Raw genomic sequence first — 44,916 nt, 5'->3', positions numbered from 1 at the left:
CTCCCGCCCCCGTCCTGTCTTGTGCCCCCGCCCCGTCTCCCGCCGCCGTCCTGTCTTGTGCCCCCGCTCTTCCGTTCCCATAACTCCCATAATTCCCATAATTCCCATCGCTCCCACCCCCCCCACCCATCACTTCCCCTGCTGCCCGAACCCCGAAGACCCCGATCGCGGCGAGGTCCCCTCCCGCATTGACAGCCCGGCTCCTTTCGGGTATGGTGGGCCGACACCGACCGAGGAGGAAACGCATGTTCAAGGTCAACGAGTATTTCGGCGGAAACGTCAAATCCATCGCCTTCGCCGCGGCGGGCGGCCCGGCCACCGTGGGGGTCATGGCCCCCGGCGAATACGAGTTCGGCACCTCCACCCTGGAGATCATGAAGGTGGTCTCGGGGGAACTGGTGGTGAAGCTCCCCGGGAGCGAGACCTGGGAGACCTTCGCGGCCGACGCCGAGTTCACGGTGGCCGCGGGCGTGAAATTCCAGCTCCGGGTGGCGGTGGACACGGCCTACCTCTGCCTCTACCGCTGACGGAGTGCGGCCGCCGGCTGTCGAGCGGCCGCTTTGTCGCGACCCCGGCTTCACCGGGGTGCATCCGGGAGGATTGAGCCGCGCAAGCTGAAGCTTGTGCCACCACTTCGGGCTCGCTGCCGCAGGCCTGAGACGTCCCTGCCATGATCAACGTCAACGATACCCTGGAACTCCCCGACGACGCCGTGGAGCTGTCCGCCTCGCGAAGCGGCGGTCCCGGCGGCCAGCACGTCAACAAGACCAGCACCCGGGTGACCCTGCGCTTCGACGTGGCGGGGAGCCCCCACCTCGGCGAGGCCCAGCGCGCCGTCCTCCGGGAGCGGCTGGCCTCCCGCCTGACGGTGGAGGGCGTCCTGGTCCTGCACGCCTCCGAGTTCCGGAGCCAGCACCAGAACCGGGAGGGCGTCCTGGCGCGCTTCGCCGCCCTCCTGGCCGCGGCCCTGCGCCCCCGCCGGCCCCGCCGGGCCACGGCCGTGCCGCGGTCCTCACGGGAGGGGCGCCTGGTGGAAAAGCGCCGCCGCGCCGCCGTCAAGGCCGGCCGTCGGAGGGAAACCCCGGAGTGATTCCCGCCGCCGTCGCGGGCTTTTAGCGCCCGGACCGGCCGGCCGTTTCCCGCGGCCGGGTTCGGCACTTTCCACCGGCCCTGTCGGACGGATCGGTCGGATCCGACCGATCCGTCCGATCCGTTTCCGTGTTCACGGGCGGCGCCCCCCCGAAACTGGTCTTTTTTCCCAGTCGATCTGGGGTTTTTCTCACTACCGCGCCGCTTCCCGTCCCTTTACACTGATGTCAATGGGAAAGCTCTTTCCGGGCCATGATCGCAGCCGCCGACCGGTTTGGGGACCGGCCGGGCGATGCCGGCAGGAAGCATCCCAGATCATTTCATTTTCAAGGAGTTGGTTATGCGTCACGCCGGATTCACCTGGAAGCGATGCGTTTTCACGGTGCTCACCCTGGCCCTCCTCCCCTCCCTCCTCCACGCCGCCTGGCTGCGGAATGTCCCGGTGACCCTCGAACAACCCGACGGCAAGGTCGTCCACTGCTTCGCCAGCGGGGACGAACACCTCAACTGGCTGCACGACGCCCGGGGCCACATCATCGTGCAGCACCCCGAGAACGGGTACTACCTCTTCGCCGCCCTGGTGGACGGAGCGCTGCAGCCCACCGACGCGGTGGTGGGCGACAGCCGCCTGAAGGACCGGGACCTCGAGGCGGCGGGCGTCCGGCCTTTCGCGATCAGCGAGGTCACGGCGCGGCCGGCCATGGGCGCCAAGTTCGCCTCGGGCTCCCCCTGGCAGCCCGCCCAGATCATGGCGGCGCCCAAGACGGGGACCCTCAACAACCTGGTCGTCTACATCCGCTTCAGCGGGGAGGCGGAGTTCACGGACACCCGGGCCTTCTACGCCGACCTGTTCAACAAGAGCACGGCCGGCTCCAACTCCATGATCAATTATTTCAAGGAGGTGTCCTACAACACCCTGACGGTGAGCACCACCTTCTACCCCACGACGGCGGGCGCCACGGTGGTGTCCTACCAGGACGCCTACGCCCGCTCCTACTACCAGCCCTACAACGCCACCACCAACCCCGGCGGCTACAAGACGGACGCCGAGAGCACCGCCCGTGAGCACGCCCTCCTCAAGCGGGCCGTGGACGCCGTCGCCTCGCAGGTGCCCTCCGGGCTCGTCATCGACGGGAACAACGACGGCCAGGTGGACAACGTCTGCTTCATCATCAAGGGCGACCCCGGCGGCTGGAGCGACCTGCTGTGGCCCCACATGTGGTCGCTTTACAGCGTCAACGCCACCATCAACAACAAGCGGGTCTACACCTACAACTTCCAGCTCCAGAACGCCCTGAAATCCAGCGGGGTGGGGGTCCTGTGCCACGAGATGTTCCACTCCATCGGCGCCCCGGACCTGTACCACTACTCCTACGACGGCCTCGTGCCGGTGGGCCCCTGGGACCTCATGGAGCAGGACGCCAACCCGCCCCAGCACATGGGCGCCTACATGAAGTTCCGCTACGGCAACTGGATCGCCTCCATCCCCGAAATCACCACCAGCGGCACCTACGTCCTCAACCCGCAGACGTCCTCCACCGGGAACTGCTACAAGATCAAGTCGCCCAACACCACCTCCCAGTACTTCGTCCTGGAGTACCGCAAGCGGAGCGGGACCTTCGAGGCGGGCCTCCCCGGGGACGGCCTGCTGATCTACCGGGTCAACACCGCCGCCGACGGGGACGGCAACGCCGACGGCCCGCCGGACGAGCTCTACCTCTATCGCCCGGGCGGCACCACCTCCGCCAACGGCACCGTCACCAGCGCGCATTTCTCGGAAGGCACGGGCCGCACCGCCTTCAACGACAATTCCAGCCCGGCCTGCTTCCTGGCGGACGGGAGCAAGGGCGGGCTCGATATCTCCGCCGTTTCCACGGCGGGCACGACGATCTCCTTCTACGTGAACGTCGGGGGCGCCAAGGGGATCACCGTGACGGCCCCCAACGGGGGCGAGAGCTGGGCCGCGGGGAGCCAGCAGCAGATCCGGTGGACCGCCACCGGGCTCACGGGCAATGTCACGATCGACCTGTACAAGGGAGGGGTTTTCAAGCAGAACATCGGGTCGGCCACCGCGACCGCCGGGTCCTTCACCTGGTCGCTGCCGGCGACGCTGGCTGCGGGGACCGACTACAAAGTCCGCATCTACCAGGGGAGCGTCACCGACGATTCCAACGGGGCGTTCACCGTCACCACCCAGCCCGTGACCACGCTGGCCGCCGCCCTCGACAACGCCGCGCTCGCCTGGACCACGGGCGGCAACTCCAACTGGGCCGGCCAGACCGCCGTCTCCTACTACGGCGGCTCGTCCGCCCGCAGCGGGCTGGTCTCGCACAGCCAGAGCACCTACCTGCAGACCACCGTCACCGGCCCCGGCACCCTGTCCTTCTACTGGAAAGTCTCCTCGGAGTCGGGGTACGACTACCTCAGCTTTTACGTGGACGGGGTCCAGAAGGACCGGGTCAGCGGGGAAGTCAACTGGGCGCTGAAGAGTTATGCCCTGGCTTCCGGCACGCACACCCTCAAGTGGACCTACGGCAAGGACGGTTCGGTCAGCGCCGGGTCCGACGCGGGCTTCGTGGACAAGGTGACCTGGTCGGCGTCGGCGACCCCGGTCATCACCGTCACGGCCCCCAACGGCGGCGAGAGCTGGACCCGCGGGTCGTCCCAGACCCTCCGCTGGACCGCCGTCAACGTGACGGGCACCGTGACCCTCGACCTCTACAAGGGCGGGGCGTACCTTCAGAACCTGGGCACCGCGACCGCCGCCGCGGGCTCCTTCGCCTGGACCGTCCCCACGGGCCTCACGGCGGGGTCCGACTACAAGGTGCGGGTCTACCAGGGCGCCACGTCCGATTACTCCGACGCCTACTTCTCCGTCACCAGCCCGGCCGGGATGACGCTGGCCGAGGCCCTGGACTACGCGGGCGTGGTCTGGAGCACCGGGGGCGGCGCCACCTGGGCCGGCCAGACCACCACGTCCTACTACGGCGGCGATGCCGCGAAGGCGGGGACCGTCGGCAACGACCAGAACAGCCTCCTGCAGGCCACGTTCGCCGGGCCGGGGACCGTGCGTTTCTGGTGGAAGGTGTCCTCCGAACAGGACTACGACTTCCTGGCCCTGTACATCAACAACCAGCTCTACGCCTACATCAGCGGTTCCACCAGCTGGGCGCAGAAGGCCTACACGCTGCCGGCCGGCAACTACGTGTTCCAGTGGTACTACATGAAGGACGAGTCCTATGCGAGCGGCTCCGACACCGGCTGGGTGGACAAGGTGGAGTTCATCCCCTCGTCACCGGCGCCGGCCTGGGGCTCTGCCGGGGAAGAGGTGGCCCCCGAGATGCCGTGGCAGATCTCTTCCGACGGTGTCAATCCCGGCACTCCGGAACGACGGGACACCGAATGAACTGAATTGGAAACCTTCTGAAGTCACAACCCTGCGGGGACGGCCATCCGTCCCCGTTTTTTTATCTCCGCAAAAACACCCGCGCAGGCTGAAGCCCAATGTCACTGGCTTTTCGCTTCGTTCCAGCATGAAAGTGTCGGGCACCGGAGAGGTTCAACCCCGTTGCGTCAGTCTATTGTTTGCTCACTCAAGGGATGTGTAATTCTATCCCGCAGGGATAGAAGAGATTAGCCGGCGGGTGCTCCCCCGGCAGGGGGTGCTCCCGCCGGGGAGGCCGCCGTTATCCCTGAGGGCGCCCTGGAGGGGAGCCGGATGTCCTGCGGGCAATTTTCCTGCGCCGCCTCCGGGGCGCATTGAGGTTCCCACGGGCCGTCCCGGCCCGGGCGGGTGTGGATCTGTAGAGGGTCGAGGTGCGCAAGACCCGCGCCGGGACGGCGCGTGCGACCCGGGACGGCGGATGCGAACAGGTTGCTTGAGGGGGTGGGTTGAAAGCGGCAGTTCGAAGACTTCCCGAGCCAGAACCCCTGGCTGAGCGTCACGCGGTGGAGGGGTTGCTCATCGGAGAAGGAGTCGGGGAAGCCCGATCCCATGGTGAAGCTGCCGGCCGTGACCCGAATCAATGGGAGGACGACGTGGACGACCCGCTTCCCGAACAGGGGGCCGAGGTCCACGGTCCCTTCCAGAACCGCTTCCCGCTCCCTGGCCCCGTCGGTGTTCAGCCGGTTTTCCCGGTCGAATCGGGGCACGATCACCCCCCGTGCCGGCGCCAGAACTCGGCGGGGCTCACAATTGGATAACGGCCGGCCAGAGCCAGAAGATCGGCATCGCCGGTGACGAGGTAGTCAGCCCGGGACGCCAGCAGGGTGCCGAGAACCGGGAGGTCATCCCCGTTTCGGAGATCGCCGTTCTCGGCTTGGACCGGCTCGATCAGGTCGGCCTCGAAGGCGAGGATGTCCAGGAGGTCCTCGAAATCGGAGGGGCCCCAGTTCAGACGGTGATTCAATCGCGGCAGGACCCTCGACAACTCATCCAGGATGAATCGGGAGAGGATGACTTCGATTCCGCCTTGTCGCCAGGTCTCCAGAATCCGGCCGGGGATACTGCCGGGATAGGCCAGACCCGACACGAGTACGTTGGTGTCCAGAACCACACGAAGAGCGGACACGGTCAACGCCTCGGCCGACCGGCGTGGCGGGCCTTCGATTCAGCTCGGACAGCCGCAGCCGCCTGTTCGATTTCCCGTGTCCCTTCATCGGCCGGGACATCCGCGAAAGCAGCGGCCAGACGAGAGGCAAGAGCGTCGAAGCGCTCGCGCATGCGACGGATCCGCTCGAAAAGGGCCGAATCGATCAGAACCGCCACCGGTCGCCCGTCCTTGCTGATGACGATGCTGTCGTGGCGGTATTGGACCTGGTTGATCATTTCCCCCAGGTTCTGCCGGAACGTGACGGCATTGGTTTCGGTGACCATCGAAGCCTCCATAATGTTCATCATGATCATTATGATCTAAAGTCAGCGGATCGTCAATGCATTTGCAGACTCCTGCCCCGAGACAGAGGACAGGAGTCTTGTCAACATATGTTTGCAAACGGGAACATTTCTTTGAATCGGGTTTCTACTTGTGGAAAGCGATTTCGAATCTCTTCCGCTTCGGTGGAAGAAATTTTGCAATCTTCCGGAGGCGTTCCTCTTTGATAGGCAATCGCAAGCAGTGCCGCCTTTGCTTCAATTGGAAAGGGCCAATCGGGCACAAAACCGATCACTTTGAAAATCCGGGTCATGGGTCCGTTGAAATCGAGCAAATCCACAAGCAAAGGCGAAACTTCAGAACTCATTACAAGGACGGACTCCACCCATCGGTGGAATTCGTTCAGCGTGATCGCTCCATGGAAGAGGCAAGCCACCGCGAAACCCAATTCGGACGAATCATTCCTGTTAAAACCTTTCATCAGTATCTCCCCGGACGGTTCCGCTCCATTACAGGTTTTTTTCCAAAGCGGCAGCTCGAGGACTTGCTGTCGCGCTCTCCAGTTAAACCTTTGCGACGGCGCTCCGGAAGCCTGCGCGCCTTTGCGTCGGCGAAATACAAAGCGGTGCCACGAAGCGTGTCACCGCACTCCAAAGCGGCAGTTCGAGGACTCACTGCCGCACTCCAAAGGGTCACTCCGCCGGGAGGCCGGGGTAGGCGATCATCCGCTCCTGGTCGGCCGAGAGGAGGAGGGCGTCCCCGATGAGGCCCCCCGACGCCTCCACGGCGATCCAGGCCAGGTCCGGAACCGTGGGGAACAGCGTCGCCGCGTCCACCTGGAGCTGGGCCCCGGCCGCCAGCGCGGCCGGCCAGGCGCCCCGTTCCGTACCGTCGGCGGCGAAGGCGCGGACCTGCACCTCGACGGGCAGCCCCGAGACGTTGGTCAGCCGCAGGCGCGTGCTGTTGCCGCCTGAGGTTCGGACCAGCGGGAAGACCAGTGTCCGGGCCGGCCACTCCTGGGCCGGCAGGCCGTCGAAGCGGAAGGGCCCGCCCCGCGACAGGAACAGCTCGAAGCCGAGGACCCGGCGTACCGCGGAGGCCTTGAGGTAACTCCCCGCCGGGTACTCGGCGCCGAGGACCGCCCAGATTTCCCGGGTGACCTGCTGCATGGGGTTGAGGCCCCAGTAGCCGGCGCCGATCCGCTCGCCGCCGGCACTGAAGACTTCGGCGGTGACGGTGACGGGCTCGGCGTCCAGGTTCACGAAGGTGACGCCGGTGTACCAGGCGGCGTTGTCCGGGACCTCGTTGTAGTAAAGGTGGTAGGGGAGGAGGTCCTCGCCGTTCAGCGGCGGAACCGGCGAATCCGGGAAGTGGGCGGCCAGGCCCGCGAGGCCGTGGTCGTCCCACTTGCCGAAGAGTTCGAAGCCCGTCAGCGGGCCGTCCGCCGCCACCCGCATGAAGCGGATGGCCCCGGGGTCGCCGACGCCGGGAAAGGCCTCGCCCACCAGCCGGACGTACTTCCCCCGGGCCGGGATCGGCACGGTGACGGCGCCCAGCGGGGCGCCGTCCTCGGAGAAGGCCTCCAGGACGGCCTGCACGTTTTCCGTCCCCGGGTTGACCAGCGTGATCCCGGTGTAGTAGGAACCGCTGCCCGCCGGGGAGACGTAGACGTAGGGGAAGACCAGCCGGGGCCACGCGTCGGGCCCGATGGGCAGGGCGGTCGCCGCCAGCCCGTCGCGGGTGCCGAACTCGCAGAGCCCCCGCAGGGTCGCCAGCGGGATCACCCGGACCCACAGGTCGTGCGCCAGGCTTTCCGCCGAGAAGAGGCTCGCCGCGTCGGCGGAGAAGAGCCCGCCCGGCGGCAGCGCCGGGACCGGCACCGTCTCCAGGAGGGCGCCCCCGGCGTCGAAGGCCTCCAGGGTCGCCCCGCCGGCGCGGTCGCCGGTGTTGAGGAGGTGGATCCGCGTCCACCAGAGGTCGGTGGAGGCCACGTGGGCGCAGAAGACGGGCCGGGAGATCTCCTGGACGAGGGTGTCGGAGCCGGAGGCGTTGAAGTTGCCGTCGCCCGCGTAGGACGCGGTCATCGGGTGCCGGCCCGGGGCGAGGTCGTCAGTGGTCCACGCGGCCGAGCCGTGGTCGAGGGTGAGGGTCTGCAGGAGCTCCGGGCCGTCCCGGAGTTCCACCGTCCCCGTGGGGACGCCCGCCCCGGGGGCGACGGCGGCGACGCTCACGGTGAAGGTCACCGCGTCGCCCGTCTCCGCGGGGTTGCGGGAGGACGCGAGGGTCGTGGCGGTGTCGGCCTTTTCCACGGTCTGCACCGCCTCGGGCGAGACGCTGGGGTTGAAGGAGGCGTCCCCCTCGTAGTGGGCCGTCAGGGCGTTCACGCCCACCGGCAGGGACGCCGTGGTGAAGGCGGCCGTCCCGCCGGGGCCCACCGCGATGGCCCCTATGGGCGTGGCGCCGTTCAGGAAGGTGACGGTCCCCGAGGGTGTCCCCGCACCCGGCGCGGTGACGGTGACGGACGCCGTGAGGGTCACGGGCTGGCCGAAGCGGGAGGGGTTCGGCGCCGGGGTCAGCGCGGTGGCCGTGTCGGCCCTGAGGACGGTCTGACCGCCCGCCAGGGTCCCCGTGCTCCCGGCGTAGTTGGGGTCGGCCCCGGGGAGGTACTCGGCGGTGATGACGTGGCTGCCCGCCGCCAGGGTGGCGACCGTCAGGGCGGCCGTAGCGCCCGTCAGCGGGACCGGGGCGGCGAGGTCCGACCCGTCCGAACGGAACTGGACCGAGCCGGTCGGAACTCCCGGGACCGCGGTCACCGTTACGGTGAAGGTCACGGGCTGGCCGAAGACGGAAGGGTTGGGCGCGGCCGCCACCGCCGTCGTGGTCGGGGCCCGGTTCACCGTGTGGGCCAGGGGGGCCGACGCGGAGGGGGCGTGGTTCGGCGTCCCGGCGTAGATCGCCGTCAGGGTGTGGACGCCGCCGGTGAAGGCGGTTGTCGTGAGCGTTGTCGCTCCGCTGCCGTCGAGAGTGCCCGTCCCGAGCGGCATGCCACCGTCATAGAAGGCCACGGTCCCCGCCGGCGTCGGCGTCGGCGAGGTCACCACCGCCGTCAGGGTCACCAGGCCGCCGTAGACGGAGGGGTTGGGCGCCGAGGCGAGGCTCGTTGCGGTGGGGGCGGGGTTGACCAGATGGCTCAGCGGGGCCGAGGCGGAAGGCTGGTGGTCGGAACTGCCGGAATAGGCGGCGGTGAAGACGTGGGGCCCGCCGGGGGGCGAGGGGATGACCAGCACGGCGGTGCCCCCCGCCAGGGGCGACGACCCGAGGACCACGGCCCCCTCGGTGAAGGTGACCGTTCCCGCGGGCGTCCCGGCTCCGGAACCAACCACCGCCGTCAGGGTGACGGCATCGCCATAAATGGAGGGGTTGGGGGCCGAGGAGAGGCTCGTCGTGGTGGGGGCGGGATTTACCACGTGGGTCACGGGGGCGGAGGTGGAGCCCTGGTAGCCGGCGGCCCCGTCGTAGACGGCGGTGAGGGTGTGGCTGCCGCCCGCCAGGAGGGTCGTGGTAAAGGTGGCGGTCCCTCCGGACAGCGGGCCGGTCCCGATCTCGACGGCGCCGTCGAGGAAGCGGACGGTCCCGGGCGGCGGGCCGAAGGCGGAGGTGAGCGTGGCCGTCAGGGTGACGGTATCGCCGTAGACGGAGGGGTTGGGCGCCGAGGCCAGGACGGTGGTGGTGAGGGCCGTGGCGGCGTAGTCCTGGTTCGGCTGGTCCACGGCGACGTTCGCGTAGGACCGGCTGGCCGGGGTGAAAAAGTACCCCGCCAGGGCCGGGGTGACCGTCCCTGTCCAGTCATGGGGCAACACGGCACTGTACAGGCCGGACGCGTTGGTGGTGACGGTCCCCGGCAGGCCGGCCATGGCCACGCTGGCGACCCCCGCGCCGTCCAGGCGGACGGCCCCGGAGATCACGGGGTAGGGGATGACGGTCAGGACGAGGGACCCGTCGGCCGGGCCGGCGCCCGAGGCGTCCCGGATCCGCACCGCCACGGTTTCGGTCACGGCGTTGTCCGGCACCGGGAGGAAGGCGACGTCCGCCAGGGCGGCGTTGACGTCCGCCACGGGCCCGGTGACGACCCACCGCCCCGATGCCGGGTCGTAGGTCTCGCCGTGCCCGCTGCCCGTCGACAGGCTCCCGAGGGACGGGTCCGCCAGGGTCAGGACGGCGGCGATTCGCTCGCAGAAGTCGGCGTCCGTCACGACGATGTCGTCCAGGGGGACGGAGACCGCGCCCTGGAGGTAGGCGTGGCTCTGGTTCGTCAGGGTGGCGGTGGGCGCCGTGTTCAATTTAAGGACGGCCACCCCGCTGGAAAGGCCCAGGCCGGTGACGACCGACGCTGCCCCCGAGCCGTCGAAGCCGACGCGGGCGATGCTGCCGCCGCGGGTCTCGTAGTAGAGCGTTTCGGCCGCGGGGTTTAAGGCTACGTACCCCACCGAGGGCCCGAGCCCCGCGAGGAGGGTCTCCAGGCCGGCGCCGTCCGGGTTGACCCGCCCGATCACCCCGGTGACGGGGTCGGAGAAGCAGAGCTTGCCGTTCCGGTTGTCCAGGGCGAGGCCGAAGGGGCCCCCCAGGCCGGAGGCGAGGACGTCCTGCAGGTCGGTGCCGTCGAGGCGGGCGCTGCGGATGCGACCGTCGGACCGGGTGAAATAGAGCCGCCCCGCCAGCGTGTCGAGGGCGATCCCCGAAGCGCCGGTTTCGAGGAGCACGTCCACGGGGCCCGTACCGTCGGTGTTCGCGTGGTGCACGCCCACGGCATCGGTCCAGTACAGCTTGCCGGCGGCGGGGTCGACGGCCAGGGCCACCGGTGCGGACAGGCCGGTGAGGAGAGTCTCGGGGCCCGTGCCGTCGAGGTTCGCCCGGCGGAGGGCGCCCGCGGCGGGCTCGATCCAGTACGCCTTGGCGCCGGTGCCGTCCAGGGTGACGGCCCGGGGCGCGGCGAGCCCGGAGAGGACGGTCTCCACGGAGGTGCCGTCCGCCTCGGCGCGCTGAAGGGTCCCGGCGGCCTCGTCGGTCCAGTAGAGCTTGTCGGCGGCAGTGGGCCGGACCGTGCGGGTGTTGTCGTCCCCGCGGCACTCGCAGACGGTCCCGGCCGGGTCCGCCTCGGCGGTGAAATCGGCCCCGCAGAGGGTGCAGTCGGGGAGCGTCGCCGAGGCGGGGAAGACCAGGGTCGTGCGGTCGCCCGCGGCCAGCGCGGCCACCGGTTGGTCGGCGAAGGCCAGTCCGGCGGTTGTGCTCAGGCGGACGGCGAAGGGCCCGGCGGGGCCGGTGCCGGCGTTGCGGACGGTGACGGAGGCCGAGCCGGACACGACGCCGCCGTCGCAGTGCAGGGCGCCGAGTTCGATGTCGGTCACGATGAGGTTCGGGAGGGAGAGCGCGACCGGTACGGGCCCGAGGGTGTTGTCGGTGTCGCTGCCTTCGCACAGCACGTTCCCGGGGTCCGCGACGGCGGTGAACTGCGGGTTTGCCGGGTCGCAGTCCACCGGCCAGTTGTCGAAGTAAAGGGTCTGGACGGCCCCGGCAGCCAGCGGCAGGGCCCCGCCCAGGGTGGTGAATGCGGCCGTCCGGGCGTGCCCGTCGTCGTCGGACAGGGCGACGTCGAAGTCGGCGGTCACGGGCGCCGCGCCGGTGTTCTCGATGCGCAGCGCCATCCGGAGCAGACCGTCCGCGGTGCACTGCCCCACCAGGTCGACCAGGCGGAGGTTGGGCGGCCCGTAGGAGGCGGTGCCGGTGTTGTCGTCGGGCGACAGTTCGCAGATCCCGCTGGTGGAGTCCGCGACGGCGGTGAAGTCGAGGGTGGCCGGGCTGCCGTCCGCCGGCCAGCCGGCGAAGGTCAGGGTCTGCGAGGCGCCGGCCGCCAGCGAGGCGACGGTCTGGGTGTCGGTGTGGCCGTCGTTGTCCGCCAGGCTGACGACGACGTTGGACGCGGCGCCGCAGCCGTTGTTGTCGATGACCACGTCGATGGAGAGCAGGCCGTCGGAGGCGCAGGACGGCGTGACGGAGACCACCCGGAGGTTCGGGGAGTTCATCGTGTAACTGCTGGTGGTCTGGTTGTTGGCGGCGGTGCACTCACAGAGTTCACTCTGCGAGTCCACGAGGGCCGTGATGGCCGGGAAGGCGCACACGTACGGCGTGGCCGTGAAATTACGGGTCCAGTTGAAGGTGACGGTGGCGCCGGAGCCGGGGGCCAACGGCAGGATTCCGCCAAGGTCGGCGTTGTAGTGCAGTTCCGAGGTCCAACCCTGGCCGTCGTCCACGCGGAGGTGGAAGTCGCTGTTGACGGCCTGGCCGCCGCGGTTGGTCACGGTCACGGCGAGGGTCCCGGTGACGACGCCGTCGGCCGTGCAGGACGTCGAAGCGACCACTCCCGACGCATCCAGGTCGTTGACGACGAGCTGGCCGGTTCCGGTGTTGTCGGCGCCGTTGCTCTCGCAGACCTGGTTCAGGGCGTCCAGGACACCGGTGAAGTTGACGGTCGCGGGGCTGCAGTCCACGGGCCAGCCGCTGAAGGTCACGGACTGCTGGGTCCCGGCGTTGATCGGCAGGGTCCCCCCCAGGCCGGTGAAAGCCATTTCGAGCAGGTGCCCGTCGTCGTCGGACAGGCGGATCACGAAGTCCGAATTGACGGCGGCGGCCCCGGAGTTCTCCACCTGGAGCCGGACCCGGAAATTGCCGTCCGCGACGCAGGCCGGGGTGACGGCCGCCAGGCGGAGGTTGGGCAGCCCGAGGGAGGCGGTGCCGGTGTTGTCGTCGGGCGACAGTTCGCAGATCCCGCTGGTGGAGTCCGCGACGGCGGTGAAGTCGAGGGTGGCCGGGCTGCCGTCCGCCGGCCAGTTGGCGAAGGTCAGGGTCTGCGAGGCGCCGGCCGCCAGCGAGGCGACGGTCTGGGTGTCGGTGTGGCCGTCGTTGTCCGCCAGGCTGACGACGATGTTGGACGCGGCGCCGCAGCCGTTGTTGTCGACGACCACGTCCACGGACAGAAGGCCGTCGGAGGCGCAGGACGGCGTCACGGAGACCACCCGGAGGTTCGGAAGGGTCATGTTGTAACTGCCCGTGGCCTGGTTGTTGGCGCCGGTGCACTCGCAAATGGCATTGGAGCTGTCCACCTCGGCGGTAAGGCCGGGGAAGGAGCACGTGTAGGGCGTGGCCGTGAAGTCCCGGTTCCAGTTGAAGGTCACGGTGTGGGAGTCGCCGGGGTTGAGGGGCAGGGGCCCACCCAGGTCGGCGCTGTAGAGCTGCTCGGAGGACCAGCCCCGCCCGTCGGCCACCCGGACGTGGAAGTCGCTGCCGACGGCCACGGGGCTGAAGTTGGCGAGGGTGACCGACACGGTCCCGCTCACCGAGCCGTCGGCGCTGCAGGACGCGTTCGCGTTCACCGAGACCGCGGCGAGGTCCGGGAGGCGGTAGGCGGGCGGGAGCGGCTCCGTCAGGCTGTGGCTGCCGCCGGCGCACTCGCAGATCGAACCCGACGGGTCCACCCCGGCGGTGAAGGCGCAGGTCCCGGCGGCGCAGGCCGTCCAGCTCCCGCCGGAAATCGGGAAGGTCGCCCAGGCGTTCGAGCCGGCCGGCACGGTGACGGCCTGGTCGGCGAAGGTCAGCCCGCAGTCGGACGACAGGGTGACCACGGCGTTGACGGCGATGGCGCACCCGGTGTTGTCGACGCGGACAAGGATGGTTCCGGAAAGCTGGTCGCCGGCGCAGGTCACGTTGGTGAAATCGAGGTCGGTCACGCTCAGGACCGGGTTTTCGTTTTTCAGCCAGATGCCGGTCGAGACGTTGTCGCCCTCGTTGCACTCGCAGACCGCGTTCCCCGCGTCCAGGGCGACGGTGAAACTGTAGGAGGAGGGCGGGGCGCAGAAGGTGCAGCCGGGTACCCATGCCGGCGACCAGGCGGGGCCGGGGATGACGAGGTCCAGGGTCTGCCCGGCGGCCAGGGTGGCGGGGCAGGTCCAGGTCCCGGTCCACCCCTTCCCGTCGGAGGCCTGGATCACGAAGGCGCTGCCGGTGCCCCCGTCCCCGGTGTTGACCACCTGGACGGCCAGGCTGCCGGTGAAGATCCCGTCGGACACGCAGGTGACCGAGGGCGTGACGGTCCCGACGGCCAGGTTGGGCAGCCGCAGGGTGGCCGTGGGAGCATACGCCCAGGTGTCGGCGATGCAGACGTAGTCCACGGTGGTGGTGGGGTCGCCGTCGATCGCGTCGCCGGCGGTGCCGCAGCCCCAGATGGCCCGGACGTCGTTCCGCCGCCGGGCGGCGGCGCAGTCGTTGCCCGCGGGATTCAGGGTCCCCGCCAGGGTGAGGACCCGGGAGGCGCCGGGGGCCAGGTTGTTGAACTCCCAGCCCCAGGCCCCGCCGCCGAGGGCCGTCAGGCCGGGGGAGGAGGCCCCCGGGTCCACGGTGATCCAGCTGCCGGGGGTGTCCTCGACCCGGATCACCTGGGCGTTGCCTGCCCCGGTGTTGGTGACGGTCAGGGTCCAGGCCTGCGGGGTGCCGCAGGCGACCTGGGAATCCAGGGGGGCCTGGGTGACGCTCAGGGCCGGGTAAAGCGCCGTGATCTCCCGGCTTCCGGAGGTCTGGTGCTGGGTGTCCCCGCAGCAATCGTAGCAGTAGACGGTGTATCCCAGGTCGGCGGTGGCGTAGCAGTTTGACTGGAGGCGGAACTTCAGCACCAGCGTGTCGTTGCCGCCGGCGGCCTGCAACACGTTGGCCAGGTTGTTTCCCTTGTCGGCGATGTCGTAGAAACGGAGCTGGTTCCCGACGAGGGTCGGGTCGCCGATGGGGGGGGCGGTGCACGTGTCGTCCGTTCCCACGCACGACTCGCTGGAGCCGGCGACGTAGGTCAGGCCGGGGGGGAGGGTGAACACGAGGTCGAGGTCCGTGGCGTCGGTGGGGCCGGTGTTGGCGAGGGTGAACCTCACCTCCGTCCCGTCGTTGCAGGCGTCGATGGACAACGGGGTGAGGCCGACAGAGAGGGTGGCGAGGGCCGGCTGGCGGGTCTCGGTGCGCACGAACTGCACCGGTGCCGGGGCCAGGCACAGGAGGTTGTCGGGCGGGTCAACCCCGGGCTTGGTGGCGGAGGAGCCGTCGGGAGCGCCGCAGCCCCACCACGCCCGCACCGTGTTGTCCAGGTCCGGGCTGCAAGGGGAGGCGTCCGTCGAGGCGACCAGTGTCAGCACCGCCGTGGCGCCGTGGGGAAGGTTCACCAGTTCCCAGGTCGTCACCTGGCCGACGTTGGTGCCGCTGTCCCCCGTGTAGGGCGGATCGCCCACCGAGGCGTTGTAGGTGTAAGCGGCATCCATCGTGTCCTCGACCCAGACGACGGGCAGGGTGTACCCGCTCCGGTTTTCCGCCGTGATCGTCCAGCTGACCGTCTCCCCGCACCCCACCGGGTCGTTGGCCCGGGTCTTGGTCACGCGGAGGTCCGGCGCATGGAACGCCACGGGGAAGACGCTGCCCGGGTTCGTGCTGACCTGCCCGCCGGGGTCCTCGTACTGGGTGGACACCGTGACGGTCCCGCCGGCGAAGGCGCAGGTCGCCGACAGGTCGGACTCGATCTCCAGGGTGTCCCCGGGGTTCAGGACGGCCATCGCCGGGATCTCGGACGAGGTCCAGCGCAGGGGGGAGACGGTGGGGTTGGGGTCGTAGGCGGCGTTCGGCCCGTTCCACGCCCCGGCGTTCAGACGCCAGCGGGTTGTGCCCGGTGTGTAGAGCAGCCCGGCTGGGAGGGTGTCCGTGACCTGGGCGTTGTAGCAGGTGGCCTGCCCGGCGTTCCGGAGGGTGATCATGGCCCCGGGTTGGCCGCAGGCATCGACGGGGGTGGTCACCACGGCGGTGTTCACCAGCAGTGGGGAGGGGATCTCCACCGAGGCGTGGCCCGTGACGGCCGCCTGGCAGTCGAGGGCCAGGCAGCCCCAGGACGCGCCCACGTCCAGGGTCAGGTTGGTGGTGTTCACCAGGAGCGCGTCGAAGGTGATCTCCCGGCGCTCCCCGGGCGCCATCGCGGCGACGGCGACGGTGGCGCCGTTGATGACGCCGCCGCCGTGGTTGAAGCCGGGGGTGACGGTGACGCCGGTCATGTCGTCGACGACGGCGGAGGCGTAAGAAAGCCCGGCGCCCAGGAGGTGGTCCGCCCAGACGTTGTAGGCCGTCCCCGCGCCCCGGTTGGTGACGGTGACCGTCCACCGGACGGAGCTGGCGGTCGCGTAGTAGACCTCCGGGGCGATCTCCACCGCGAGGGCGGCGCCCTGGATCGCGGCGGGGCTCGCGGACGCGGTGACGGCGCAGGTGTTGTCGCTGGTGGCGTCGTCGTGACAGCGGTCGTCGAAATACGCCGCGGCGTCGAGGGTGCCGGTGCCGGTGCACCGCTTCCGCACGTCGAACTGCAGGACGCTCATCTGCCCGGCCCCGTTGAAGCCGTCGGCGAAGGACCAGACGTAGTCGTTACCCACGAGGGCCGGCGTGCAGGAGGTGGGGGAAACGTTCCCGCTGCAGGTGACGGCCGCCGGGTTGACGAGGGCGTAGTTCAAGCCGGACAGCACCAGTCGCACGTCCCGGGGGTTGGCGTTTGTCGAGGCCTGGGTCAGGGCGAGGGTCACGGTCTGCGTCCGGCATTTGTCCATGACCAGGGGGAGGCCCGTCAGGGAGAGGGCCATGGCGGGCGCTTCCACCGAAACGGGGACGACCTCGTAAACGGTACCGTCGACCAGGCACTGGGAACCGCCTCCCGTCATGTGAAGGGCGGACCAGTCGTAGAAGGTCGCGCCCCCGCAGGCGGCGGCGGTGGCCTCGGTGACGGTGAGCCGGTAGGTGACGACCAGGACCTTCGCGTCCACCGACGTGGCGGAGCACCCCGAGAAGTCGAGGGTCAGCGGACCGCCGGGGGTGCTGTCGGTGAGGGTGACGCAACTGGTGACGTCGGAACCGTCGAACAAGACGGAGAGCGACCCGGGCACGTATCGCTGCTGGTGGTCGGCCGTCTCCGTGAACGTCAGGGCGTTGAGGTTGACGCCGGCGCCGGCTTCGAAGGCGTAGGTGTTGGTGTAGGTGATCTCGGCGCACCGTTCCGCCGTCGCCGGAACGGCGGTCTTGCTTGACGTGACCCGCTCGTCGCAGACGATGGCCGCGGTGTGCGACGCCGAGGCGCTGCGCGTGCAGCCGCAGCAGTCCGTGACGTCGGCGTTCACCGCGTTGGTGAAGGTGGTGAAGCAGTAGGTCTCGCACTCGGTGCGGGGGGGCGACTGAAGGACCAGGGTCGTGTTGAGGGAGGCGGGCGGGGTGTAGGTCCAGGTCACGGTCCCGCCGGCGCCGCCCGGCCCGGGGACCCAGGTCCCGCCGCCGGCGTCCACCACGGTGAAGCCCGTGGGGACGGTGTCCGTCACGGTGACGGCCCCGACGCTCCCGCTCCCGCAGTTAAGGCTGCCGCTGAACTGGGACACGACGTTGTACGCCACCATGGCGTCGATGGAGACGACGTCGGGCGCTCCGGAAAGGGTGAGGGTGAGGCCGGGCGCCCCCGTGGAAGAGCCGATCTGGCTCAGTTCGACCGGGGCGGAGAAGACCGCGTCGCACGCGTCGTGGTAGTGCGGCATCCAGAGCAGGGTCCGGGCGAGGTCCATTCCGGCGCACCAGGTCGCGGACTCCAGGGTGAACGTCAGGTCGATGTGCGCCCCCGCGGCGAGGTCGGGGAGTTCGAAGTACCCCCCGGCGTTGTAGGGCACGGACGAGGACGCCACGGTCAGGGGGCTGAAGTCCACGTGCAGCTCGACGTTCCGGGCGGCGCCGTCCCCGGTGTTGGTGACGGTCAGGGGGTGGGGGCCGGAGGTCTCGCAGTAGTTAGGCGTGATGTCCGGTGGCGTGAAGGCGAGGGAGGGGGTCCGGACGAGGCGTTGCACGGCGGCGGTGGCGGTCCCCCCGTCGACGGCGGTGTTGAAGCAGTCGGTGACGAGGTCGCAGCCCCATCGGACGTCGGAGGTGTTGTCGAGGTCGTCGCAGGCGGCCACGTTTGCCGTGAGGTCGAGGGTCACGATCTCGCCGGGGCTGAGGCTCGCCAGTTGCGGGACCTGGGCCGCGCCCCAGTTGGTGGTCTGCCCGGTGTTCGCCCCGGCGGGGGACGAGGACACGTACTGCAGCCCTGCCCCCAGCACGTCGGTGATCACCACGTTCCGGATGGTCCCGTAGCCGGTGTTTTCCACGGTGAGAGTCCAGGTCACGTCCTGGCCGACGGCCCGGGAGACCACGGCGGGGGTCTTCCGGATGGACACGGCGCCGGGGAGGACCTGGACGGCGCGCGAGCTTTCCTCGAAGGACGGCGTGCCGGCGATCAGGTAGTCCGCACGGGCGGCCAGGCTGCCCGAAACGGCCCCGCACCCGGTTTGCAGCGAGATGGAGAGGTTCAGCGTCTGGCCGTTGTCCAGGGTCAGGACCGTGCCGCACACGGAATCGAGGTCCCAGGTCAGCGTGGTCCCGGCAACGACGGGGTTCGCGGTGCAGAAGGGCGGGGCGCCGTTCACGTCGACGGCGGTGGTTCCGGCGAGGTAGGCGAAGCCGCTCAGTCCGGACAGGTTGACGCTCAGGACGAGGTGGGTCAACGGGTTCCCGGTGTTGTTGTGCAGGGAGAGGGTGTAGGCCCTGGACTCGCACAGGTTGATGGTGCCGTCACCGGTGACCGTCAGATCCTGGGCCGCCATGGGGGACAGCGTACCGAGCAGGATCCCAATCCAGAGGCAGAATCGGGTATTCATGACCACCTTCCTCGCGGTATTCTCGTTGCAGTTCCAGGAATGACGCGGTCGCAAAAAACCCGGATTCTAATCTCACAGAGGCACAAAGGCACGGAGAAGAATCATAAGAATTGTTGATTCTGTTGAATACGATTTGCATTTCTCCGTGCCTCAGTGCCTCTGTGAGCGAAAAAGGCGCTTTAGCGGCTGCGTTCTTACCAACATGTAGTCGTTTCCGGTTGCCTTCCCAGGCCACTTTCACCGTGCGAAGTCCCGGAGAAAGCCTTGACTCTTTGCTAGGACATCAAGAATGATTATACGCCGTTTCCCGATGGAACAGGGTGGATTATTCAAACCGGAAACGGCAAGTCAGGTGTTGTCCCGGCCCGGATCAACCGGAATGGAAGCACGGATGGACACGGATAGGCGGAAGAAGGAACGTCGAAATGCACGGAATACACGAACGACGAGTACAGAATTCAGAAAGCAGCAGACAGGAAGCCGGAGGCAGAAGACAAGGCGCCAGGAGGCCTGAGGTGGCGTTCGGCCGGTTCGTGGTGATCGGAGAAGGCGCTTCCCCGTGCCGCGGTGAAAGACATTCCGCAAGCTTTCTCCCGGAGGCGGGGCGACCCGGTGAAGTCAGGCTTTCGTGCCCCTTGGCCGCATCCCCGGAGATCCGTTTTTCTTTGCGAGCTTGGCGCCTTTGTGAGATCCAGATCCGGATCGGCTCTCGCCAAGGCACAAAGCTCGCAGAGGAGGACGGCATCCGCCGCAACTTCCGCCCCCGGCCGACGTTACAAGAGATCGATCCACCTGTCTTGCGCGATTTGGCAACGAGTTTACGTTGAACGAACCTCCGCGGTGTGCCACGAAGCGAGTCACCGCCGTGAAAAACGGGCGGATGCGCCTTTTCGGTTGACACGCCCCGGGGTTTCGATTACGTTTTATACTGCATCATTGAATCGGGGGCGGAGTCGCCGGGGAAGGGGTCGAATGCCGGCCCGGCGTGCGCACAAGTTCCGTGGAGGGGTCAGTGAAGCGTGAGAGGGATGAACACCCCTCGCGCTTCGGGCATCAGACTACCGTGGGCCGGGCGCGGAATTTGCCGAGCAACCTGGGACCTGGGTTCGCAAAAGCCCGGATTCGGCGCTCACAGAGGCACGGAGGCACGGAGAGGGACCATAAGGATTGTTGAATCTATTAAATACGATTTGCATATCTCCGTGCCTCTGTGAGAGTAAAGGACTTTTTACCACGGCGTCAAACTTGCTTCACCAACAAGGAGAAAACATGAGCTTTACCTTCACGACCCACGAACTGCGGCGGCGCGGCGAGCGTTTCCAGGAGGCGCTGCGGGCGGACGGCCTGGACGGGGCCGTGATCCTTCAGCGCGCCGACGCCGTCTACCTCTCGGGGACGGCCTTCCAGGGAGCTGTCGTCGCCCCCGCGGAAGGCGACCTCCGCCTGTTGGCCTGGCGCGGCGCGGGGCGCGTCCCCGGCGAGTGCCCCTGGCCGGTGGAGACGCTGAATTCCGCCGCCGGCTTCGGCAAGGCGGTGGCCGCGCTGGGGCTGGGGGGATGGGCCCGGATCGGTTTCGAGGAAGACGTCCTGCCCGTCGGGCTCTTCCGGAAGCTGTTGCAGGGCACGTGGCCGGGCGCCGCGTTCGTGGACGCCTCGGACCGGCTGCGGCGGATCCGCGCCGTGAAATCACCCGAGGAACTGGAGCGGGTGCGCCGGAGCGGGGCCGTCCTGTCGGCGGGCTTCGAGGCCCTCCGGGGGATCATCCGGGAAGGGATGTACGAGTACGAGATCCAGGCCCAGATGGAAGTGATCATGCGACGGGAGGGCGACCAGGCGGCTGGGCGCACCCGGGGCTTCAACGCCGAGGCGAGGGGCGTCGTGGCGTGCGGGCCTTCCGCCGCGGTGGACAACGTCTTCGACGGGCCCATCGGCCAGCCGGGCCGCAACCCCCTGGCCCCCGTGGGCGCCGGGGACGGCCGGGTGGCGGCGGGCCTGCCCGTCATCGCGGATGTCACCGCGGGGTACGGGGGCTACATTACGGACATGACGCGGACCTACGCCATCGGCCCGCTGGAAGCCCGCTTCGTCGAGGCCCACGACTTCTGCGTGAGCATCCTCGAGGGGTGTGAAACGCGCATGGCCGCCGGGGCGATCCCCGAGGAGATCTACCTCTGGTCCATGGCGGAGGCCGAAAAAGCGGGCTTCGCCGCCAACTTCATGAACCGTGGGCGCAACCAGGTCCGTTTCCTGGGGCACGGCATCGGCCTCGAGATCGACGAGTTTCCGGCCCTGGCCCGCCGCTTCACCGACCCGCTGGCGGCGGGGATGGTCATCGCCGTGGAGCCGAAGGTCGTTTTCGAGGACGGGGCCGTCGGGGTGGAGGACACGTTCGTCGTGACGGCCGCGGGCGCCGAGCCGGTTACCGTGATGCAAAGGGGGATCGTGACCGTTGAACGCTGAGGGGGGTCCTGCAACCATAGACGTCCCGCCGGCATGCCCGGGAGCGCCCGTCTCGCCGATTCCGCGGGGGCGTGGGGCCCGGGCGGCCCTGGGGGCCTTCGCCGCTCTTCTCCTGCTGTTCGGAGCGGTCGCACAGGCCGGTCTGCCCGAGATCATCCCGCGCCGGGCCCTTTTCGGCGACCCGGACATCACCTCCCCCGCCATCTCCCCCGACGGCCGCCTTCTGGCCTACTGCGCCCCCTTCAAGGGCCACATGAACGTGTGGGCGCGGACGCCGGGCAAGACCGACGACCGGCCCCTCACGCGTTTCGACCGGGACAGCATCGGGGGGTTCATCTGGGCCTACAACAACCGGGACATCCTGTTCGTCTCCTGCCGGGGCGGGGACGAGAACTGGCACCTCGTGGCGGTGGACACCCACGCGAAGAACCCCCGCCGGCGGGACCTCACCCCGTTCCGGGGCGTACAGGCGCGCTTCCTGAGGATCTCCCCCCGGCACCCCGACCTCGCCCTCGTCCTGATGAACCGGGAGAACCGCCAGGTCTTCGACGTCTACCAGGTCAACCTCCGCAGCGGGCGCGTCACCCTCCGGGCAAAAAACCCCGGGACGGCCATCGGTTGGGTGGCCGACGCCGACCTGGCCGTCCGCGGCATGGAAACCCTGGACCCCGACGGGGGCACCACCCTCTTCGTGAGGGATTCCGAGGGGGCGCCCTGGAAGAAGCTGGCCACCGGGGGCCCCGACGAGTCCATTGACCTGGAGGGGTTCGCCCCTGACGGACGGTCCGCCTGGCTGCTGCACGATCTCGGCGGCGAGCGGAAAGCCGTGGTCCGGCGGTCGCTGGAGGACGGCAGCGAGACGGTGCTCTACCGGCCCGGGCAAGGGGACATCGTGGACGTGCTGGTCGATCCGGAGACGGGTGAGCCCCAGGCCGCCTGCGTGGAGTACCTCCGGCGCGAGTGGGTCCCCCTCGACCCGTCGGTGAAGGCGGATGTCGAAGTGCTGGGGAGGATCGAGGAGGGCGAGTTGTCGGTGGTCAGCCGGTCCGCCGACGGCCGGTACTGGGTGGCGTGCTACCGGGCCGACATCGGGCCGGTGAAGTACTACCTCTACGACCGGTCGTGGCGGAAGGCCGCGTTCCTGTTTTCCAACCGGCCGTGGCTGGAGAAGTACACCCGCGCCCGGAAGAAACCCGTCGTGGTGCGCTCGCGGGACGGGCTCGACCTGGTCTGCTACCTCACCTTCCCGGTCGGCGTCGAGGAGAAGGGCCTGCCCACGGTGGTCCTCGTGCACGGGGGGCCCTGGAACCGGGACTCCTGGGGGTGGCAGCCGGACGTCCAGTGGTTGGCCAACCGCGGCTACGCCGTGCTGCAGGTCAACTTCCGCGGTTCGCGCGGCTTCGGCCGGACGTTCCAGAAGGCCGGGGACCGGGAGTGGGGGGGCGCGATGCTTCGCGACATCCTCGACGCCCTGGACTGGGTGGTGGCGCAAGGGATCGCGGACCCCCGCCGGCTGAGCGTCATGGGGGCGTCTTTCGGCGGTTACGCCGCCCTCTCGCTGATCTCGTTCCACCCGGAGGTCTTCGTCTGCGGCATCGACATCTCGGGACCGTCCGACCTGGCGGACTGGATCCGGAACGTTCCGGAGTACTGGAAGCCCCTGTCGGAACTCCTTCGCCGGAGGGTGGGCGACCTGGAGGGCGACGCGGAGAAGCTGCGGGAGAGTTCGCCCCTCTTCAGCCTGGACCGGATCCGGGCCCCCCTCCTCATCGCCCAGGGGATCAACGACCCGAGGGTCCGGGTCGAGGGGACGCGGAAACTGGTGAACCAGTTGAAGCGGGGCGGCAAGACGGTCCTCTACGTCGAGTTCCCGGACGAGGGCCACGGGTTTTCCCTCGACCCCAACGCCCTGGTCTTCACCGCCCTGGCCGAGGAGTTCCTGGCCCGCCACCTGGGCGGGCGCTGGGAGCCCATGAGCAAGGGGGAGTCCCAGCTCGCCCGGCGCGTTCTCAAGGTGGCGGCGCCGGAGCGCTGAACGGACCACGGAACATCCGGGAATCGAACCACGAAATACACGGAATACACGAACGGTCAAAGAACCACGAACCACACGAACAAGCTCCTCCATCCCTTCGGGATGCCGCCGACCGCTCCCGATTTCCTGCTCATTTTGCAAAAGATCTTACTTTGAAGGGACCAGGATTTCCCCGGGACCTCGCCTGGTAAAAGTGGCCTGGAAGGCAACCGGAAACGACAACGTGTTGGTAAGAACGCAGCCCCTAAAGCGCCTACATCCTGCCTGCCGGGTTGATCTCCAGCCCGGGGACCAGCCGGATCGGGTTGCGAAGGGTGTACACCACCGGGCAGCGCTGCAGGGCCGCTTCCTCGACCTCGCGGATCTTCTCCGGGTCCGCGTCGCTCTCCACGGAGAGCGTTACACGGACTTCCTCCATGGGAGGCTGTTCACCGAGCCCGATGACCCGCGAGAAGTTGATGTCCGCTTCCACCCGGATGGCCAGGGACTTGAGGACGATCCCCGCCTGGGAGGCGAAGGTGGCGAAGATCCCGGTGTAGCAGGCTGCCAGTCCGAAAAAACAGTACTGGAAGGGCCCCGGGTGCTGTCCCGACCCGCCCATGAAGGAGGGGTTGTCGAGCTGGAACCGGGCTTCGCCTCTCTCGAATTTCACGACGCCCTCGAACTGGACGGGGCCGTCCTCGGGCACCCACCGGGCTTCCACCACCTGTCGCCGGACGGCCTTGGCCGGGTCGGCCGAGGCGGCCTCGGCGAAGGCCCTGACCTGATCGACGCTGACGTTGTTCACTTTCATCGGGACCTCCTGGAGATCGATTTGGGGTGAAGTGTATCAGATCGCAGGCCCGGGCCGCAATCCATCCCCCGCCTCATCTTCTGATGGGGGAACGGGACGAAGGATTCCGGCCGAAAGTCCCGTTGCTCCTTGGGGAAAAGTGAACACGGAGGCGCGAGGACACGAGGGAAGGTTCGTTCCCTTCGATTTGTCGATCTTTAGCGGGGACTTCAGACGAGGATTCCTTTCGGATCACCCTGTCCATCGAGGTCTGCACCGGCCCGTAACTCAACGCGCAGCGTTCGTGTTGCCCTCTTCTGGCTTTTCTGCGTACTCCGGTGCGCCAGGGAAAGCCTGGCCGATCTACCTGACTGAGAGGTGTCAGGCGTGATAATTGCTCATTCATCCTGTAGTTGCGGTCTCCTGCGCGAGAGTGATCAAGCGTGGGGAGCAGGCCGGTCTCCAACGCGAGGGCGCGTCGGGGGCGGCGGTTGTTGTCCGCTTGCGGAATTGTCTTTCAGAGGACGGAGCGCTGGAAGGTGTCCACGATCCGGCGGTGCTTCTCCATGGTGATGGTCTGGAGCTGCTGGAACTTCTCGAACGGGATCACGTTGTCGAAGCGGACGGCTGACCCCCCCCTCTGGTTGTAGATCACGTTCCCCGTGAGGTTCTCCTCGAAACCCGACTCGGGATCGTAGAGGGTGATCTGCGCCGGGGAGAAGACGGGGACGATGCGGTGGGTCTTGAGCAGGGTGCCCGCGGGGCTGATGGGGGTGGCCCGGGTGTGCTCGAGGCGGCCGGAGAGGTTGGCGTGGCAGCGGATGTCCACGGGGATCCGGACGAAGCGGCGCCGGCAGGAGACCGTCTTGTTGATGCAGAACTCCAGGCTCTGGATCGACTCGGGCGTGAGGGAGAGCACGGACTCGCACCCCGAGAAGAGCTGCGACGGGTCCTTCATGACGTGGAAGAAGGGGTTTTCCGCCATGACCACGAAGGGCGGTCCCACCTTGTCCCGCATCAGCTTGAAGTTCACCATGTGCTGGATGACGTCGAAGTCCCGGATGGACACGTGGAAGATGAAGGCGCTGACTTTGTCGTCGCACACGGCGAACCAGCTCTGCAGCGTCTCGAGGTCGTGGATGGGCACCAGCGAGTGGTTCCCCAGGGCCTCGCAGATCCGGTTGGACACCTGGAGGTCCCGCGAGAAGACCACCCAGTTGAGGCCGTTGAGGTGGGACTGGGAGGTGCAGCGGAGGGAGTGGAGGTGGTCGACGGCGGCCGAGAGTTCGAGGATGAAGTCGTCGAAGCGCCCCTTGATGCGGACGTTCCAGTCGGAGCCCAGGTCCCCGGAGTTCTGGGTGATGAACCAGCCGATGTGGCCGGTCATCTCGCTGTTGAGGAAGGAGGTCCGGTTCTCCCAGTTGAAGTTGAGGCCCTTGTCCACCGCGATGCGGAACGCGGTCTGCAGGAAGGCGTCCCGGAAGGACTGGTTGGGGAAACGGAGGGTGATTTCCTCCTGGAAGGACACCCGGTTGTCGATGCGGTGGACGGCGCACTCCCGGAAGTCGCCCACCATGACGTGAAAGGACCGCAGTTGCAGGATGAGCTTCCGGAAAGCCGGCCGGGCCGACTGGATGTACTCTTCCGTGCTGAGTTTGCCCAGCATGGCCAGCTTCTTGTAGCGGACGTAGTTGATCTTCTGGGCGTCCACCTCGAGGTCGAGGCCCTTGAGGGCGGCCAGGCAACGGGTGGCGGTGATGGCGTCGCCGATGGAGGTCTCGTCGTAGAGGTACTGGAGGAAGTTGCGCAGGTCCATGACATCCTCGATGGCGGAGATGTCGACCTGGAACCCGGTTTTCTTCAGCCGGTAAAGGTTCTGGATCGCGTCGATGATGTTTCCCTGGAGAACGGCGTGGCGCGCTTTTTCCACCTCGTTGACCAGGGTGCCGATGTCCATGGCGGACCCTCCCGGTTCAAAACCCTAGTTCTCGTAGTCCATGGGCCAACCTCCTCCACCCCGTATCACACTCTCCCCCACCAAAGCTATCATAAACGACGTTCAATGGGAATAGAATGATTTTCGTCACATAAAAACCGGTCGCCGAAATTTTTCCGGCTTGACAAGGCAGGGCCCCATGGCTATACTGCCGTCTGTTTTGGGAGGTCGTTCAACGGTAGGACGGCAGACTCTGGATCTGTCTATCGGGGTTCGAATCCCTGCCTCCCAGCCAGATTTTCAGGGGACCTGCCGAGAGCAGGTCCCTTGCTTTTTCCGGCTGCATTCCTTTCGGGCGTTCTTCAAACACCGCACGGAAACCGGAAACGAACCACGAACCACACGAACGAAGAAGACGGATAACGGGGATGACGTGAAGGCCTGTTCTCGGCGAACGGAGACGCATCTTCTCCGTGCCTCCGCGCCGTTGCGAGAGGAATTCCGGATGAGTCTCCAACGGAGGTGGTGTTCCCGCCGGAGGGAGGCCGCGTCGCGCTCCCGGCGCCCCGGAGGCGGAGCAGGAAGACGGTCCGCCTGCCCTCCGGCCCCCCTCCGGGGTGCGGTCAGGAATAACGGCGGCTTCACCGGCGGGACTCCGGGGCGCAATTCCCCGGTAAACCTGCAATTTCGCGTGATTCGCGGGCGGAAACCGGTCCTTTGCGGGGGCGTCAACCCGGACCTGATGACGTCGAGACACGGGATTCCAATTGCGTCCAGAGTATCCTTGGGGTATGATTCGCTTCCTTGCCGAGAGGCACGGTGCGGTGAAAGAGGCCGCGTTGAAATCAAGCCGAATACCTTCCCGACCCAAGGAGGAAACATATGGGAATGACTGCAGTTGAGAAAATCCTGGCCCAGGCGTGCGGCCTGCCGTCCGTGAAGGCAGGCGACGTGCTGGAGCCCCGGGTGGACGTGGCCATGTCCCACGAGAACGGCGCCCTGGTGATCAACCAGTTCCAGGAAGTCTACCAGGGGACCGGCCTGGACGCCAAGGTGTGGGACCCGTCGCGGATCGTCATCATCTTCGACCACCGCGTCCCGGCCGAGAGCTCCAAGACGGCCACCAACCACAAGAAGATCCGCAACTTCGTGAGCGCCCAGGGGATCACCAAGTTCCACGACATCAAGGGCGACACGGGCGGCATCTGCCACCAGATCCTCCCCGAGAACGGCTACGTCCGGCCGGGCCACGTGGTGGTGGGCACCGACAGCCACACCACCAGCCACGGCGCCATGGGCGCTTTCTCCTTCGGGATCGGCGCCACCGAGATGGCCTCGGTCTGGACCCTGGGCACCGCCCTCAACGTGGAAGTCCCCGGCACCATCAAGGTGGTGGTCACCGGCGAGTTCCCCAAGCACGTGGGCCCCAAGGACCTCATCCTGTACCTGATCGGGAAGCTGACCGCGGAGGGGGCCAACTTCAAGGTGATCGAGTTCCACGGCGAGACCATCCGGAAGATGTCCCTCTCCGGGCGCCTGGTGATCTGCAACATGACCGTGGAGGCGGGCGCCACCTCCGGCATCGTCCCCGCCGACGAGGAGACCTTCCGTTACCTGCGCGACGAGGCCGGCGTGACGGAGCCCCTCGAGGCCGTCCTGCCCGACGCGGACGCCGTCTACGACCAGGTGATCGAGATCGACGTGGCCACGCTCGTCCCCCAGATCGCCTGCCCCCACATGGTGGACAACGTCAAGCCCATCGACGCGGTGGAAGGGACGAAGCTCAACCAGATCGTCATCGGCTCCTGCACCAACGGCCGCCTGGACGACCTGCAGGAAGCCGCCGAGATCCTGCGTCGCAAGCACATCCACAAGGACGTGCGGATGCTGATCTTCCCGGCCTCCGGACGCATTTATCGCGAGGCCATGAAGCGCGGCGTCATCGGCGACCTCATGGACGCCGGCGCCATCATCGTGAACCCCGGCTGCGGCTGCTGCCTGGGCGTCCACCAGGGCGCGCTGGGCGACGGCGAGGTGGCCCTTTCGACGACAAACCGCAACTTCAAGGGCCGCATGGGCAACCCCAACGCCGAGGTCTACCTCTGCTCGCCCGCCGTGGCGGCGGCCAGCGCCATCACCGGCGTCATCACCGATCCCCGAAAGGAAGGAGGAAACTGACATGTCCCAGGTCGTATACAAGCTCGGCAGCAACATCTCCACCGACGACATCTACCCGGGGCGGTTCATGGCCACGGTGCTCCCCACCGAGACCCCCCAGTTCGCCTTCGCCGATCACAAGGAGTTCAACGAGCGGCTGAAGAAGAAGGAAATTGCCCCCGACAGCGTCCTTCTGGCCGAGAACAACTTCGGCTGCGGCTCGTCCCGCGAGCAGGCCGCGTCCTGCCTCAAGGGCTACGACCTGATCGTCGTGGCCCGGGACTTCGCCCGGATCTTCCTGCAGAACTCCATCAACCTGGGCCTGCGCACCGTGATCTGCCCGGACATCGAGGCCGAGGTGGGGCACGAACTGGAGGTAACCGATACCAAGGTGTACAACCGGACCACCGGGAAGGAGTTCGAGGTGAAGCCGCTCCCCAAGGCCCGGCAGGCCATCGTGGACGCCGGCGGCCTCATCGCCTACACCCGCCAGAAGCTCATGGACAAGCAGAAGCAGTCGTAAACGCCTTCTGCTGTAGGCGCCTTCTGCCGGAAGGCGCCATGAACGGCGCTGACTGGCACGGCGTTGAACGAGGTCAGGCTTTAAAATCCCTCCGCGCCGCCCTCAACGGGCGGCGCGGTTTTTTTCGACGCGCTCCGGAAACCAGCAGAATCGTCCGGTTCCGCCTCACGCAAAGACCCGAAGGCGCCAAGCCTCGCAAAGATGCTGTGATTCCCTGCCTGTTTCCGCAGGGGGCCCTGCGTCCTGGCGCCCTGGCGGGAATTCTCCGGAGTGGATCCGATGCCGATCGACCCGGGACCGCCTTGCGCCCCTTGAACGCTCACCCCGCCTGGTACGGCCTGGCCTTGCGCTCGGCGAAGACGCCGTTGCGCTTGAGTTCTTTGTCCCAGGCCATTTTCCCCACGAACCAGAGGACGACCCGGAGGAGGGGGCGCGGGATGCGCGGGGGGCCCGCCAGTTTCTTCAGCAGGGCGGGGTCCGGCGCCCGGCCGGCCGCGAACTGCCGGCCCAGCTCCCGGAAGGGCGCCCGGGCCTTCTCCTGCTTCCTCGGGCCGGAGTCCCGGAGCCCCTCGCCGCCCCCCTTGCGGATGACGCCGTCGCACGGGCAGCCGAGGCGCCGGGCCAGCTTCTCGAGGTAACGTTTCACCGGCAGGCAGTGGGACGCCTCGGGGAAGCCCGACTGCACCAGAAAGAGCAGGCGCGGGTTGCCTTCCCGGCCCTTGAAGGGCGCGAGCTTCTCGATGAACTCCTTGACGATGCCGGGCATGGCGTCGGTGTAGAGCGGGAAGGCCAGCATCACGGCGTCGGCGCCGGGGAAAGCCTCGACGGCCGCGGCGAGCCCCTTCGCCGTGTTCAGGTTGAAGCGCTCGACGGTTTGGCCGGGCGTGGCAAGGAACCCGTCCAGGAAGGCGTCCGCCATCAGGCGGGTGTTGCCGGCGTCGCCGCGGGGGGAGCCGTTACAAACGATCAATCGCATGGGTCACCTCCTCGGGATCGACGGAGACCGGCTTGACGAAGGCCAGCCGGGTCGCGGCGTTGCGGGCGAGACGCCGCCAGAGCAGGTCGAGGATCTCCAGGTCCTCGGCGTCGGTGTCGGGCTCGGGCTCGTAGAGCACCGCCAGGGCCGGCGTGTGGTCGTAACGGGGAAAGTGGCGGCACTCGCCGCTCGAGCCGTCGATGTAGGGGAGCACGACCGGGACGATGCGGTCGGTGGCCCGCTTCAGCAGCGCCGAGGTGAAGCCCATGACCAGGGGCGAGGCGAACACCAGGAGATCGCTTGCCAGGTAGGCCCGCAGGACGTCCTCGTAGCGGTCGGGCAGGACGCAGCGGCCGGGGGTCCGGAGCCAGCAGGAGAAGCAGCCGGTGCACTGGCGGATGTCCAGGTCCCGGAGTGGCAGGAGGGTGCAGCGGTGGCCATGGGACCCCAGGTGCCGCGCCAGGGCGTCCAGGTGTCCGTCGAAGGCCCCGTGGCCGGGGTCGGGGTTGCCGTTCACGACTGTCACGTTCATGTCAGGGGATCTCCTTTCCCGTAGGGTGAAATCGGCGGGCACGCCGCCGGATCGACGCCCGGCGGGAAGGCCCAGCGCGGGTCGCCGTCGAAGGCGGCGGTGATGAGGAGGAAGCCGACGCGGCCGATGCGCTCGTTGACGGCCTCGTCGCTCGAATCGTCCGTCAACCCGGCCACGATGGACATGGCCAGGCCGTGGGAGTAGACCCACAAGTCCTGCAGCAGGGCCTCGCGGCGGGTTTCCGGGAGGGTGCCGAGGACGGGGTCGGCGGCCAGCACGCCCGCGATCTCCCGGCAGAAGGTTTCGATGACCACCGGGCAGTGGTGGCGCTCGACGAAGAGGGTCCGGTAGAGGCGGGGCTCCTCCCGGGCGAAAACCACCACGCCGACTCCCACGTTGCGGAAGGGCATGGGTGTGTATGCCCGGCGGGTGTAGGCCTTCAGGACCTCAACGGCCCGCTCGAGGACCCGTTGCTCGAGGGCGTCCATGGAGCCGCAGGCCCGGTAGATGGGGCCCACCGACGTCCCCAGTTCGGCCGCCACCGCCCTCGCCGTCAGGCCTTCCAGCCCTCCGGCGCGAAGGCATCTCAACCCTGCCTGCACAATTCGTTCATGGGGGACGTTGACTTTTCGCGGGGACATCTTCCCTCCTTCCGTTGCGTTGAACCCTGAGCCCCTCCAGCCAAGCGAGGGGGAGCGGAGTGCCCGCTGCTTCGCGCCCCTCGCCGGGGTACGGCGCCGTGACCCCGCCCGGGAACCGTTTGGCGCTTTGCTTGAGGGGATCGATTCCCTCATTTGCAAACACCTGTTAGCTAACAAATGTTAACTAACAAGTGTTATTTTACTCAGGCCGGCGGGGATGTCAAACTGTTTTTCAAGGAGTTGCCCGAACCCCGGATAAACCGGAAAAGAATCCACGAAATGCACGGAATACACGGGCAGGCTTCCGGGGCCGGGGCATGATGTTCAAGGAAGCCACGATTTCTCTGTGCCCCCGTGCCTTTGCGAGGGGCCTTCCGCAAGGTCTTTCCCGGAGGCGGGGCACCGGGTGAAGGCGAGCCTTCGTGACCCTTGGCCGCATCTCCGGCGACTGCCGCGTCGGGGCCGCCGGTGACCGGCGTCCCGGGCGGGGCGCTCGTAACCCACCGGGGGAATTCTCCTTGACGGTGAGCGAATCCGGGGATATTCTCGAAGTCATGGTTGCTCCAGCTCGCATCCCCTGCGCGTGTTTTGCGTGCGGGTAAGGAAGAATCCATCGAGGAGGTTTGTCATGAAACAAATGCTGCACCGGTTGGTGTGCGCCCTTGCCACCCTCGCCCTTGCCGCCGTGCTGGCGGCGGCCCTCCCGGCCCCCGTCGCGGCCGCGTCGAAAGCCGATTCCCAGGGGCGGCTCGACAACGCCGTCGAGGTCCTGGGGGAGATTACCAACATCCCCGAGGAGGGGATCCCGCCCAGCCTGCTGCGGAACGCCAAGGGACTGATCATCATTCCCCACATGGTGAAGGCGGGCTTCATCGTGGGCGCCAACCGGGGCAAGGGCATCATGGTCCACCGGCTTCCCGGCGGCGGCTGGAGCAACCCGGCGTTCTGCACCATCACCGGGGGCAGTGTCGGGCTCCAGATCGGTGGCCAGGCCACCGACCTCGTCATGGTGGTGAACAGTGAAAAGGGTTTCCAGGCGCTCCTGAGCGACAACTTCAAGTTCGGGGGGAACGCCAGCGTCGCCGCGGGCCCCGTGGGGCGCGACGCCAGCGCCGCCACCGACGCCAAGCTCAAGGCGGACATCTACTCCTACTCGCGCTCGAAGGGCGTTTTTGCGGGCGTTTCGCTGGAGGGTGCCGGGCTGACGTCGGACGACGACGCCAACACGGCGTTCTACGGGAAACTGCAGGACCGGAAACTGCTGTTGTCGGGGCAGAACAAACCGTACCCGGCCCCGAAACTGCTGGAGATCCTGAAAAAGTACGCCGTCCGCAAGTGAGCGCGTGACGGCCGCCCTGCCGGCCTGTGCAAACCGTGGCCGAACCCGGAGCGTGACCGATGGCAGACCGAGACGACGGGCCGCGATCCCCGGTGACGCCGGAAGAAGCCGGGAAGCTGCTGAACCGGGCCCTGTCCGCCGAACGGACCGACTCCCGGGGGCTCCTGCTTCGGCTGATCGGGCAAGGGCGCCTCACGGCGGAGGACCTCCCGGGCCAGGGGCCGGGTGCGCCCACCCTGCCGGATGATGCGGAGACGGTGATCCTGGCGTCGGACGAGGCCCCGACCCACGTCATCCCCGCCGGCCGGGCCATCTATCCCGAAGGGTCCCCCCCTGGCGCCCACCCGATGGAAACCCGTCCGTCAAGTGAACCGTGCGACACCGAAACCAGGGAGCGGACGGTCTCCCTCCCCCTGGGGGATGAGAACGAGCTGGGGACCGCCTGGGGGCGGTTCGAGGTGGTCGCCCTGGTGGGAAAAGGCGGGATGGGGAAGGTTTACAAGGTATACGACCCCGCGCTCAACCGTCACGCGGCCCTGAAGGTCATCCGGGGGGACCCCTCCCTGGAGATCGAACGCTTCCTCCGGGAGGCGCGCGCCCAGGCCATGGTCCACCACGAAAACCTCTGCGAGATCTACGAAACGGGGATGCTCGAGACCCTGTCCGGGGACCGGCGCCCCTACATCCTCATGCGTTTCGTCGACGGGCTCCCCCTCCGCGAGGCCGCCCGCGAGATGACGGTGGAGCAGAAGGCCGAGGTCATGGCCAAGGTGGCCGATGCCCTCCACGCCGCCCACCAGGCCGGCATTGTCCACCGGGACATCAAGCCCTCCAACCTCCTGGTGGCCAACGACCCCGAGACGGGCTGGAAACCCTTCGTCATGGACTTCGGCATCGCCCGCGAACAGGGCGCGACGGACCTGACCACCACGGGCATGGTGCTGGGGACCCCGGCGTACATGTCGCCCGAGCAGGCCTCGGGGGACATCCACCGGGTCGACCGCCGGGCGGACGTCTACAGCCTCGGGGCCACGCTCTACGAGATCCTGGCCGGCAAGCCCCCCTTCGAGGGCGGGTCGGCGGCCATGATCTTCTCCCGGATCGTCCTGGAAGACCCCGTTCCCGTCCGGAAAATCGCGCCCTTCGTGCCGGTGGATCTCGGAACCGTGGTCATGAAGTGCCTGGAAAAGGAGCCGAACCGGCGTTATGCCTCGGCGAAAGCCCTGGCGGAGGACCTTCGCCGGTACCTGGCCGACGAACCGGTGCAGGCCAGGCGCACGGGCCTGTTGCAGCTTCTGTTCCGGCGGGCCCGGAAGCACAAGGGGATCACGGTCGCTGCGTGCCTGGCGCTGATGGCGGTCGCGGTGCTCCTGGTGCTCCTGACCCACGCCCGATGGGAGTCCGCCCGGGAACTGGAAGCGGCGAAGCTCTTCGGGCAGAAGGTCCGGGACATGGAGGCCGTGATGCGCTTCGCCCGCCTTCTGCCGGCCCACGACATCCGGGGCGAGATGGCGGTGGTGCGGTCGCTGATGGACGACGTCCGGCGGTCCATGGCCCGTCAGGGACGTTTCGGCGACGGCCCGGGCAACTACGCCCTGGGTCGGGGGTTCATGGAACTCCTGGACTACCCGTCCGCCCGCCGGCACCTGGAAATGGCCTGGGAAGCCGGGTATCGGGGGGCGGACACCGCGGGCGCCCTGGGGCACGTCCTGGGGGAACTCTACCTCGCCGGCGTCCGGGAAGCCCGGGCCATCCCCGACCCCGTCTCCCGGGAGCGGCGGCTGGCCCGGCTCAGGGCGGAGTACCGGGTGCCTATCCTGGGCTATCTTCGCCTCAGCTCGGAAGGGTGGGCCAGTTCGCCCGAGCAGCCCCTCGCCCTCATGGCCTTCACCGAGGGGCGGACGGAGGAGGCCCTGATCCTGGCGAAGAAGGCCTTCGCCCGGATGCCGTGGTTCTACGAGTCGAAGCTCCTCGAGGGCAACATCCACATTGACAGCTGCCTGTCCCGGATCGCCGGCGGCCGGTACGCGGAGGCCGAGGCCGAGCGGGCCCTCGGCGAGCAGTCCTTCCGCGAGGCGGGCCGCATCGCCCGGAGCGACCCGCGCTGCATCGAGGGCCTCTGCCTTCTCGACGTCGCCGCGCTGGAGGCCGGCGCCTACCGGACGGGGGACCCCGAACCGGTTTTCCGGAGGACGCTCGCCGCCTGCAGTGAGACGCTGGCCATCAACCCGGACAGCCACACGGCCCACCTCTGCCTCTCCTACCTGTACGGCCGCCGGGCGGAAGCCGCGACCGAGAGCGGGGAAGACCCGGACGCCCTGCTGAAACAGGCCATCGCTTTCGGCCTGAAAGCCGCCCGGATCAAGCCGGGGGACGTCCGGACCAACCTGACGCTGAGCCTGGTGTACACCCGCCAGGCCGTTCTCGAGGCCTCCCGCGGGCTCGATCCCCGGCCCGACGTGGAGAAGGTGCTGTCCTTCACGCGGCGGGCGGTGGAGGCCGACCCCCGGGACGAGGTCTTCGCCGCCCTTGCCTGGAACAACCGGGGTTCCATTCTCGGGGAATACTACCGTTGGCAAGTTGCCCACGGCCGGGATGCGGAGGGGACCTTCGAGGATTCCTGCCGGTCATTGGGGGTGTCGCACCGGTTGAACCCCCGCAACCCCCTGCCTTGCCTGAACCTGGGTACCATCTGGATGTTCCGGTCCCAGCACGACCTGGCCCGGGGAGCCGATCCCCGGCCCGCCGTGGAGGAGTCGCTCCGCTGGCTGAAAGGGGTGGACCGCCTCGGGCCCGGTTTCCCCATGGCCCACTCGTGGACGGCCCGGGCTCACCTCGTCACGAGCCTCTACCTCGTCGGGAAAGGCGAGGACCCCTCGGCGTCCCTCGAGCAGGCCCTGCTGGCGGTCCGGGAGCTGCGGCGCCTCCAGCCGGACCGGGCCGGGGTGCCGGCCCTGGAAGCCGAGATCGCCATCTGCCGGGGCCGGTGGGCCTCCTTTTCGGGCCGCTCCCCCGGGGAAGCCTTCGGAGACGCCCGGCGGTTCCTCGAGGAAGCGGAGGGGAAATCGGGAGACCGGGTCGGCATCCGGGCCGTCAGGGCCGAGCTGTGCCTTCGTCAGGCCGCCTGGCGCCTGGGGTTCGGGACGGAGAAAGGGGTGCCGGCCGAGGGGTCGCCTCCCCCACAACAGGACGGTGAGGCCGCCCGCCTCATCGGGGAAGGCCTGGCCGCGGCCGACCAGGGGGCGTCCCTTGAACGGCGCAGCGCCCGTTTCCTCTGGCTGACGGCCGCCCTTTGCCGCCTGTGGACTGCGGTGCTCCGCGGTGACGCCCGGGACGACGCACAGCGGCGCTTTCAGGACGCGAGGTCCCGGGCCGAAGCCTTCGGCGGCGAACCGCCGGCCGGCCTCCGCCCGTTCCTCGGGGGGCGGCCCTGAACGAGCCCGCGCCCGCGTTCCCGCCCGTTGCCGTGCGCCTGTCGTGGCCGTCCCCGGCGTGTCGGGCGACCATTCCTCGCGAGCCCGGCCACTTCCGATGAACCCTTTGGGAATCCGCCCTCTCTATCGGGATGACTTTGCCCGCTCACGGAGGGGTCCCCATGGGTTTCGCGACGGGTGGACGCAATGTCCGGATTCCGTTGAAGTTCCGCGGTCCGTTGATCCCGGCCGCCGTGGCGTTCCTGCTGGTTAAACCGGCGAACACGGACCGGTGGCAGGCCTTTCGGGATGTCCTGGTCGTGGACCGGAAACCGGTCCGCGATCGGCAGGAGCGGCTTCACCGGCTCTTCGTGGAATCGCCCGACTCGCTCGAGAAGATCCGCGCGGAGAGTTGCCGGTTCAACCTCGGGCCCGTTTTCAGGGATTTCAACACGCCCACGACCGCCCTGCACATCCTGGAACGGGCAAACCTTCCGCGGTTTGACGTCCGGAAGTCCGGAGAAGAAACGGTCGACGGCGTGAAAACCTGGAAACTCCACTTCTCGGAGCGGGGAAGCCCCACCATGTTTCGCAACCAGGGCGGGGAGGTCCTCGTTCACTGCGAGGCCCGGTACTCCGGCTGCAGGGTCTACCTGGTTGAAGCCGGTTCGGAAATGCCGGGCACGGTGGTAACCGTGGCCGGGGAGCGGTGAGTGAAGACGGGAAGGCCGCGACGGATGTCGACCGGGCCTCGGGAAGGTGGCCGTGAAGGGAAAAAGGGCGAAAACAGCCGCGAGAGGGATCGAGCCGGTGGGCGGCCGGGAGGGGTGCCGACGAAATGACCCTGGGCGGGGGACCGTCGGTTCGCTCGTGCTCGGCCTGCTGCTCGTGCTGAACGGCGCGGCGTTGGTGCCCTCCCAGACGGTCGACGAGGTCCTCGAGCGGGCATCGGGACACGTGGAACGCACCGAGCGGCGACTTTCCGACCTCGTGGTCCGAGAGGACTACGCGCAGTGGGTCACGGACTCCCAGGACGGCAACAACCCCGGCCGTTCCCTCGTGGCCGATGTCCTGCTGGTGAAACCCCGGGACTCCGACCGGTGGGAGATCTTCCGGGACGTGCTCTCCGTCGACGGGATCCCGGTGAGAGACCGGGAGGAACGGCTTCACCGCCTCTTCGTGGAGGCGCCGGACTCCCTGGCGAAGATCCGGGCGGAGAGCATCCGTTTCAACCTGGGGCCGGTCTTCCGGGATATCAATTGCCCGACCACGGCCCTTCAACTCCTCGAAGCGAAAAACCTGGCCCGCTTCGTCGTCCGCCGGAAAGGGGAAACGACCCTGGACGGCGTCAGGGTCTGGAAACTCCAGTTCGAGGAGAAGGGCAGCCCCACCCTGTTCCACAACATGGGCCGCGACGTCCGGGCCCGTTGCGACGTCTGGGTCGGCCCCGAGGACGGCCGCGTGTGGAAGACCCGGCTGGTGATCAGCCACCTGGAACGCCCCGCCGGAACGGCGGGCGGGGAAGCCGCCGGGCGGAAAGCGGTGAAAACCGGTCTCGCGCCGCTCATCGATGCCGAGATCGTGACCTCCTATCGTTTCGAGGAACGGGTGGGGACCATGGTCCCCATCCGGATGTTCGAACAGTATCAGCTTTTCAGCGGGTCCGAACAGCTCCTCTGCAGGGTCTGGGGGGAAGCCCGCTACTCCGGTTTCCGTCTCTACACCGTCGAGACCGCCGCCAACGGCCTCGAACGCGCCAAATCCCCGCGATAGCGGAGGCGGCCATCCGGTCCCCAGAGAAATTACGCCTGATGCGGTCGCCAAGTGCGGCGCGGCCTTCCGGTGCGGTGGACGAACGCAGGGTTCACGACACTCGACAGCCTGGCTCTCAGGCTTTTTCCGATCCTGCGCCGCTTGACGACCCTGCTTCCGATCAACGGAACCTTAGCGGCCCCGGGGTGTCAAAAACAAAAACGCCACCATGAGGAGGGCCGTATGGAATTCGATTCACGTATCGCGCTGGAGATGGGAAGGGGTGGAAACCGGCTGGCAACGGGAGGCTTGCGGGGGGCGGGCGTCGGCCGGTCGAGGGTGCTCGTGCTCCTGGCGATCCTGGCCGGCGGCATCACGGTACCCGCCCAGACCCTGGACGAGGTGGTCCGGCGGGCCTGTCGGGCCGTGGAACATAACGAGGTCAGGCTGGCCGAGATGGTCGCCCGGGAAAAGTATTCCCAGCGGGTGAGAGATTGGCAAAGCAAGTCGACCGAGGTTCGGGTGCTGGAGTCGGAGATGCTCCTGGTCCGCCCGACGGATTGCGACGGCTGGGAGGTGTTCCGGGATGTCCTTGTCGTGGACGGGAAGCCGGTCAAGGACCGCCCGGTCCGCCTCCAGAAGCTCTTCCTGGATAATCCCGACACCTTGGAGAAGATCCGGCTGGAAAGCGTCCGCTACAACCTGGGGCCGGTGTTCCGCGACTTCAACAACCCCCTGGCGGCCGTCTATGTTCTGTACCCTGAAAACCGCGGCCGGTTTTCGTTCCAGAAGGCCGGCGAAGCGGACCTCGAGGGAGCCCCGGTCTGGATCCTGAAGTTCGAGGAGCGGGAGCGTCCCACGCTGTTCCGTTTCAATGGCCGGGAGTTCTTTGTGTACGGCGAACTCTGGGTCTCCCCCGCGGACGGCTGCGTCCGGAAGACCCGGTTGGTCATCAACCCGTCGTCCGGGGAGCCGGGGACGGGACCGCCCGGAAACCGGGCCGGAACGGCCGGAGAGGCGCTCGAGAAACCGTTGATGGAGGCGGAGATCGAGACGGTCTATCGGATGGATGCCGGGAGCGGGATCCTGGCCCCGGTTCACCTGACCGAGATCTACCGACTGTACGGGGCCTTCCGCCGCCCCCATTCCACCATCTGGGGCGAGGCCTGGTATTCCGACTTCCGGATCCACACCGTGGAGACGAACATGGATGACGCCGTCACGAAGATCCTCCGGTAGAGCCCCTCTGGCGAGGGGGATGCGAAGCCGTTCTGGCGAGGGGCTCTACTTCAGGAGGCGGTCGGCGGCGGAGGCAAGGTCGTCCAGCGTGCCGCAGGGGAGGAGGTCGTCGCAGAAGGGCCGGTAGGCTTCAACCGCCGAGTCCTCGACGCCCCAGAGCTTTCGCGGCTCGGGATTGAGCCACACCACGCGCTTGACCCGCCCCCGGATCTCCTCCAGGGCCCAGGCTTGGGGATCGAAACGGTTCGTGCGGGCGTCGCCGAGGATCACGACGACGGTGTTCCGGTCAAGGGTCGCGCGCCCGGCTTCCAGGAAGCGATAAAACACGGAGCCGTAGTCGCTCAGGCCCTCGGAGTTCAGCCCGGGGAGCTTCAGGACCTCGGCGAGTGCCTCCCGGGCGGGGAGGCGCTCGAAGAGGGGGGTGGCGTCCACCGGGCGGTCCACGAAAATCAGGCTCCGGGTTCGGCTGAAGAGGCCCTGGAGGGCGTGGGCCAGCCCCAGGAAGAGCCCGGCGGCCCGGCGCATGGAGCCCGAGACGTCGCACAGGACCAGAAGCTTCCACCGGGTGACGGCTCGCCGGCGGCGTACGATGCGAAACGGCGCCCCGCCGGTCCGGGAGGCCGCGGCGAGGGTCCGCCGAAGGTCGGGCCGGCCGTGACCCGCCTTGCGCCTCCGGAGGGACTCCCGGCTCACGAGCCGCCGCGCCAGTTTCTCCACTTCCTGCTCCAGCCGCCGGGTTTCCTCGGGCGGGCGGGGGGCGCGCAGGTCCACCCGGCGCAGGTCGAGGTCGGGCTTGCCGGGGGACCGCCGTTCGGCGTCCTCGCGGGCGGACTCCCCCTCCCGGACTGCCGCCGCGACGACGGCCTCCGCGCGTCGCCGGCGCCTGCGGCGCTCCTCCCGCTCCCGGTCGCCGGCCGGGCGTGCTTTTCCCGCCGGCGGGCTCTCGCCGGGGTCCGGGGAGGGCGGCCGGTGGGAGCTTGACCGCTCCCCGGCGGCCTCGCCGCGCCCGGTTCCCCGGATTTCCCCCTCGCCGCCGGGGTGGGAGCGCTTCTTGCCCTTGCCGGGCCCGCCGCCGGGCAGCGCCCAGGAGAAGAAGGCGGCGAAGCGGTCCTCGAAGAGCGGGAAATGCCGGTGTTCCTTCACCAGCGCGGCGCGGAGGGCCAGGCGGACGTTGTCGCGGGTCCTCAGCCCGACCCGGCGAAGGGCGCGGGCGGCGTCGGCGGCCTCGGCGGCGGAGACGGGGACCCCCGAGCACCGCAGCGACCTCGCCAATTCGGTGATCCGTCGGGTCATCATCCCCGGGCGGCCTCCCGGAGGAATTTCTCCACGTCGTCCCGGTCCTTGAGGAGGGCCGAGAGGGTCTTGACCAGGATGTCCCGCGACAGGGAGGGGGCGTTGAGCAGGAGGATCGCCGCGGTCCAATCCAGGGTCTCCCCGATGCTGGGGGCTTTCCGGAGGTCCAGTTTTCGGGCCTTCTGGGCCAGGCGAACGGCCTCCCGCGCCAGGCGCTCGTCCAGGCCGGGGACCTTGGCGCGGACGATCCGCAGCTCCACGTCGAAGGACGGGTAGTCCAGGTAGAGGTAGAGGCAGCGGCGCCGCAGGGCCTCGGAGAGGGAGCGCTGGGCGTTGCTGGTGAGGATGGCCGCCGGCCGGGTCTGCGCCCGGAGGGTCCCGAGTTCCGGGACGCTCACCTGGAAGTCGGCGAGCACTTCCAGAAGGAAGGCCTCGAACTCGGGGTCGGAACGGTCCACCTCGTCCACCAGGAGCAGGGCGGGGCGGGGGGAGAGGATGGCCTTCAGCAGGGGCCGCGGAAGGAGGAAGTCCCGGGAGAAGAAGGCGCCCTCCTCCCGCTTCAGCAACCGGACGGCCTCCGGCAGGCTCCCCGCGCCGGCGACGGCCTCGCCGAGGCGTTCCCGCAGCATCTGGGTGTAGAGGAGCTGGCGGGCGTAGTCCCACTCGTAGAGCGCCCGGGCCTCGTCCAGCCCCTCGTAGCACTGGAGCCGGACCATCTCCCGTCCCGTCGCGGCGGCCAGCGCTCGGGCCAGTTCCGTCTTCCCCACGCCCGCGGGGCCCTCCACCAGGAGGGGCCGTTGCAGGGCGAGGGCCAGCCAGGCGGTCACCGCGATCTCGTGGGAACAGATATACCCCTCCCCGGCCAGCGCCTCAGAAAGCCCGGCGGGGTCGTCCACGTTGATGGGGGTCCTGGCCGCCCGTTTCTGTTCCGTCATGACACGCTCCTCGACCGGTGGGGTTTCCGTTTCAAAGGCGGATTGTACTCCGCCCCGGCCGATCCCGCAAGGGCGAGTCCGGCACGGGCGCCCGGCGGCCTGGCGGGCGAGACCGGATTGACATGCTCGTAAAGGTCAATGCGTCCACAAACAGCGCAGGGAACACCCGGAATGCTGGGTGTGCAATGCATTGAAATCAAAGCGTCCGGCCCTTCTTTACGTGTCTTTGCCTTCTTTGTGCCTTGATGGATCCGGCCTTTTTTCAGGGTCACCGGATTTGCAATCCATGTTGACATTGTCGACACTCCGTGTTATTCAGCACGGTTCAGTTCGCTAATTTCCGAGGAGGTATCTGATGTATCGAACGAAAGTGCTCTGCGTCGTGATCCTCGCCCTTTCGGCCTTGCCCATGCTGGCCGCCGATCTGGCGATGGTCCGGGACGTCTACCACAGCGACCACCGGTCCACCCCCAACCTCATGTTCGAACCGGCCACCCAGCCTGCACCGGTGTTCTCGCCCCGCGAGACCGCCGACAACTACCTCCGGGTCAACGCGCAGCTCTTCCGGTTCCCCGCGGACCTGTCCACCCTGGAATTCACTCACAGCCAGGAGAGCCTCCTGGGCCACCACTTTTATTACCGGCAGACCATCGACAAGGTCCCGGTCATGGGCGGCGAGATCGTGGTTTCCGTGCGATTCGGAAACAACCGGGTCTACATGGTCTACAACAACATCTACCCCCAGGACGTCCCCGTCGACAAGCCGAAGACCCTGATCGGCGGCGAGCAGGCCCTGGACGTCGCCTGGAACCACCTCCGGGTCCACGGCACGCTCCTGGCCAAGCCGGCGGCCTCCCTGGCCTGGCTCCCCGAGGGGGAGGGCTTCCGCCTGGTGTACCGGGCCGCGGTGGCCACCGAGGCCCCCTTCGGTTACTGGGAGCACCTGGTGGACGCCGCCTCCGGCAAGATCGTGAGCTTCCGCGCCACCGAGATCGACGGCCGCAACCAGGGCGAACTCAAGGACGACCTGTTCAACAACTACTTCGGCCCCATCGCCTCGCGGGCCGAGCTGACGGCCGAGTACCTCCGGAAGGAAGCCGCCCGGAAGACCGCGCCGGCGCCGGACGCCGTCCTGGCCAGCGGCACGGGCAAGGTCTTCGACCCCGACCCGAAGTCGACCCTGGCCAGCGAGACGCTGACGGACACGTCGGCCGCCGCCGACTTCACCGCCGCCTACTTCACCCGCACCCTGCAGGAGATCACCCTCTCCGGGGGTGTTTATAGCCTGACGGGCCCGTGGGTCACCATCGCAAACACCGAGTCGCCCGCGACGGCGCCCAGCACCACCACCGACGGCAACTGGACGGCCGTGCGCGGCAACAACGCCTTCAACGACGTGATGACCTACTTCCACATCGACCAGAATCAGCGCTACATGCGGTCCATGGGTTTCACCACCATCCAGAACAACTCGATCTCCGCGGACAGCGACGGCTTAAGCGGCGACGACAACTCCCACTACATCCCCAGTTCCAACCAGCTGGCCTTCGGTCACGGCGGCGTGGACGACAACGAGGACGCCGACGTCATCCTGCACGAGTACTGGCACGCCATCCAGCACAGCATCAACAGTTCCTGGGGCGGGGCCGACACCGGCGCCATCGGCGAGGGCTTCGGCGATTACTGGGGCGCCTCCTACGGTTACACCTTCCCCAACGGCCCCACCTTCCACCCCGACTGGGCCTTCCACTGGGACGGCCACAACTCTTTCTGGGCCGGGCGTGCCATGGACAAGACCACCGCCCAGTACGACCCCACCAAGTCCTACCCGGCCCACACCACGGTCAACGGCGTCAACGGCGACGAACTGTGGGGGACCCCCGTCTGGCAGGCTTTCCGGACCCTGCGGGCCACCCCGAACAACTGCCCGCGCGAAGACATGGACAAGATCACCCTCCAGTCCAACTTCGGCCTGGGCGCCTCCATCAAGATGCCCGCCATGGCCAACGCCATGGTGGCCGCGTGCCAGTCCCTCTTCCCGAGCGGGCCCCACGCCGGCGTCTACTATGCGAAATTCGTCGCCAACAACATCCTGACCGCGCCCCTGAAGGCCAACGGATTCGCCCTGACCGCGGAGGGGTGTTCCCCGGCCAACAGCGTCGCGGACCCCGGTGAGGTGGTGACCTTCAACTTCACCATCCAGAACCAGGGCGCCACGCCCACCACGGCCCTGATGGCCACCCTGCAGACCGGCAGCGGCGTGACCAACCCGCCGGCCGCCGTCAGCTACGGCGCCGTTGCCGCCGGCGGCAGCACCACCCGGTCCTTCCAGTTCACCGTGGACCCGGCCCTGGCCTGCGGCGACACCCTCACCGCCACCCTGAACCTCCAGGACGGCTCCACCACCCACCCGCCCGTCAGCTACGTCATCACCACCGGCGTCCTCCAGACCCTGTTCACGGAGAGCTTCGACGGCGTGACCGCCCCGACGCTCCCCGCCGGCTGGACCGCCACCGTGACCAGCGGCACCGCCACCTGGGCGACCGCCACCACGGCCTACAACACCTCGCCCAACGCGGCCTTCGTGGTGGATGCCGCCGTCGTCACCGACACCCAGCTGACGACGCCCACCATCACCATCACGTCCGCGGACAACAAGCTGACCTTCTGGCACAAGTACGCCTTCGAGGGCTCCAACTGGGACGGCGGCGTCCTGGAGATCTCCGTCAACGGCGGCGCCTGGACCGACATCGTGACCGCCGGCGGCTCCTTCGCCGAGGGCGGGTACACCGCGACCCTCTCCTCCTCCTATTCCAACCCGCTGGGCGGCCGTTCCGCCTGGGGCGGCGACCAGACCACCTGGAAGAAGGTGACGGTCAACCTCCCGGCTTCCGCCGTGGGACAACCGGTGAAGTTCCGCTTCCGCCTCGGCTGTGACTCCTCCTCCGGCGACACCGGCTGGTACGTGGACGACGTAAAGGTCGTCGGGCAGTGCTCCTGCTGCTCCGCGAGCCCCGCGGCGGCGGACCCCTACGACTTCAACGGCGACGGCTACACGGACATCCTGTGGCGCAACGGCACCACGGGCGCCCTGGGCGACTGGTACGTCACCCCGGCCGGCGCCGCGGCGGGGGCCCTCACGGGCACCGTGAGCGACGGCAACTGGCAGGTCTTCGGCTCCGGCGACTTCAACAGCAGCGGCATCGCCGACCTCATCTGGCGCAACGTCTCCACCGGCGACCTGGCCATCTGGCTGATGGGCGCCGGCGGCTACGACAGCACCGTGTCCCTCGGTTACGTGGACCCGGGCTGGAAGGTCCTGGGAGCGGCCGACCTCAACGCCAACGGCAACGCCGACATCCTGTGGCGCAACTTCAACGACGGGTACCTCTCCGTCTGGCTGATGTCCAACACGGTGGGCGTGCTGGGCTCCACCTTCGCGGGCGGGATCAGCTCCATGGAGTGGAAGGCGGTCGGTTCCGGCCACTTCGACAACGACGGGCGAGCCGACGTGCTGTGGTGGAACGCCACCACGGGCGTGCTGTCCATCTGGTTCGAGGACGAGAACGGCTGGCAGGGCGACATGTCGCCGGGAACCGTGGACACGACGTGGAAGATCACGGGGATCGGCGACGTGGACGGCAACGGGATCGACGACCTCCTGTGGCGCAACGCCACGTCGGGCGACCTGTCGGTGTGGTTCCTGAACAACGGCGGGACGGTGTCCGGGACGACGTTCCTGGGCGGGATCGCCGACCTGAACTGGAAGGTGAAGGGCGTGGGCTTCTTCAACAACGACGCCTACGCGGACATCCTGTGGCGCCACGCCACGTCGGGCGACACGGTGGTCTGGTACCTCTCCGGGACCGGAAAGATCGGGGAACTCTTCCTCGGCACGGTGGACCCGGTGTGGGTGACCCTCAACCAGGGGAACTTCCCCGGCCACTCCGAGCTGCCGTAAGCGCGGCGCCTCGACGCTCAGTGCGAAGCCCGGCTCCCCCCGCGGGGAGCCGGTTTTTTTGAGAAAGGGGTTTAGTCCCTACGAAGTAAGATCTTTGGCAAAATGAGCAAGATTTGAAATCGTCGGTGGGCTCCCACCGCTTTCAGAGCGGGGAAACCCGATGCGGGGACGGAGGAGGGAATCCCGGCAGCGTCGTCC

Annotated in this window: 25 protein-coding genes and 1 tRNA gene; 14 read left to right on the top strand and 12 right to left on the bottom strand. The window is 68.1% G+C overall.

Translation table 11 applies throughout. The annotated features are described in order from the left end of the window. The first annotated feature begins 245 nt into the window (after positions 1-245). The 3 genes from KA419_15895 (at position 246) to KA419_15885 (ending at position 4,495) form a co-directional block, all read left to right on the top strand. Entirely contained in the window at positions 246-527 is a 282-nt protein-coding gene (locus tag KA419_15895; protein MBP7867415.1) for a pyrimidine/purine nucleoside phosphorylase, read from the top strand. Between the two features lie 143 nt (positions 528-670). Beyond that, a complete protein-coding gene (gene arfB / locus KA419_15890) occupies positions 671-1,090 on the top strand; it encodes an aminoacyl-tRNA hydrolase (GenBank protein ID MBP7867414.1) in 420 nt (139 codons plus the stop codon). 339 nt (positions 1,091-1,429) lie between these two features. Beyond that, positions 1,430-4,495 (top strand): M6 family metalloprotease domain-containing protein, encoded by a 3,066-nt coding sequence (locus KA419_15885; GenBank protein ID MBP7867413.1) that lies wholly within the window; start codon positions 1,430-1,432, stop codon positions 4,493-4,495. Positions 4,496-4,722: 227 nt separating this feature from the next. Here the strand turns inward: KA419_15885 and KA419_15880 are convergent, their stop codons facing one another. The 5 genes from KA419_15880 to KA419_15860 form a co-directional block, all read right to left on the bottom strand. Then, positions 4,723-5,241, bottom strand: a complete 519-nt coding sequence (locus KA419_15880) for a hypothetical protein (protein MBP7867412.1) — start codon at positions 5,239-5,241, stop codon at positions 4,723-4,725. A gap of 2 nt (positions 5,242-5,243) precedes the next feature. After that, on the bottom strand, positions 5,244-5,660 hold the full coding sequence (locus KA419_15875; GenBank protein MBP7867411.1) for a putative toxin-antitoxin system toxin component, PIN family: 417 nt from the start codon (positions 5,658-5,660) through the stop codon (positions 5,244-5,246). A gap of 2 nt (positions 5,661-5,662) precedes the next feature. Next, the gene (locus tag KA419_15870) at positions 5,663-5,965 is read right to left on the bottom strand and encodes a type II toxin-antitoxin system Phd/YefM family antitoxin (protein ID MBP7867410.1); all 303 of its coding nucleotides are present in this window, start codon (positions 5,963-5,965) and stop codon (positions 5,663-5,665) included. Between the two features lie 101 nt (positions 5,966-6,066). Then, positions 6,067-6,444, bottom strand: coding sequence for a hypothetical protein (locus tag KA419_15865; GenBank protein MBP7867409.1), 378 nt, complete (start codon positions 6,442-6,444; stop codon positions 6,067-6,069). 211 nt (positions 6,445-6,655) lie between these two features. Then, positions 6,656-18,754: an Ig-like domain repeat protein gene (locus KA419_15860; GenBank protein ID MBP7867408.1), complete on the bottom strand. Its 12,099-nt coding sequence runs from the start codon at positions 18,752-18,754 to the stop codon at positions 6,656-6,658. 1,269 nt (positions 18,755-20,023) lie between these two features. On the opposite strand from KA419_15860, the gene KA419_15855 reads away from it, so the two are divergent. Beyond that, entirely contained in the window at positions 20,024-21,214 is a 1,191-nt protein-coding gene (locus KA419_15855) for an aminopeptidase P family protein (GenBank protein MBP7867407.1), read from the top strand. Next, on the top strand, positions 21,204-23,249 hold the full coding sequence (locus tag KA419_15850; protein ID MBP7867406.1) for a S9 family peptidase: 2,046 nt from the start codon (positions 21,204-21,206) through the stop codon (positions 23,247-23,249). Before KA419_15855 ends, KA419_15850 begins: the two co-directional genes overlap by 11 nt. Positions 23,250-23,502: 253 nt before the next feature. Here the strand turns inward: KA419_15850 and KA419_15845 are convergent, their stop codons facing one another. Together KA419_15845 and KA419_15840 are read right to left on the bottom strand one after the other, a co-directional pair. Beyond that, the gene (locus tag KA419_15845; protein ID MBP7867405.1) at positions 23,503-24,042 is read right to left on the bottom strand and encodes an OsmC family protein; all 540 of its coding nucleotides are present in this window, start codon (positions 24,040-24,042) and stop codon (positions 23,503-23,505) included. A 496-nt stretch (positions 24,043-24,538) separates the two neighbouring features. Beyond that, positions 24,539-25,978 carry a hypothetical protein gene (locus KA419_15840; GenBank protein MBP7867404.1) on the bottom strand — a complete coding sequence of 480 codons (1,440 nt, stop codon included), beginning with the start codon at positions 25,976-25,978 and terminating at the stop codon, positions 24,539-24,541. A gap of 200 nt (positions 25,979-26,178) precedes the next feature. Between KA419_15840 and KA419_15835 the strand changes: the two genes are divergently transcribed. The 3 genes from KA419_15835 (at position 26,179) to leuD (ending at position 28,637) form a co-directional block, all read left to right on the top strand. After that, positions 26,179-26,252 (top strand) — tRNA-Gln (locus tag KA419_15835). A 587-nt stretch (positions 26,253-26,839) separates the two neighbouring features. Then, entirely contained in the window at positions 26,840-28,135 is a 1,296-nt protein-coding gene (locus KA419_15830) for a 3-isopropylmalate dehydratase large subunit (protein MBP7867403.1), read from the top strand. A gap of 1 nt (position 28,136) precedes the next feature. Next, complete coding sequence (gene leuD / locus KA419_15825; GenBank protein MBP7867402.1) at positions 28,137-28,637, top strand: 3-isopropylmalate dehydratase small subunit; 501 nt, start codon at positions 28,137-28,139, stop codon at positions 28,635-28,637. Between the two features lie 319 nt (positions 28,638-28,956). Here the strand turns inward: leuD and KA419_15820 are convergent, their stop codons facing one another. The 3 genes from KA419_15820 to KA419_15810 are packed head-to-tail and all read right to left on the bottom strand — an operon-like array spanning position 28,957 to position 30,786. Then, the gene (locus tag KA419_15820; protein MBP7867401.1) at positions 28,957-29,613 is read right to left on the bottom strand and encodes an NAD(P)H-dependent oxidoreductase; all 657 of its coding nucleotides are present in this window, start codon (positions 29,611-29,613) and stop codon (positions 28,957-28,959) included. After that, on the bottom strand, positions 29,594-30,145 hold the full coding sequence (locus KA419_15815) for a flavodoxin family protein (protein ID MBP7867400.1): 552 nt from the start codon (positions 30,143-30,145) through the stop codon (positions 29,594-29,596). Before KA419_15815 ends, KA419_15820 begins: the two co-directional genes overlap by 20 nt. Beyond that, on the bottom strand, positions 30,142-30,786 hold the full coding sequence (locus KA419_15810; GenBank protein MBP7867399.1) for a TetR/AcrR family transcriptional regulator: 645 nt from the start codon (positions 30,784-30,786) through the stop codon (positions 30,142-30,144). Before KA419_15810 ends, KA419_15815 begins: the two co-directional genes overlap by 4 nt. A 628-nt stretch (positions 30,787-31,414) precedes the next feature. Here KA419_15810 and KA419_15805 point away from each other — a divergent pair. From KA419_15805 to KA419_15785, 5 genes are all read left to right on the top strand, one after another. Beyond that, positions 31,415-32,125, top strand: coding sequence for a lipid-binding SYLF domain-containing protein (locus tag KA419_15805; GenBank protein ID MBP7867398.1), 711 nt, complete (start codon positions 31,415-31,417; stop codon positions 32,123-32,125). 59 nt (positions 32,126-32,184) lie between these two features. Beyond that, a complete protein-coding gene (locus tag KA419_15800) occupies positions 32,185-35,559 on the top strand; it encodes a protein kinase (protein ID MBP7867397.1) in 3,375 nt (1,124 codons plus the stop codon). A 161-nt stretch (positions 35,560-35,720) separates the two neighbouring features. Then, a complete protein-coding gene (locus tag KA419_15795) occupies positions 35,721-36,251 on the top strand; it encodes a hypothetical protein (GenBank protein MBP7867396.1) in 531 nt (176 codons plus the stop codon). 52 nt (positions 36,252-36,303) lie between these two features. Next, complete coding sequence (locus KA419_15790) at positions 36,304-37,311, top strand: hypothetical protein (GenBank protein ID MBP7867395.1); 1,008 nt, start codon at positions 36,304-36,306, stop codon at positions 37,309-37,311. A gap of 222 nt (positions 37,312-37,533) precedes the next feature. Next, entirely contained in the window at positions 37,534-38,529 is a 996-nt protein-coding gene (locus tag KA419_15785; GenBank protein ID MBP7867394.1) for a hypothetical protein, read from the top strand. A gap of 45 nt (positions 38,530-38,574) precedes the next feature. Here the strand turns inward: KA419_15785 and KA419_15780 are convergent, their stop codons facing one another. Then, positions 38,575-39,825, bottom strand: a complete 1,251-nt coding sequence (locus KA419_15780) for a VWA domain-containing protein (GenBank protein MBP7867393.1) — start codon at positions 39,823-39,825, stop codon at positions 38,575-38,577. Further along, on the bottom strand, positions 39,822-40,757 hold the full coding sequence (locus KA419_15775; GenBank protein MBP7867392.1) for a MoxR family ATPase: 936 nt from the start codon (positions 40,755-40,757) through the stop codon (positions 39,822-39,824). Before KA419_15775 ends, KA419_15780 begins: the two co-directional genes overlap by 4 nt. 355 nt (positions 40,758-41,112) lie before the next feature. Here KA419_15775 and KA419_15770 point away from each other — a divergent pair, with 355 nt between their 5' ends. Continuing rightward, positions 41,113-44,718 (top strand): hypothetical protein, encoded by a 3,606-nt coding sequence (locus KA419_15770; protein ID MBP7867391.1) that lies wholly within the window; start codon positions 41,113-41,115, stop codon positions 44,716-44,718. The last annotated feature ends 198 nt before the right edge of the window (positions 44,719-44,916 follow it).

Source organism: Acidobacteriota bacterium, from assembly GCA_018001935.1.
Taxonomy (GTDB): Bacteria; Acidobacteriota; JAAYUB01; order JAAYUB01; family JAAYUB01; genus JAGNHB01.
Note: the sequence above shows the minus strand (reverse complement) of the source record. Positions and strands in the feature narration are given on the sequence as shown.

Excerpts from the sequence above, each read along its gene's own strand:
- KA419_15840 (MBP7867404.1), bottom strand. The coding sequence starts at position 25,978 with ATGGACATCGGCACCCTGGTCAACGAGGTGGAAAAAGCGCGCCACGCC.
- KA419_15815 (MBP7867400.1), bottom strand. The coding sequence starts at position 30,145 with ATGAACGTGACAGTCGTGAACGGCAACCCCGACCCCGGCCACGGGGCC.
- leuD (MBP7867402.1), top strand. The coding sequence starts at position 28,137 with ATGTCCCAGGTCGTATACAAGCTCGGCAGCAACATCTCCACCGACGAC.
- KA419_15855 (MBP7867407.1), top strand. The coding sequence starts at position 20,024 with ATGAGCTTTACCTTCACGACCCACGAACTGCGGCGGCGCGGCGAGCGT.
- KA419_15870 (MBP7867410.1), bottom strand. The coding sequence starts at position 5,965 with ATGGTCACCGAAACCAATGCCGTCACGTTCCGGCAGAACCTGGGGGAA.
- KA419_15885 (MBP7867413.1), top strand. The coding sequence starts at position 1,430 with ATGCGTCACGCCGGATTCACCTGGAAGCGATGCGTTTTCACGGTGCTC.
- KA419_15785 (MBP7867394.1), top strand. The coding sequence starts at position 37,534 with ATGGAATTCGATTCACGTATCGCGCTGGAGATGGGAAGGGGTGGAAAC.
- arfB (MBP7867414.1), top strand. The coding sequence starts at position 671 with ATGATCAACGTCAACGATACCCTGGAACTCCCCGACGACGCCGTGGAG.
- KA419_15770 (MBP7867391.1), top strand. The coding sequence starts at position 41,113 with ATGTATCGAACGAAAGTGCTCTGCGTCGTGATCCTCGCCCTTTCGGCC.
- KA419_15810 (MBP7867399.1), bottom strand. The coding sequence starts at position 30,786 with ATGTCCCCGCGAAAAGTCAACGTCCCCCATGAACGAATTGTGCAGGCA.
- KA419_15805 (MBP7867398.1), top strand. The coding sequence starts at position 31,415 with ATGAAACAAATGCTGCACCGGTTGGTGTGCGCCCTTGCCACCCTCGCC.
- KA419_15895 (MBP7867415.1), top strand. The coding sequence starts at position 246 with ATGTTCAAGGTCAACGAGTATTTCGGCGGAAACGTCAAATCCATCGCC.
- KA419_15830 (MBP7867403.1), top strand. The coding sequence starts at position 26,840 with ATGGGAATGACTGCAGTTGAGAAAATCCTGGCCCAGGCGTGCGGCCTG.
- KA419_15775 (MBP7867392.1), bottom strand. The coding sequence starts at position 40,757 with ATGACGGAACAGAAACGGGCGGCCAGGACCCCCATCAACGTGGACGAC.
- KA419_15860 (MBP7867408.1), bottom strand. The coding sequence starts at position 18,754 with ATGAATACCCGATTCTGCCTCTGGATTGGGATCCTGCTCGGTACGCTG.
- KA419_15820 (MBP7867401.1), bottom strand. The coding sequence starts at position 29,613 with ATGCGATTGATCGTTTGTAACGGCTCCCCCCGCGGCGACGCCGGCAAC.
- KA419_15800 (MBP7867397.1), top strand. The coding sequence starts at position 32,185 with ATGGCAGACCGAGACGACGGGCCGCGATCCCCGGTGACGCCGGAAGAA.
- KA419_15795 (MBP7867396.1), top strand. The coding sequence starts at position 35,721 with ATGGGTTTCGCGACGGGTGGACGCAATGTCCGGATTCCGTTGAAGTTC.
- KA419_15865 (MBP7867409.1), bottom strand. The coding sequence starts at position 6,444 with ATGAAAGGTTTTAACAGGAATGATTCGTCCGAATTGGGTTTCGCGGTG.
- KA419_15780 (MBP7867393.1), bottom strand. The coding sequence starts at position 39,825 with ATGATGACCCGACGGATCACCGAATTGGCGAGGTCGCTGCGGTGCTCG.
- KA419_15845 (MBP7867405.1), bottom strand. The coding sequence starts at position 24,042 with ATGAAAGTGAACAACGTCAGCGTCGATCAGGTCAGGGCCTTCGCCGAG.